Here is a 57671-nt window from a genome sequence, read left to right as displayed (position 1 = left end):
GGTTGACCGTCGCGGGTCGGACGACGTCCGACCATGAGGCGAACCGATTCGACAAATCGGTTCGCACGAAGATAGGTCCGTCGTTGCCGGCTGGTCAAGAGATGATCGGGCGTTCTGAAGGTTGCGCTGTGAAACGCCACCTTCACCGCGCCGTCACTTCATTGACATCGTTCAGTTCCTGGTCCTACGATCCCAGCGAATCGATTCGCAAGCGCAGCCCTCCGGAGAGCGTCCCCCGCGCCCCACCAAGGAGCCGCCCGTGAAAACCCCGTCCCCCGGCAGGTCAGGACGAGCGCACGCGCTCGTCGCCCGACTCGTGGTCGGCCTGCTCGCCGCCACCGCCGCCGTAACCGTCGCCGCGTCCCCGGCCCAGGCCGCCGACGAGTCGATAAGCGTCAACTTCGCCACGGACAACGGCACGCCGACCTACCGCGCGTCCGGCTGGATCTACGGCATGACCGAGAACGCCAGCGGTCCGGCCGACCACTTCTACCGAGACGTCAAGTTCCAGTCCATGCGTGCCGGTGGCGCGCAGCTGCCGGGCAGCGGCTGGGTCGGCGGCACCTACGACCGCCGGTGGAACTCCACCCTCGCCCAGGCACGTCGGACCACCGCCCTCGGCGGGAAGTTCATCATCCTGCCGCACGACCTGTGGGGTGCCGACGGCGCCGGAATCTCGCGCTTCCCCGGCGACAACGGCAACTGGACCGACTACGACAACTTCCTGACCCGGCTGATCACCGACGTCCGGGCGTCCGGGCTGAACGTGCAGTGGGACATCTGGAACGAACCCAACATCACCATCTTCTGGAACCGCCCGATCTCCCAGTACCTCGAACTGTGGCGCCGCACCTACCAGCGCCTCCGGGTGGAGTTCCCCAACCAGCTCATCGTCGGGCCGAGCTGTGCCTGCGTCCCGTCGACCAACCACGCCTTCTGGAACCAGTACCTGGACTTCGTCCGCTCGACCAACACGGTGCCGGACATCATCAGCTGGCACTCGCTGCCGGGCGACCCGGTCGCCAACGTCGCCGCCGCCAACGCCACCCTCGACCCCCGTGGCATCCCCCACCCACGGCCCTACCAGATCAACGAGTACGGCGCGCCCGACGAGCAGAACCCGGCCGACGGCGCCTGGTACATCGCGCGGCTGGAACGCGCCCGGGCCGACGGCCTGCGCGCGAACTGGGCCAGCGGAGGCAGCCTGCACAACGACCTCGGCAACCTGTTGATCCGCAACTCGGCCGGGCAGCACCAGCCCAAGGGCGAGTGGTGGAACTACCGCTACTACGCCTCGCAGACCGGACAGATCGCCGCGGTCACCCCCAGCCAGTCGTACGACGCGTTCGCCACGAAGGCGACCGGCACGGCGAAGGTCCTCATCGGCGGTGGTCGTACCACCGGGAACCTGACCGTCAACCTGCAACGCCTGGACACCACCAGCGGCATCGTGGCGAACAACCAGGTCCGGGTCCTCACCCAACGCATCCCGCACAACGGCGGCGGCGCCGTGCCGGGGCCGATCACGGTCTCGAACAGCGTGGTCAACGTGTCCAACAACAACGCCACCGTGTCCGTGCCGTACACCAACCAGACCGACACCTACACGATCACCCTGCTGCCCCCGTCGGACAATGGCTTCCAGTCGGTGGCGGTGGCCCAGCACTCCCAGCAGTGCCTCAACAACGTCGGCCTGAGCACCGCCGACGGCAACGTCCAACAGCAGAACTACTGCGACGGCGGCGACCAGCAGCTCTGGAACTTCCGTCCGGTCGCGGGCGTGGCCAACACGTACACCGTGGTCAACCAGCAGAGCGGCAAGTGCCTCGACGTCAGTGGCGTGTCCACCGCCGACGGCGCTGCCGTGCACCAGTGGACCTGCCTGAACAGCTCCAACCAGCAGTTCACTCTTCGCAAGGTGACCTACTCGGGCAACGACTCGCACGACTACCAACTCGTCGCCCGACACAGCGGCAAGTGTGTCGATGTCAGTGGCGTCTCCACGGCGGCCGGCGCACTCGTCCACCAGTGGACCTGCAAGGCGGTCAACCAGGGCGGCACCCTGAACCAGACATGGCGGATCCTGGGGCGGTAGTCGTCCCGGGGGAGGTGACGCGCTGGCTGCCCCGCCCAGCGGCCAGCGCGCCACCCGGCAACCACATTCATTGACATGAATAAAATAAAGGTCATACGATTCGCTGCGATTCGCCATGCCACCACCCGCCCGTGGCGCGTCGACGATTACCCCGCACTTCCCCGACTCCGAGGAGCCACCTCGTGCGAACCCCGTCCCGCAGCGGGCCAGACACAGCCCGCGACCTCATCCCGAGACGTCAACGCGTCCGACGTCTGACCCTCCTGGCCGGTGTCCTGGCCGGGGTGCTCGTCGTCGTGGGCATCGGCGTCGGCACCACCCCCACCGGCTCGCCCTTCGCCGCCGAGGCCGCCGTGGCGGCCACCATCCAGCCGGGGCAGAGCACCCGGATCGTCGGCACGCCGTCCGGTCGCTGCCTCGAGGTGCCCAACTCCAGCACCACCAACGGCACCCAGACGCAACTCTGGGACTGCAACGGCGCCGCCGGCCAGACCTGGACCTGGACGTCGAGCAAGCAACTCCAGGTGTACGGCAACAAGTGCCTGGACGCCTCCGGCCGGGGCACCACCAACGGGACCCAGGCGATCATCTGGGACTGCAACGGCCAGAACAACCAGCAGTGGAACGTCAACAGCAACGGCACCATCACCGGCGTGCAGTCCGGGCTCTGCCTCGACGCCAACGCCGCCGCCACCGCGAACGGCACCAAGGTCATCCTCTGGGCCTGCAACGGTGGCGCCAACCAGCAGTGGGCCTCGCCGAACACGCCGCCGACCTCGGTGCCGCCGACCTCGGCACCGCCGACCAGTCCGCCGCCGAGCGGTGCGCGCCCCTGCGACATCTACGCCTCGGGCGGCACTGCGTGCGTCGCGGCGCACAGCACGACGCGGGCGCTCTACGCGGCGTACTCCGGCAACCTCTACCAGGTCCGGCGCTCGTCGGACAACACGACCCGCAACATCGGGCTGACCGGCACGGGTGGCACCGCCAACGCGGCGACGCAGGATTCCTTCTGCACCGGCACCACCTGCGTGATCACCGTGGTATTCGACCAGTCCGGGCGCGGCAACGACCTCTGGTACCAGGGGTCGAGCGTGGTTCCGGGATCGCCGCAGAGCAGGCCGGCGATCGCGACGTCGGAGTCGCTGACCGTGGGTGGCGCCAAGGCGTACTCGCTCTACATCAACCCCGGCAACAGCTACTGGCGCGACGGGCACCTCACCGGGGTGCCGACCGGCGCCGCCCCCGAGGGCATGTACATGGTCACCAGCGGCACCCACGTCAACAACGGCTGCTGCTTCGACTACGGCAACAGCGAGACGACCCGCAAGGCCGACGCCGCCGGTGCGATGGACGCCATCAACTTCAGCAAGCAGTGCTGGTTCGGTGGCTGCTCCGGCAGCGGACCCTGGGTGCAGGCGGACCTCGAGTGGGGTCTCTTCCCCGGTGGCAGCCAGAGCTGGAACCCGAACCAGCGCGCCTTCACCAGCAAGTTCGTGACCGCGACCCTCAAGAACAACGGCACCTCCCGCTTCGCCATCAAGGGCAGCGACGCCACGTCCGGCAGCCTCTACACGCTGTACGACGGCTCGCTCCCGCCCGGCTACAGCCCGATGAAGAAGCAGGGTGCGATCATCCTGGGCAGTGGCGGTGACTGCTGCAAGCCCGACGGCGGCGCGAACCTGAGCGCCGGCACCTTCTACGAGGGGGCCATGGTCGCCGGCTACCCGTCCGACGCGACCGAGGCCGCGGTGCAGGCGAGCATCGTGAGCGCCGGCTACCGCTGACCCCGGCAGCGGCGTCTGAACGACACGTGCGCCGGTCACCACCGCGGTGGTGACCGGCGCACACCCTCGTCGACGCCCGCCGGCTCAGGCCGGCGGTCACGGCCGGCGAGGCTCCGAGGAGGTACGGGTGCGCGCCGTCCCCGGAGTGCCGTTCGGTGTCAGGCCACCGAGCAGCTCGCGCCGTCGAGCGTGAACGCGCTCGGCTTGGCGGTGTTACCGGTGTGCGTGGCCTGGAAGCCGACGGTCACCGATCCGTTGGCGGGTATGCCGGCGTTGTAGGCGACATTCCTGGCCGTCACCTGCCCCGAGTTCGGGGAGTAGGAGGCGTTCCAGCCCGAGGTGATGCTCTGCCCGCCGGGCAGGGTGAACACCAGGGACCAGCCGTTGACGGCACCGGTGCCGGTGTTGGTGACGGTGATGTTCTCGGTCAGCCCGCTGTTCCAGGCGTTGACCGTGACGGTCACCCGGCAGCCGCCGGAGTCCGGCGGCGGGGTGGTCGGGTTCGGCGGCGGGGTGGTCGGATTCGGCGGTGGCGTGGTCGGATTCGGCGGTGGGGTGGTCGGGTTGGGCGGTGGCGTCGTCGGGTTGGGCGGGCTGGTCAGGCCGAAGAACCCGATGGCGGACGCGGCCATGCCGCTGGCGGGCAGGCTGTGCCCGGCGCCCTGGATGCTGTACGCCTCGACCTGAACCGTGCCGCTGCTGTCGGCGTACCTGCGCCGGTTCCAGTTCGGCTGCGGAGTGTCGGTCGAGGTGGGTGTCTGGCTCAGCCCGAACACGTTCGTCCACTGCTCGATCGACTCCTGCAAGAGCGAGTACGGCACGAGGGTGTCGTTGGTGCCGTGCCACAACTGGATGCGCGGGCGGGGTCCGGAGTACCCGGGGTACGCCTGGCGGACCGCGTCACCCCACTGCTGCGGCGTCCGGTTCATGTTTCCGCCGGTGCACTGGCTGCTGGTGGGTGGGAAGTCGGCCGCGTTGGCGAAGCAGTTGAACGGCACCCCCATGAACGCGGCGCCGGCCTTGAACACGTCGGGATAGAGGGCCAGCATGTGGTTGGTCATCATGCCGCCGGAGGAACTGCCGGTGGCGTAGACGCGGTCCGGATCGGCGGCGTACTGCTGTTGCACGTGCCGGACCATCGAGACGATGGACACCGGGTCACTGCCGCCGCCGCGCCGCTTGGCCGCGTCCGACCAGACGTCGAAGCAGTTGCCGAATCCGGCCTGCTGGGTCGCGGACGGGTAGATCACGATAAATCCGTAGCGGTCGGCCAGGCCGGCGAACTCGCTGCCGGAGTAGAAGCCGGGGCCGGACCCACCGCAGCCGTGCATCGCCACGATGGTCGCCGGCCGGGCCGGGCGGTTGTCCGGCACGTAGACGTGCATCCGCATCCGACCCGGGTTGTCACCGAAGCTGGTCACCTCGGTCAGCGACGCCGCGTACGCGGGTTGGATCGCGGGGACCGCCAGGCCGGCCGCCAGCAGCGGCACGGCCAGGGTGAGCAGCAGTTTCCTTCTGATTCTCAACGGACGACTCCTTCGATTGCCTGTGCAGGCTGTGGATGGCCGCACGATCTGCCTCGCGGGGATGCCCGAGGCCCGCGGTGATCGCGCGATGCCCGCTACCGGTGGCTCGCCCTGCCCGACTCCGGACCACATCGCGTGGCGATTAGTGTTCTCCTCGGACCAACAAGTGTCAATCGAAGCTCTTCTATCGCCTGTCGACCGCGACGCTCGTTCGGCGGTATTCCGTCTACAGTCGTCACACCGTCCCTGAAGAGCACGGAGCGCCTGTGGCAAGCCCGTTCGACATCGACGAGATCTATCCCGACGACGGAGACCAACCGCTCCGGCTGCCCCGGCGGCAGGTCGGCAACTCGCCGCAGGGCGTGGCGGTGACCCTGCTGGCTGATTACACCCTGCGGACTCGTGCCGCGATCCCGTCCGCCGCCATCGTCGCGCTGCTCGCGGAGACCGGGGTGAGCGCGGCCGGCGCGCGTACCGCGATCAGCCGACTGGCCCGTCGCGGCGTCCTGGAGGGCAGCCGACGTGGGCGGCGCAGCTCCTACCGACTCAGCCGCGCCGCCGCTGTCAACCTCTCCGCCGGCGGCCACTGGATCCTCGCCTCGACCAGCTCGACCGTGCCCTGGGACGGGTGCTGGACGATCGTCGCGTTCTCGCTGCCGCAGGACCGGAGTGCCCAGCGCCGGGCCCTTCGTGCCCAACTGCGGTGGCTCGGATACGCGCCGTTGTACGACGGACTGTGGATCTCGCCGGACGAGCTGACCCCTGCCGCTCGTACCCAGCTCGACCAGCTCACCCTCGGTGCCGTCACGGTGTTCCGCGGACGGCAGACCGCGATCGAGTCCGCCATCCACCGCGCCCCGATCGAGGCCTGGGACATCACCGAGATCGGCCGGAGCTACCAGGCGTTCCTTGCGCACTGGACGGCGGTGTTGCCGCGGGTGGCGGCGGGGGAGATCGACGGAGCGGCCGCGGTGCGGGCCCGGACCGAGGTGATGGACACCTTCCGGCGCTTCCCCGTCCTCGATCCGCAGCTGCCCCTGGAACTCCTGCCGAAGAACTGGCTGCGGAGGCCGGCGCGGGAGTTGTTCGAGGCCGTCTACGACGGCCTGGCGGCACCTGCCGAGCGGCACGTCCGGGCTGTCGTCTCGCGGTTCACCGACCACGAGCCGCCCGGTATCGAGGCCCACACCACCGCCGACATCCTCGCCGGAGTACGCCCCGACGAGGACCCGGCGGGTCCGGCGCACGGCGCAGCCGTCTGCTGACGGTGGGTCATGCTCCGTTGTGCTGTGAGCGATAACAGTTTCACCGGGATACTCGCGTCGGCGAGGGGGTCGCGACGCGCATCAGCCCCTGGCCAGGGCTGCGCACCGGGCGGCGCTGACGAGGCAGGCATCGGCGGAGGTCAGCCCCCACGGTATCGATCCGGGCGTATGTTACGTCTTGACGAACGGCATGTTATCGCTCACCCTCGATATTGAGGACGCCAGCGATGGTTCACCGGGCGAGCCGCTGTCGCACCTCACGATCACGACGTCCCTCAGGGCATGCGGACGTCGATCAAGCGCCCTCGGCAGCGCTGTCAGCCCGCCGGACGACAGGTGTCAGTGCGCTCACCGACGCCGTCGACACCGACCGCGCCGCCGCCAACCCGCTCCGTGCGCGTCGTGATCAGGACCAGCCCTCCCGGACCGACTCTGGCAAGAAAGTGGCACGTCACCACCACCATTGCGACCACCACTGAGAAGGAACGACATGAAACCCAAGAGAACTCTGCTGGCGGCGGCGTCCCTCGCCGTCGCACTCACCGCGGGCATGACGGCGGTGCTCGCCCCCACGGCCAGCGGCGCCGGCACGACCCTGAAGGCGGCGGCGGCCGAGAAGGGCCGCTACTTCGGTGCGGCCGTCGCGGGGCAAAAGCTTTCCGACAATCAGTACGTGACGATTCTGAACCGCGAGTTCAACAGTGTCGTGGCCGAGAACGACATGAAGTGGGACGCGACCGAGCCGCAGCAGGGTCGGTTCAACTACACCGGTGGTGACCGGCTGGTCGCGCACGCGCAGGCCAACGGTCAGAGTGTGCGGGGCCATGCGCTGTTGTGGTATCAGCAGCAGCCGGGTTGGGCGCAGAACATGTCCGGCAGCGCGTTGCGCAGCGCGATGATGAACCACGTCACGCAGGTCGCGACCCACTTCAAGGGCAAGATCCATTCGTGGGACGTGGTGAACGAGGCGTTCGCTGACGGTAACAGTGGTGCGCGGCGTGACTCGAACCTGCAGCGCACGGGTAACGACTGGATCGAGGCGGCGTTTAGGGCGGCGCGGGCCGCGGATCCGGGTGCGAAGTTGTGTTACAACGACTACAACACCGACGGGATCAACGCGAAGTCGACGGGTATCTACAACATGGTGCGGGACTTCAAGTCCCGTGGTGTGCCGATCGACTGTGTGGGGTTCCAGTCGCACCTGGGCACGTCGTTGTCCAGTGACTACCAGGCCAATCTGCAGCGTTTCGCCGATCTCGGTGTGGACGTGCAGATCACCGAGCTGGACGTGATGACCGGCGGCAACCAGGCCAGCATCTACGCCGGGGTCACTCGGGCCTGCCTGGCCGTTGCGCGCTGCACGGGCATCACCACGTGGGGTGTGCGCGACAGCGACTCCTGGCGCGGCGACGACAACGCCCTGCTCTTCGACCGGTCGGGCAACAAGAAGGCGGCGTACAACTCCGTCCTGGACACCCTCAACTCCGGCTCGACCACGCCCACCACGCCCCCGCCGGGCACCGGGGTGGACACCAGCGCCTGGTACGTGTTGCTCAACCGCAACAGCGGTAAGGCGCTCGACCTGTACGCCTCGGCCACCAACGACGGTGCCCGGATCAGCCAGTGGTCACGGAACAACGGCACCAACCAGCAGTGGCAGTTCACCGACTCCGGCGGTGGCTTCTACCGGGTGAAGTCCCGGCTCTCGGGCAAGGTCCTCGACGTCAGCGGCCGCTCGACCGCCGACGGCGGTGCGATCGTGCAGTGGTCCGACAACAACGGCACCAACCAGCAGTTCCGGCTCGCCGAGTCGAGCGGCGGCTATGTGCGGCTGATCAACCGCAACAGCAACAAGGCCGTCGAGGTGCAGGGCTCGTCCACCGCCGACGGGGGCAACATCGTGCAGTACGCCGACTGGGGCGGCAACAACCAGCAGTGGCAACTCGTCCGCATCGGATGACGACAGTCATGAACTAGCGGGACACCGTAGCGGCCCGCCCCATCCATCGGGGCGGGCCGCTACGACCGTCAGCGAACCTCGTCCATCGACTGTGAGCGACAACAGGACAGGCGTCAGGTCGTCCCGGGCCGCCGAGGCTGTGGGTTTCCGCCAGCTACCCGAGCCCCTGCTGGCGGCCGTGGTGGCCGTCTCGGACAGCGGTTCCGATAGACGTCGGTCGTTTGACGTATGACGTCGTTAGCGCTAATTTTCCACCCGCGGGCGGCGCGGCGGCAAGGTCGATCGCTGGCCTGACCGGGCACCTGTTCCGGCGGCCGCATCCCGCCTGCGCACCCCCGACGTGCCGACGCCACCACCAGACGCTGGCACACCCCCAGTCCACGCGCGGGCGTTCTGCTCGTGGGTGACCCCGATCGAAGGAGTGGACCATGAAGTCCATCGGTGAGGTTCGTTCCGCCTCTCCACCGAGACGTCGTTGGCGGTCAGGGTTGGCCGCCGCGGCGGCCGCGATCATGGCGGCCGGCACACTCGTCGCGGTCAACGCGGCACCCGCGGCGGCGGCGACAGTGGACACCAACGCCTGGTACGCCCTGGTGAACCGCAACAGCGGCAAGGCGCTGGATCTGGTCTCCTCGGCCACCACCGACGGCGCCCGGATCAGCCAGTGGACGCGGAACAGCGGCGCGAACCAGCAGTGGCAGTTCGTGGACTCCGGCGGCGGCTTCTACCGGCTGAAGTCCCGGCACTCCGGCAAGGTGCTCGACGTCAGCGGCTTCTCCACCGCTGACGGCGGAGCGATCGTGCAGTGGTCCGACCTCAACGGGACGAACCAGCAGTTCCGGCTGGCCGACTCGGACGGCGGCTACGTCCGGCTGATCAACCGCAACAGCAACAAGGCCGTTGAGGTGCAGGGCGCATCCACCGCCGACGGCGCCAACATCGTGCAGTACGCCGACTGGAACGGCACCAACCAGCAGTGGCAACTCGTAAGAGTCGACGGCAGCAACCCGCCGTCGGGTGGCAGCGGGTGCGGCAAGGCACCGACGCTGGCCAGCGGCACGCACACGATCCAGAGCAATGGCAAGACCCGCACCTTCATCCTGCGGGTACCCGCCAACTACAACAACAGCAACCCCTACCGGCTGATCTTCGCGTTCCACTGGCGCGGCGGCACGATGCAGGAGATCGCCTCCGGCGGCACCAGCGGGACCCCGTGGTCCTACTACGGGCAGCAGGAGCAGTCGAACAACAGCGCGATCCTGGTCGCGCCCCAGGGGTTCGGCAACGGCTGGGGCAACGCCGGTGGTGAGGACATCGTCTTCGTCGACGACATGATCAGCCGGATCGAGAGCAGCCTCTGCGTCAACCCGAGGCAGCGGTTCGCCCTCGGCTTCAGCTGGGGTGGCGGCATGAGCTACGCCGTCGCCTGCGCGCGGGCCAACGTCTTCCGCGCCGTCGCGGTCATCTCCGGTGGGCAGATCAGCGGTTGCAGTGGCGGTACGCAGCCCATCGCCTACTTCGGGCTGCACGGCATCTCGGACAACGTCCTGGGCATCTCCGGTGGCCGGGCGTTGCGCGACACGTTCGTCCGGAACAACGGCTGCACCGCGCAGAGCCCGCGTGAGCCGGCGGCCGGCAGCCGCACGCACGTCACCACCACGTACTCGGGCTGCCGTTCCGGTTACCCGGTGCAGTGGGCCGCGTACGACAACGGTCACATGCCCGGTCCGGTCGACGGCACCTATGCCGAGAGCGGCATCACGACCTGGACCAAGGGTGAGATCTGGAGGTTCTTCGCCCAGTTCTCCTGACCCGCGTTGCCGACCTGGTCGGCCGCTGGCGGCGCCTGCCCCCGTAGCCCGGGGGTGGGCGCCGCTTCGTCGTTCGGCCGGTCAGCGTTGCAGACGAACCGGCTTGCCGGAACCGCTGCGGCGGACCAGCCAGGCCTCGGTGATGTGGGTGAACATCGCCGCGGCGGCACCCTCGGAGTCGTGCGCCGCGATGCGCTCGTAGATGCGCCGGTGGCCCCGGTTGGACGCCACGCACAGGGAGCGCTCGGTCCGGCCCATGTAACGGGCGGTGTTGATGACCTGACTCTCCAGTGCCCGCACGACGCCGCGAGCGATGCGGTTCCCGGACGTCTGCATGATCGCGTCGTGGAAGGCCCGGTCATGCTCGTGGTAGGTGACGTGGTCGTCGACGAGCTGGTCCATCCGGTCGACCATGGCGCTCAGCCGGTCGATGGTCTGCGCGTCGGCGAGCCGGGCGGCGACGTTCGCCATGTCGGATTCCAGCACGCGCCGGGTGACGACGAGATCGTCGAGGATGGCGAGGCTGTCGTCCTGGGCGATGGTGGCCCCGAGGACGAGTTCGTCGAGCATGTCCCACTGCGCCGCGGGGGTGACCATGGTGCCGGCGCCCTGACGCACCTGCACCAGCCCCTTCTCCTGCAGGATCTTGACCGCCTCCCGGACGACGGTCCGGCTCACCGAGAAGGTCTCGCAGAGGATCGGCTCGGGCGGTAGGGACGTCCCGGACGGGTGTACGCCGCGTACGATGCGCTCCACCAGTTCGGCGGTGACCGCTCGGGCCAGGTTGGTCGGTCGACGCACCCATGCCGGTGTCACCGGGCTGTTCAGGGCCGTCTCCTGCGATGGCGTCATGTCCCCTCCGAAAGGCTCGCCGTGGCACGACGTCTGGCTCAGTGTACGGCTGAGTATTGACGTCACACGTCATACGAGTTACGTTCCGGGCAACATTGGCACGGCGGCGCGTCCGCCGGCCACCCCACTTTCTGAGGTGACAACTGATGAGACAGCGCGCAATATGGTCGGCCGTCCTCGTTGTGGGCCTGGCCCTGGCCGGTTGTGGAAGTGCTAGCGATTCGAGTTCGTCAAGCGGGTCGGACAGCAAGCTCGTCGTGTGGGACTGGAAGTCCGGCGAGCCGTTCGCCAAATCCTATCTGGACAAGGCTAAGGCCGACTTCAAGAAGAAGCACGCAAAGGTCGAGGTCGAGTTCGTAGCGCAGCCCTTCGACCAGTACTACACGCTGCTCGGTGCGGCGATCCAGTCCGGCAAGGGCCCGGACGTCATGCTGTTCAACGGTGGTGGCCAGATCCGCGACCGCGTTGACGCGCTGGTGCCGATCACCGACTACGTGGCCGAGGACAAGCAGCGGTTGGCCGGTTGGGAGGCGTTCAGCAAGGACGGCAAGGTCTACGCCGCCCCGGTGACCCTCCAGGGCTACCCGATCTACTACAACAAGGAGGTCTACCGCAAGGCCGGCCTCGACCCGGCGACCCCGGCCGCCACCTGGGACAAGTTCGTCGCCGACTGCGCCGCCATCTCCAAGGCCGGCTCCAAGTGCTTCGCCCTCGGCAACAAGGAGGGCGTCGGCATCCAGTTCTGGCTCTCCAGCCTGGGCTCGACCACCCTCACCGCCGCGGAGTACGACGCCTGGATCGCCGGCAAGCGCGACTGGAACTCCCCCAACGTCAAGCGGATCTTCCAGACCTGGAAGGAGTCCGGCGACAAGAAGATGAACAGCGACGGGGCCAACTCGACCGCCATGTTCAACGACTCGTTCGCGCTCTTCCAGTCCGGTAAGGCCGCGCACGTCATGGGTCTGATGTCGGACGTGGGGCACTGGCAGGACTTCAACGAGTTCCTCACCCCGGAGAAGCTCGGCGTCATGAAGGCCCCGGTCGTCACCGCTGGCACCACCCCGAGCCTCCCGTACGACGGTGGCATCGGCTACGCGGTCGCCAAGTGGACGAAAGACCCGAAGGTGGCCGCCGACCTGGTGCGCTCCCTGAGCTCGGCCGACGCGTTGAAGGCCTTCTACGCCGACGCCGGCGCGATCGCCGCCGACACCACCATCGACGTGTCCGCGGGCGGGCCCGCGGTCTCCACGATCGTCGGCGAGCTGAAGAGTGGCAAGCCCGCGCTGCACGTCGCGCTCTCCTCGAAGACGCTCGACCTGATGGGCCGCCTCTCCCAGCAACTGCTCAGCGGTTCGATCACCGTCGACGAGGTGGTGAAGCAGTTGGCCGCTTCCGACCAGGCGGGCTGACCTCGTGTCAATTGGAAACACGCAACCGTCGGTCCGTCTGGCTCAGGCCGGACGGGCCGGCGGGGCGGGGCCCACCCCCGCCGCCCATCGGCATGGTGCGCAGTCTCGTCGCACCCGCGGCGGTCTGCGGGCCGAACGCTTCGCCCCCTACGTCCTCGTCGCTCCGGCCATCCTGATCATCGTGGTGCTGCGGCTCTATCCGCTGCTCCTCGGCGTCAACTTCTCCTTCACCGGCGACGGTGCGCAAAACGGGACGGCTGTCGGATTCGGCAACTACCGCGAGCTGTTCCACGACCCGCTGTTCCGGACCGCGCTGAGCAACGTCGGGCTGCTGGTGCTGTTGCTCCCGGTGGCGGTGGCCATCCCCGGCCTGCTCGCGACGTTCATCTACCTGCGGGTGCCCGGCCACCGCTTCTACCGCAGCGTGTACTTCTTCCCCGCGGTGCTCTCGCCGGTCATCGTCGGCGCGATCTTCAACCTGCTGCTCGCCTTCGACGGCCCTCTCAACGCCATCCTCGGGTCGTTCGGCATCACTCCGGTGGACTGGCTCGGTGACCCGGACCTGGCGATGTTCATGGTGGTGGGCGTGCACATCTGGGCCACCTTCGGGATGGCCCTGGTGGTGTTCCTCTCCGGCTTCGCCACGCTGGACCCCGCGCTGCTGGACGCCGCCCGCGTCGATGGGGCGTCGCTGCGCCAGGTGGTCTGGCACGTGATCGTTCCGGCCCTCTCGCGCACCATCCAGTTCGTCTTCGTGACCACGATGATCGGGATGCTGACCTCGATGTTCGGGCTGCTCTACATCATGACCAGCGGGGGGCCGGAGGGGTCGACGTACCTGCCGGAGTTCTACATCTGGAAGCAGCAGGGCCAGATGAACCGTCCCGCTCTCGCGTCGGCCGCGTCGACGATCCTCTTCATGATCATGCTCGTGGTGGGGCTGTTGCAGATCAAGCTGCTCGAACGATCCGGAAAGGAGGATTGATGTCTCGGGCCCGCCTGGGATGGTGGCTGATCGCCATCCCCATGTCACTGCTCGCGCTGGCGACGATCTACCCGCTGCTCTTCACCGCCAACGTCGCGATGAAGACCCGCCGTGACTACATCCTCGACCGGTTCTCCCTGACCGACGCCCTGCGCTGGGAGAACATCAGCACGGCGTGGAACAGCGTCGGCATGGGCCGCTACTTCGTCAACTCGCTGCTCGTGGTGACGGTGTCGGTGCTCCTGCTGCTGCTGCTCGGGTCGATGGCCGGCTTCGCGCTGAGCCAACTGCGGTTCCGTGGCTCGTCGGCGTTGTTCCTGGGTTGCCTCGCGGGGCTCTTCATCCCGTTCCAGGTGATCATGGTGCCGCTGTCCCGGATCATGGCCGACGCGGGGCTGATCGACACGTACCCCGGTCTGATCCTCGTCTACGTGGCCCAGTTCCTGCCCTTCACCGTGTTCCTGATGACGAGCTACTACCGGGGCATCCCACCGGAGATCGTCGACGCGGCCCGGATCGACGGCAACACCGTGTACGGCGTGTACCGCCGGATCATGTTGCCGCTGGGCAGGCCGGCACTGCTGTCGGTCGGCATCCTCAACGCCCTGTTCTGCTGGAACGACGTCCTCATGGCGCTGGTGATGATGCCCTCGGCCGATCACCGGACGCTCATGATCGGGGTGACCTCCCTGCGGGGGCAGTACTCCGACAACATTCCCACCTTCGCCTCCGGGGTGCTGATCGCCGCCATTCCCGTCCTGTTGGTTTACCTGTTCCTCCAGCGCCAAATTGCCGACGGTGTAGCCGCCGGTTCCACGAAGGGTTGACATGCGGATCACGGGATATCGGACGCTCACCACGGTCCAGGAATGGGGGCGGCCCGTCGGCGATGCCAACGGGGTGTTCCCCGACGGGGTGGTTCCGGTCTCGATCGTCATCGTCGACACCGACGAGGGCGTCTCGGGAGTCGGCCTCGGGCCCCACGTCGAGATCGAGCGGATCTTCGCAGCCATCGAGGGCGAAGACCCCCGTGCCGTGACGACCCTGTACGACCGCATGTTGCGGCACACCTTCAAGGCGGGCCACGCCGGCCCGGTGTTCGGCACCATCGGCGCACTGGACACCGCGCTCTGGGACATCAAGGCGCAGGCCGCCGGCGAGCCGCTGTGGCGGCTGCTGGGCGGACGTGACCGGCGGGTCAACGCCTACGCGTCCGGACTGGACATCGGGCTCACCGACGACGAACTCGTCGCGGAGTACGAGGTCTACGCCAGTCACGGCCTGCGTGCCGCGAAGCTCAAGGGCGGTCTCGACATCGAGCGCGACCGGCACCGCCTCACCCTGGTCAAGGAGGTCCTGACCGAGGCGGGGCACGGCCGGCGACCGGGTCTCATGCTCGACGTCAACGAGGCCTGGACGCGCAAGCAGGCCGTCCGGCACGTCTGCGAACTCGAACGCTCCCTCGACCTCATCTGGATCGAGGAGCCCGTCCGACGCTGGGACGCGGAGGGCCTCGCCGCCGTCAGCCGAGGAGTCTGCGCGTCGGTCGCCACCGGGGAGAATCTCACCGGGCTCGAACAGTACCGCCCGCTGCTCGCCGCCGGCGCGGTCGACGTCGTCCAGATGGCCGCCGTCTGGGGGGTCACCCACTTCCTGCGGGCGTCCGCCCTGGCGCACGCCTACGACCTGCCGGTCAGCCCGATCGGCAACAGCCCGATCGGTCTGCTGCACGCCGCGACCTCGGTGCCGAACCACCTGACGAGTGAGTTGCAGGACCTGCACCCGCCGGTCGGCGTCTCCGTCGACCTGCACGTCGAGGACGGCGCCTTCATTCTCGGCGACGCACCCGGGCTGGGTGTCCGCATCGACGAGGAGCGGATCCGGACGGCCAACCACCGCCCGCAGGCGCAGACGGCCGAGAGCCCCAACGTCCGGCCGGAACGGGCCGGTCGGCGGCTGTTGGGCGGAATCGACGGGGTCGTCCCCGCCCGCCAGGTGCCCGTCGTGCCGCTGAACTACCGCAACGAGGTGTCGCCCACCGGGCGGCACTGAGCTGACCGCCAGAAACAGGGAACGCGTGGGTGCACCGCCATCGCGGTGCACCCACGGCCATGTCCGGTCGGCACGAACGACGTGCCGGCCGTCGAGACGGAGGATCGATGAAGGCAGTCGTCTACCGGGGGGCGCGAGACCTCGGAATCGAGGATCGCGACCCGGTCCCGCCGGGTCCCGGCCAGGTGCGGATCGAGGTGGCGTACACCGGGATCTGCGGCACCGATCTGCACATCTACCACGGCGACATGGACGCTCGGGTCGGTGACTCCGCGATCATCGGGCACGAGATGTCCGGCCGGATCGCGGCCGTCGGGCCGGACACCACCGGCTGGAGCATCGGGCAGCCCGTCACCGTGCTGCCGACCCGGCCGTGTGGAACGTGCGCTGCCTGCCAGCGCGGGCACTCCCACGTGTGTCACGCCATGAACTTCCTCGGCATCGACTCGCCGGGTGCCATGCAGTCCTACTGGACCGTGCCGGCGGAGCTGGTCCTGCCGCTCCCGGAGGATCTGCCGCTGGACCACGCGGCGCTCGTCGAGCCGGTCGCGGTCGCCGTGCACGACGTCCGCCGGGGCAACGTGACGGCCGACGACCAGGTGGTCGTGGTCGGCGGTGGGCCGGTGGGGGCGCTCATCGCCGTCGTCGCGCAGGGTCGCGGCGCGCGGGTGCTCCTCGTCGAGCCGGACCCGTTCCGTCGCGAGGTGGCGGCCGGGATCGGAATCGAGGCCGTCGACCCGGGCGCGACAGACGTCGTGGCACTTGTCAACGAGCGCACCAACGGCGCGGGCGCCGACATCGCCTTCGAGGTGTCCGGCTCCGCCGGCGGCGTCACCACCGCGGTCGACGTCCTCACCACCCGCGGTCGGCTGGTGATGGTGGCGATCCACCCCCGGCCCCGCGAGGTCAACCTGCACCGGTTCTTCTGGCGTGAGCTGGAACTGCTCGGCGCGCGGTTGTACCAGCGCGACGACATGGTGGAGGCGATCCGGTTGGTCGCCTCGGGCGAGATCCCGGCGCGACAGCTCATCTCCCGGGTGGAACCGGTCGAGGCGGCCAGTGCCGCCTTCACGGCACTGGAGGGTGGCGGCGTGATGAAGGTGCTGCTCGATCTGCGGGAGGGAAACCAGTGACGGCCCTGTTCGACCTGTCCGGACGCGTCGCCGTGGTCACCGGCGCCCGGCGCGGCATCGGCCTCGCCATGGCCGAGGCCCTGGCGCTGGCCGGTGCCGACATCGTGGGCGTCTCGGCCCAGCTCGAATCGGATGGCAGTGAGGTCGAGCGCCGGGTGCGCGCCGCCGGCCGCCAGTTCACCGCGCTGCGTGCCGACCTCGGCGACCGGACGGCCGTACACCAGTTGGCCCGGGATCTCACCGCTCTCGGGCCGATCGACATCCTGGTGAACAACGGCGGCACGATCGCCCGCACCCCGGCCGCCGAGCACCCGGACGAGATGTGGGACCACGTCATCGAGGTGAACCTCAGCAGCCAGTTCGTCCTGAGCCGGGAGATCGGCCGGACGATGGTGGAGCGTGGCCGCGGGAAGATCATCTTCACCGCCTCGCTGTTGAGTTTCCAGGGCGGCATCACCGTCCCCGGCTACGCCGCGTCGAAGTCGGGCATCGCCGGGCTCACCAAGGCGCTGGCCAACGAGTGGGCGGCCCACGGGGTGAACGTCAACGCCATCGCCCCCGGCTACATCGCCACCGACAACACCCAGGCGCTGCGCGACGACCCCGACCGCAACCAGGCGATCCTCGCCCGGATTCCGGCGGCCCGGTGGGGTCGCGCCGACGATCTCGGCGGTGCCACGGTGTTCCTGGCGTCCTCGGCGTCGGACTACGTCAGCGGGGTCGTGCTACCCGTCGACGGCGGTTGGATGGGCCGATGACGGGCCGGCCGGTGCCCCTGGTGAGCGTCGGCGGCGAGCCCGTTCGCCGCGTACCCGGGCTGGCGGCGTCATGAGGACGCGAGCGCTGCCGCGTCGCCCGCAGGTGCGCCTCACCGAGCTGGGGTTCGGCGCGGCCCAGGGCGGCAACCTGTATCGGGCGACGACGGACGAGGAGTTCGCCGCGGCGGTCGACGCGGCGTGGGCGGCGGGCGTCCGGTACTACGACACCGCGCCGCACTACGGACTCGGGCTGTCCGAACGCCGCCTCGGCGCCGCGTTGCGTCAGCGGCCGCGCGACGAGTACGTCGTGTCGACGAAGGTCGGACGACTGCTGGTCCCGTCACCCGAGAACGCGCACCAGCGGGACTCCGAGGGGTTCGACGTTCCCGCCAGCCACCGCCGGGTGTGGGACTTCAGCCGCGACGGTGTTCTTCGCTCGATCGAGGCCAGCCTCGAGCGCAGCGGGCTGGACCGGATCGACATCGTCTACCTGCACGACCCCGACGAGCACTGGGAGCAGGCCGCGCACGAGGCCGTGCCGGCCCTGCTCGACCTGCGTGACCAGGGCGTCGTGGGTGCCATCGGCGCCGGGATGAACCAGTCGGCGATGCTGGCGCGGTTCATCCGGGAGACCGACGTCGACGTGATGATGTGCGCCGGGCGGTACACCCTGCTCGAACAGGGTGCGGCCGACGAACTGTTGCCGATCGCGGAGAACCGGGGGGTGGGCGTGGTCATCGCGGGCGTCTACAACTCGGGGTTGCTGTCGCGGGACCAGCCGCCGGCCGACGCCGTCTACAACTACCAGCAGGCCCCACCCGAGGTGATCGAGCGGGCGCGGCGGATCGCGGCGGTCTGCGAGACGTACGGGGTGACCCTGCCGCAGGCGGCACTCGCCTTCGTCCGCAGGCACCCGGCCGTGGTGTCGACGGTGGTCGGCGTCCGCACCGAGGCACAGGTGACCGAGACGGTACGACGGTCCGACGTCGCCGTACCGGAGGATCTGTGGGGCGCCCTGACGGCGGCTGGGTTGCTCGCCGTGGCGCCCGGTCCGGGCACGGCGGACCAACCGAACTGACAAAAACGTCCCGGCCGGGACCGGCTCCGATTTCCGGACACCGGTCCCGACCGGGACGTCATCTGTTACCGCGACAGGTCACACCGCGGTGAACCGCCACTGCTGGTTGGCCGCGCTGTGGCAGGTCCACTGCAACAGTCGGGCGCCGTCGGTGGTGGCCGCGCCGTTGACGTCGACGCAGAGGCCGCTCAGCACACTCTTCACCGTGTACACGCCGGAGGTGCCCGTCGCGGTGGCGGTGAACTTCTGCTGGTTGCCGTTGTTGCAGGTGGCCTGCTGGAGGAAGGCACCCGCCGCGGTCGAACTGCCGACCACCTCGACGCACTTGCCGCTGTGCACCGCCTTGAGGTAGAGCGCGCCGTTACCGGCGTCGACGGCCTGCCACCTCTGGTTGTTGGCACCGGTGTTGGCCCACTGGGTGATCTGGGCGCCGTCGGCGGTGGAGACACCGCTGACGTCCATCAGCTTGTTGCTGTGCTGCGCCGTGACCGTGTAGGTCTTGCCCGCCAGGCCACCGCCGGTGCCGGTGCCGGGTGTCCCGACGCCGTTCCCGCCGAAGGTGTGCGAGTCCAGATCGAACGAGTTGCTGCTGCCCTTGAACACCATGTAGAGCGTCTGTGTCCCGCTGGAGGCGGCGACGCTCACCGGAGTCGTGGACTGGTAGTTGTCCCAGCCGCCCGTATTGGGCACCGTGGTGGTGGCCAGCAGGGTGCCGGTCGGCGAGCCGGCGCGCAGCTCGATCGAACCGCCACCGGATGGCGACGACACCCGGTAGCTGACCGTCGAGATGCCGGACAGGTTCATCGGGCTGAACGCGATCCAGTCGTTGGTGGAGATGTCACCGATGCGCTTGGTGCTCTCCGCGGCGGCCTGGTCGATGACCCGGATGCCGGACTGGCTGCTGAAGTACTCGGACTGCTTGTGCTTCGGTTGCAGGATCGCCTGCGCGGTGCCGGTGAGCGGGGACCCGCCCCCCGAACCACCGTTGTCGGTGTACCGCGCGTTCAGCACGTAGAACAGGTTGGCGCCATCGGGATGCCCACCGAGCAGGTCGGTGGAGATGGTGCCCGAGCAGCCCGGGTATTCGGTGGTCTCGTGCGCGTGGTCGTCGTGACCCAGCGCCGGGTTGAGGATGACCTTCGAACAGTCGACGGTGCCGCCGTCCGGATCGGTCACCGTGATCTGGTACGACACCTTGTCACCGAAGGTCAGCATGCCTCCGTTGCCCGGTGTGGTGATGGTGACCACCGGGGCGCTGTTGCCGACGGTGATCGGGACGTTGGCGAAGCCGGTCTTACCGGTGCTGTCGGTGACCTTCAACTGGGCCGTGTAGTTGCCGTTGGAGGTGTACGTCTTCGACGGGTTGGCCGCCGTCGAGGTGGTGCCGTCGCCGAACGTCCACAGGTAGCTCAGCGTGTTGCCGTCCGGGTCGGACGTGCCCGCGCTGCTGAACTGGACGGTCAGCGGCGAGGAGCCGCTGGTGGGTGTGCCGGTGGCCTTGGCGATCGGTGACCGGCCGCCCTGGATGTAGTCGATCCGGTAGAGCCCGGAGTCGCTGTTGCCGCCACCGAAGTTGGTGCCCCACTCCAGCAGGTAGAGCGAGCCGTCCTTGCCGAACTCCATGTCCATCGGCTTGTTGAAGTTACCGCCGGGCAGGAACGAGTTGGTGCGGGTCACCGCCGAGGAGGAGTCGAAGTGCACCTCCTTGATGTAGTTGCGCGACCACTCGTAGAAGAAGTGCACGCCGTCGTAGTAGGACGGGAACTTCGTCTGGGACGGGTTCGACGCGTCGTAGCGGTAGACCGGGCCGCCCATCGGGGCGGAGCCGCCGGAGCCCAGCTCCGGGAAGGTCGTCGAGGCGGGGTAGCCGTACCAGATGTTCGGCATGACGACTGGCTTCAGGCTGGTCAGGCCGGTGTTGTTCGGCGAGTTGTTGACAGGTGCCGAGCAGTTGAACTTCGAGCCGACGACGCCGGTGTCCGGGTTGTACGGCGCGTAGGGCTGGTTGTTGCCGTGGCAGAACGGCCAGCCGTAGTTGCCGGGCGTCTTGATCACGTTGAGCTCGACCAGGCCCTCGGGACCACGGTTGGTGGTCGGCGGGTTGCGGTCCGGTCCGTAGTCCGCCAGGTAGACCCAGCCGTTGGCGGGGTCGATCGAGAAGCGGAACGGGTTGCGGAAGCCCATGGCGTAGATTTCCGGCTTGGTCTGCGCCGTGCCCTGGGGGTAGAGATTGCCGCTCGGGATGGTGTAGCTGCCGCTGGCTCCGGGACGGATGCGCAGCAGCTTGCCGCGCAGGTCGTTGGTGTTGCCCGCGGTCCGGGCGGCGTCCAGGTTGGACTTGCCCGAGCGCCAGTCCAGCGGGGCGTAGCCCTGCCAGTTGGGGTCGAGGTTCGGCGGCGTGTCGTCGCCGGTGCCGATGTAGAGGTTGCCGTCCGGACCGAACTCGATGTACCCGCCGGTGTGGCCGGGCTCCGGGAAGGTCCGGTCCCGGTACGCCGGGATGTCGATGATCGTCACGCCACTGGACGTGTTCAGCGTGTCACCGCTCATCGTGAAGCGGGAGACGCGGTTGATGTCGGTCGAGCTGCTCGCCGGCGAGTGGTAGAGGTACACGTACCCGTTGGTGGCGAAGTTGGGGTCCAGCGCCATGCCGGTGAGGCCGTCCTCGCCGCCGGTGTAGACGCTCAGCGTCCCGGCGGTCACCGTGCTGTTGGTGGAGGGCTTGAAGATCTTCAGCTGCCCGCCGCGCTGGGCGTAGAACACCCGCCCGTCCGGGGCCACCGCCATCGCCATCGGGTCGACGGTGTTGTCGTCCAGGGTGCGCTTCTCGAAGTTGCTCCAGACGGTGCCGCCGCAGTCGCCGGGAAGGTTGCCGGCGGCCCACTGGATTCCGCCGAGGACGTGGTTGCGGAAGTTCGTCTCGCTGTAGGAGGCGATCGCGTGGCCCATCGCGGTGGCCCACACCCGTCCGCCGCCGGTGTTGCGACACCAGGAAATCGGGTGGTCCGGGCCCATCGCCCGGGCGCCGGGGTTGTACGTGCGCTCGTCGGCGGTCACCAGCACGTGCACCTTGCCGCGCGGGTTGGAGTCGAAGTTGTACCACTCCTCGCTGCGGTTCCACCGATCCGGCAGACCGGCCGTCGACGGGTGCTGCTTGTCGGCGACGATGGCGGTGCCGGGCAGCACGCCGGGGGAGTGCTCCGGCATGTGGGCGCCGCCGTTGATGGTGTTGTCCCACCACGGGTATTCGGTGTCGATGCCCATGTCGGTGGCATTGTGGACGGCCACGATGCCCTTGCCGCTGGCGAGGTAGCCCTCCACCGCCTGGCGCTGGGCGGTCGAGGTCCAGACCATGCCGGAGGTCTGGAGCATCACGATGACGTCGAAGGTCGCCAGGTTGGCAGCGGTGAAGACGCTCGAGTCCTCGGTCGCCACCACCTCGAAGTTGTTCGCTGTGGCCTGCTGCTGGACCATAGCGATCGCGGCGGGGATCGAGTCGTGCCGGTAGCCGGTGGTCTTGCTGAACACCAGGGCGCGGAAGGCTGGGGCAGCCGACGCCGGTGGGGCGAGTCCGAGAGCCAGTAACAGGCCCGCGATCACCGAGATGATCATCGTATTGCGACGCATGGCGTCTCCTAGGTTGGACGGACAACTCCGAGTGCGTCCACGGGCTCACCCTGCGTCAGGTTGTGCCTGGTCGCATGGTGGACACGAGTGCGCTGGTCTGTCCTCGTGCCGTTCGCCGAAACGGCAGTCAGACCCGCGGGACATCACAGAGGGTGATGGCGGCTGTGGTTCGTGTCCCGTGGTCCACAAGGTCAGGATGAGCTAGAGATTAACGGCTGTCAATGAATGGGGTGACGTCCGACGTCTTGCCCTGATGACGACGGCCATGTCCGAATCACTCGCGCACGGCGTCGCTGCCGGCCGAGTGATGGCCCTGGCAATCAGCCCCGGTCGAGGATTGCGGACCTGCATCCAAACATCTATGTTCTTCATACGTGTGATGTTTCGTCGATGTCAAGAGAATGTTCGCAACATAAAAACGGAAGTCTTCGCAGCTAGCTGCGAAAGTTCCGAGTCCGGCCGCGAGCGGGTCGGACGCTGGCCTGTGCACCTTGTTGATGACTACTATCTGTGAGGGCTTTCGGGATGTCAGATCCACCGCCGTCGCCGCTGCTCACCCTGCGGGGCATCGGCAAGTCCTTCCTCGGGGTACGCGTTCTCGACGGTGTCGACCTCGATGTCACGCCCGGCGAGGTCCACGCCGTCGTCGGTGAGAACGGCGCCGGCAAGTCGACCCTCATGAAGATCGTCTCGGGCGGGTACGCCCCGGACGAGGGCACCGTCGAGTTCGCCGGTGAGTCGCGCACGTTCCGTGGCCCGCGCGACGCCCAGCGCGCCGGCGTCGGCATCATCCACCAGGAGTTCAACCTGCTGCCGGAGCGCACCGTGGCGGAGAACGTCTACCTGGGCCACGAGCCGGTCCGGCGCGGGCTGGTCGACCGTCGGGAGATGCTCGACCGCACCACGCGCCTGCTCGCCTCGATCGGGGAGACCACGTTGCCCGCCGACGCCCGGGTGGGGCAGCTCGGCGTCGCCCAGCAACAGGTCGTCGAGATCGCCAAGGCGCTCGCCCTGGACGCGCGGCTGCTCATCATGGACGAGCCGACCGCGGCGCTCGCCGACCACGAGGTCGAGCTGCTCTACGGGTTGGTGCGCCGACTCCAGGAGCGGGGCATCGGCCTGTTGTACGTCTCGCACCGGCTCGCCGAGGTCTTCGACCTGTCCAGTCGGATCACGGTCCTGAAGGACGGCCGCCGTGTGACCACCGTGGACACCGCGAGCACCACCGGCGACGAGTTGGTGCGGCACATGGTCGGCCGGGAACTGTCCAGCTACTACCCGGACCGGGCCGCACCCGAGGACCGGGGTCCGGTGCGGCTCAACCTTCGCGACGTGGGCAACCGGAAGCTGAGTGACATCAACCTCCAGTTGCGCGCCGGCGAGGTGCTCGGCATCGGCGGCCTCCAGGGCTCCGGGCGGTCCGCGCTGGCCCGTGCGATCTTCGGGGTGTCGCCGTTCACGACCGGCGACGTCACGCTCGACGACCGGCCGGTCCGACTGCGCTCACCCCGCACCGCGATGCGGGCCGGCATCGCCTACGTCACCGAGGACCGCAAGGGCGAGGGGATCGTCCCCCGACAGTCGGTGCTCGACAACGCGCTGCTCGCCAGTCGGGCCGTCTTCGCGGCCCGGTCCGGCCGTGCGGCCCGGACCGTTCGGGTGCGCGAGCTGCTCAACGCCGTGGAGGTCCGTGGTGCGGGCGACGACCAGGAGATCCGGTTCCTGTCCGGCGGCAACCAGCAGAAGGTCGTGCTGGCCCGCTGGCTCGCGCTCAACCCGCGGATCCTGCTCTTCGACGAGCCGACCCGCGGCATCGACGTGGGCGCGAAGTCGGCCATCCACGACCTCGTCCGCCGCCTCGCCCGCGACGGGGCGGCCGTGCTGATGATCTCGTCTGACCTGCCGGAGCTGCTGGGTATGAGTGACCGCATCATCGTCATGCGGGACGGCCGTGTCGCGGGCGAGTTGCCCGCCGGCGCGAGCGAGGAAGAGGTCGTCACCCTGGCGGTCGGCGCCGTCCCGGCGGCCGCCGCATGAGCGCCCTGTCGCTCCTGCCGGCCCGGCGCCCCGTACCGGGCGTCTTCGTGGCCCTGACCCTCACCCTCGCGATCGGCTGGCTTGTCGTCCTCGTCGACGGTGGCCAGCTCTTCAACCAGAGCACGACGGTGAGTCTGCTGCACGTGGCGGCCGGCCTCGGGCTCGTCGCCGTCGGCCAGACACTTGTCATCCTGGGTGGGTCGCTCGACCTGTCGGTGGCGTACGTGATCAGCCTCAGCACCCTCGTCGCCGCCGAGACGATGAACGGCAGCGACGGCGCGGTGCTGCCGGCGATCGGCCTGGTGCTCGTCGTCAGCGCCGGCATCGGGCTGTTCAACGGGCTCCTCGTCACCAAACTCCGGGTCAACGCGTTCATCGCGACCCTCGGCGTCGGGCTGCTGCTCAAGGGCTACCTCGACAACGGCTACGACGGGCCGGCCGGCACCACCGCGCCGTCGCTCGTGCAGGCGCTCGGCTACCAGCGCATCGGCCCGGTGCCGGTGTCGTTCCTGCTGCTGGTCGCGGTGACCGCGGCGGCCTGGTTCGCGCTCTCGAAGACCCGCTTCGGCCATCACCTGGTCGCCGTCGGCGGGGACCCGGAGGTGGCTCGGCTCTCCGGCGTCCGCAACGACCGGGTCCTCGTCACCGCCCACGTGCTGTGCTCGATGTGTGCCGGGCTCGCCGGTATCTACCTCGCCAGTCGGCTCGGCTCGGGCGCGCCCCGCGTCGGCACCGAAGGCCTCTACGACCTGGAGTCGATTGCCGCGGTGGTGATCGGTGGCACCGCCCTCGCCGGTGGGCGCGGTGGCGTCATCGGCACGGTCGGGGGTGTGCTGCTGCTCGCCAGCATCGACGCGATCTTCAACCAGTTGGAGGTCGACGCCTTCTTCAAGCAGGTGATCCGGGGCGCGATCATCATCGCCGCGGTGGCCGTCTACGCCCGCCGGGCCATGCGAAAGGCGGCTGTCTAGTCATGCAGACCGTTCAGCGCCGTACGCTGCCGCTGCGTCTTCCGCGGGTCCGTCCCGGTGGCATCCTGCCGATCCTCGCGATTCTCGCGGTGTTGGTGGTGCTCGTCGGCATTCGACAGCCCGACTTCCTCTCCCCTCCGTCGCTGATGTCGTTCCTCGGGCGTTCGGCGCCGATCATCCTGCTCGCCGCCGGCCAGTACTTCGTGATCGTCTCCGGCGAATTCGACCTCTCGGTCGGCTCCCTGGTCACCGCGCAGGTGGTCGTGGCCGCCCGGCTCATCGACAGCGATCCGGCGCGTACCTGGCCCGTGGTGCTGCTGCTGCTCGCCTTCGGTGCGCTCGTCGGGCTGGTCAACGGCCTGATCACGACACGGCTGCGGGTGCCGTCGTTCATCACCACCCTCGGCATGTTCCTGATCCTGGTCGGCGCGGTCTACCTCTGGTCCGACGGTGCCCCGAAGGGTGGCCTCTCCGAGGAGTTCCGGCGGTTCGGCCGGCGGGCGTTCGAGGACGTGCCGGTGCTCGGTCGCGTGCCGTTCGCGCTGCTGGTCCTGGTGGCCCTGGCGGTGGTGGCCGTGCTGCTGATGCGGTCCGACTTCGGCCGGACGCTCGTGGCCGTCGGCGACAACCCGCGCACCGCCGAGCTGAGCGGTGTACGCGTCTGGCGTACCCGCACGATCGCCTTCATCCTCAGCGGGCTCGCGGCGGCGGCCGCGGCGATCCTGCTGGGCGGCTACAGCGGCGTGTCGTTCCAGGCCGGCGCCGGCCTGGAGTTCGGTGCGATCACCGCTGTCGTCCTCGGTGGCGTCGCGCTGGGCGGGGGGCGCGGTTCGGTCGTCGGCGCGATGCTCGGTGCGCTGACCCTTGAGCTGCTGTTCGCCCTCATGAATTTCTACGGCGTCTCCGGCGCCCTCAGGTCGACCGTCCAGGGCGGGATCATCCTGCTCGCCGTGGCGGTCTCGGCAACGCGTTCTTCGTCGAGATAAAGGGGAATCCATAGTGCGACGTTCCATGGCGGCCTTGGCCGCTGTCACCCTGCTGTCCCTCACCGCCTGTGCCACCGACGAGCCCTCCGCGAGCCCCTCGGGCGGTGCCTCCACCGCCGCCGGATCGGGCACCGGGGAGCAGTCGAAGTTCTTCGTGCAGGCCGACTACGACGCCGAGCTCGCACTGCTCAGCGCGACCGCGACGGGCCCGGCCGACAAGCCGTGGGAGCAGGTGCTCAACCCGAAGCTGGTGGACACCGCCAAGTTCAAGAAGAGCGGCCCGCACAAGATCTGCTTCTCGAACGCGGCACTCAACAACCCGTGGCGGCAGGTCGGGTTCAAGACCATGCAGGCCGAGGTCGAGGCGCAGAAGAGCCGCATCAAGGAGTTCGTGCACGTCGACGCCGAAGGCAAGGACCAGAAGCAGATCGCGGACATCAACGACCTGCTCGGCAAGGGCTGTGACGCGCTGATCGTCTCGCCGAACACCACCGCCACGCTGACCCCGGCCGTCGAGGCCGCCTGCCAGGCGGGGCTGCCGGTCGTCGTCTTCGACCGTGGTGTCAACACGAAGTGCCCGGTGACGTTCATCAACCCCATCGGCGGCTACGGGTTCGGCCACGTCGGCGCCGAGTTCGTCAGTCAGAAGATGAAGCCCGGAGGTAAGGTTCTCGCTCTGCGGATCCTGCCGGGTGTGGACGTCCTGGAGACCCGCTGGTCGGCGGCGAAGGTGGCGTTCGACAAGGCGAAGGTCGACGTCGTGGGTGTCGAGTTCACCGACGGCGACCCGGCCAAGACCAAGAAGATCGTCGACGACTACATCCAGCGGTACGGCACGATCGACGGCGTCTGGATGGACGCCGGTGCCGTGGCGGTCGCGGCGGTCGAGGCGTTCCAGGACGCGGGCAAGCCCGTTCCGCCGATGAACGGTGAGGACCAGCTCGACTTCCTGAAGATCTGGAAGGACAAGCAGCTCACCGCGATCGCACCGACCTACCCGACCTACCAGTGGCGTACGCCGATCATCGCGGCGCTGCGGATCCTCGACGGCGAGCAGGTCTCCAACCCGTGGAAGCTGCCGCAGCCGACCGTCACCCAGGACAACCTGGACAAGTACCTCGACGCGAACATGCCGCCGCTGCACTACGCGATGTGCGGCTGCACCGACCTGCCCGGCTACCCGCAGCGCTGGAAGTAGGACCTGATGTACGCCATCGGCGTCAACCCCTGGGTGTGGGCCTCGCCTGTCGACGACGAGGCCCTGGCCGAGCTGATCCCACGGATCGCCTCGTTCGGCTTCGACGCGGTCGAGCTGCCGATCGAGCAGCCCGGCGACTGGGACCCGGTCCGTACCCGGGATCTGTTGGCGGCGCACGGCCTCGTCGCCGCCGGCGTCTGCGCGGCCCTCTCGCCGGGGCGGGAGCTGGTCGACGCCGCGCCAGCGGTGGTCGAGTCGACGGTGGCGTACCTCAAGGGCTGCGTGGCGAGCGCCGCGGCCGTCGGCGCTGGATGCGTCGGCGGCCCGGTGTACGCCTCGGTCGGCCGCACCTGGCGGATGTCGCCGGCGGCTCGCGCGGCCTGCTACGCGGATTTCCGGCGGGCCCTGGCGCCGGTTGCCGAGCAGGCCGGCGAGTTGGGCGTGACCATCGGTGTCGAGGCGTTGAACCGCTACGAGACGAGCGTCGTCAACACGATCGAGCAGACGGTCGAGTTGATCGACGGGCTCCCGTCGAACGTCGGCATCATGATCGATACGTATCACATGAACATCGAGGAGGCCGACCCCTACGCGGCTCTGGCGGTCGCCGGCCCGCACATCAAGCACGTGCAGGTCAGCGGCTCCAATCGGGGCGCACCCGGTGCGGACCACTTCGACTGGCCCCGCTTCTTCACCGTCCTGCGGGACACCGGTTACCAGGGTGCGATCTGCATCGAGTCGTTCACCGGTGAGAACGAGGCCATCGCGGTCGCCGCGGCGATCTGGCGTCCGTTGGCCCCCTCGCAGGACCGTCTCGCCACGGACGGCCTGCGCTATCTCCGGGAGATCCTCGGGTGACCGCCCCCACCCACCGAGGCCCCGGCCCCCGGGCTCTGCCCGCCACCCCCCTCTAGAGTCAGGAGCACCGTCCCGTGTCTGTCTCGTCCAGTCCCCCGCTGCGGCGACTGTTGGCCGGCGCCGCCGCGTCAGCGTTGACCGCGCTGGTCGCGGTGACCGCCTCGGCGTCCCCCGCGCTCGCGGCCACCACCACCCTCTACGCGTCGCCCAGCGGCTCCGGCACCAGTTGCTCGGCCAGCCAACCGTGTTCACTGTCCGCCGCGCAGACCGCCGTGCGGGCCGCCAACACCACGATGTCCGGTGACATCGTGGTCGAGCTGGCCGACGGCGCGTACCGGCTGTCGGCGCCGATGCGGCTGACCGCGGCCGACTCCGGCAACAACGGCTACCAGGTGATCTGGCGTGCCGCCGCCGGCGCCCGTCCGTCGATCACCGGTGCCCGGGCGGTGACCGGCTGGTCGCTCGTCGACGCCGGGAAGAACATCTGGCGGGCCAACGTTCCCGCCGGGCTCGACTCCCGTCAGCTCTACGTCAACGGGGCCGTCGCCACCCGGGCGCGTACCGCCGTGAACCGCGCCGACTTCACCTTCACCACGTCCGGGATGCGGTTCACCAACAGCGCGCTCAACTACCTGAACAACCTCGGCAACCAGAGCCGCGTCGAGGTGGAGAGCGTCGGGTCGTTCACCGACCGGTACTCGCCGGTGCAGAGCATCAGCGGCAACTTCCTGACGATGCAGCAGCCGGCCTGGAACAACAACACCTTCGGCTTCGACACGCTGTCCCGTCCGCACCGCGCCGGCCCGTTCTACCTGGCCAACGCGTACGAGTTCCTGGACTCGGCGGGGGAGTGGTACCTCAACCCCAGCAGCGGCCAGCTCAACTACATCCCGCTCGCCGGACAGAACATGAGCTCGGTCAGCGTGGAGCTGCCGCAGCTGCAGTCCCTGGTGAACGTCGGCGGCACCTACGACGCGCCGGCGCACCACATCTCGTTCAGCGGGATCACGTTCACCGGCACCAGCTGGCTCGGCCCGAGCAGCAACAACGGCTTCGCCGACCAGCAGACCGGTGCGCACATCGTCGGCACCTGGGCCCGTCCGTCCGACGCGCTGACCTCCTGCCAGGAGGGCTGCTCGCTGTTCGAGGCCACCCGCCCGAGCTGGGCGCAGATGCCGGCCGCGGTGCAGGTCTCCGCCGCCAACACCATCAGCTTCAGCGACTCCCAGTTCGTCAACCTGGGGCAGACGGCGATCGGTATCGGTAACGACGCCAACGCCCACGCCAGCGGTGTCGGCCTGGGCGTCAACAACATCACCGTCACCCGCTCCGAGATCGCCCGCAACTCCGCCGGCGGCGTCGTGGTCGGCGGCGTGCGGGCCGACGCCCACCACCCCAGTGACCAGCGGATGGTCAACCGCAACGTCACGATCAGCAACAACAAGGTGCACGATCTCGGCCTGGAGTACCGGGGCGTGGTCTCGATCCTGACGACCTACGTGAACACCTCGCTGGTCTCGCACAACGAGGTCTACAACATGCCGTACACCGGCATGTCGATCGGCTACGGCTGGGGCGCCAACGACGCCGGCGGCAGCCAGCACTACGCCAACCGTGGCCTGTACAACTACCAGCCGCGCTACTCCACGGCGACCACCGCGGCCAACAACCAGGTCATCGGCAACTACGTGCACGACGTCATGCAGCAGATGACCGACGGCGGGTGCATCTACTCGCTGTCGGCGAACCCGGGCGGGTTGATCGCCGAGAACTACTGCCTGCGGACCAACGGATGGTTCGGGCTCTACTTCGACGAGGGCTCGCGCTACTACACCGCCCGGAACAACGTGTTCTCCTCCACCGGCACCTGGGCAACCGCCAACTACTACTACGCCGAGAACATGGGCAACTTCACTGTCACCAACAACTGGTCGACCAGCAGCGGCACGAACGTGACGAACGGTGACCGCGGCAACGTCGTCAACAACAACGTCACGGTCAGCAACGGCAACTGGCCGTCCGGCGCGCAGACGGTGATCAACAACGCCGGCGTGCAGAGCGGCGGCAGCACCAACCCGCAGAACGTGCAGCTCGTGGGCGCTCAGTCGGGTCGTTGCGCCGAGATCGGCAACTCCAGCACGACCAACGGCACGCAGGCCCAGATCTGGGACTGCATCAGCAACGCCGCCAACCAGCGGTGGACCCACACCGCGAGCCGGCAGCTCATGATCTACGGCACCAAGTGCCTGGACGCCTCCGGCCAGGGCACCGTCAACGGCACGAAGGTGGTGATCTGGGACTGCAACGGTGGTGTCAACCAGCAGTGGAACATCAACTCCAACGGCACCATCACGGGCGTGCAGTCGGGTCTCTGCCTCGACGCGAACGGCGCCGCGACGGCGAACGGCACGAAGTTGATCCTCTGGGCCTGCAGCGGTGGCACCAACCAGCGGTGGACGGTACGCAGCTGACGTAACGTCGGATGGCACCGGATCCGGGCTGGGGCGCTCTCGCCCCAGCCCGGTTCCGCTTGCGGTGGCCCGGCGGCTCACCACCGCAACAGCCCGTCCGTCCGGTGCGCGGTGTTACGGGGATACTTCGGGCAGGTTTCATTGATGCTCTTGACAGGCATTGTTAGCGATAACACGATGGGCTTCACGCCGCTCTCGCGTCTGGAGTCCACCTTGGCCGTGTCGATCCGCCTGCGAGCTTCCAGCCTCATCCGCAGCTTGCTGCCGGTCAGCCCGAGCGCCGTGCTCGACCGCCTCGCCGACGCGTTGACCCGACCCGACTCCACAGTCCACACCCGTCCGGCCGGCCGGCTGCGCACGCTCGCATCCATCGCCGTCCTCGTCGCAGCGGGCCTGGTGGTGGTCGCACCCGCCGCCGCGCAGGCCGCCGACCCGTGGTCGCCCCGCTCGTCGTACACCTCGACCGACACCGGCGCCGGCACCTACTCGGTGCCGCTGCTCAACGCCGACGTGCCGGACATCAGCGTCGAGCGGGTGCCCGCCGCCGAGAACGACGAGGGCCGCGACCTCTACTACATGATCAGCACCACGATGCACCTGAGCCCGGGTGCGCCGATCATGAAGTCGTACGACCTGGTCAACTGGGAGATCGTCAACTACGTCTTCGACCGGGCGAGCATCGGCGACTCGTTCTCGCTGCGCAACGGCCAGAACTCGTACGGCCAGGGCCAGTGGGCGTCGTCGCTGCGCTACCGCGACGGCATGTTCTACGCCGTCTTCAACACCAACAACCTCAACGGGGCGTACCTCTACCGCACCGACGACATCGAGAACGGCGCGTGGCAGCGCACCGCCCTCGGCCGTGGTCTGCACGACCCGTCGCTCTTCTTCGACGTCGACGGCACGCCGTACATCTTCTACGGCTCCGGCGGCACCAGCGCGGTACGCCTCAACGCCGACCTGACGGCCATCGCGCAGGACTACCCGAACATCTTCACCGCGAACAACTACGCCGGGCAGCCGTTCATCGGCGGGCTGTTCGAGGGCGCGCAGGTCTACCACATCGACGGCTGGTACTACGCCGTCATCATCACCTGGCCGTCCGGGCAGGGACGCCAGGTCGTGATGTTCCGGTCGAAGGACCTGCTCGGGCGCTACACCTCGGCCGGCGGAGTCAACACCTACGAGGCGCGTGGCGTGCTCAACTCCAACGGCTTCGCACAGGGCAGCCTGGTGCCGATCAGCCGCGCCGACGGCCGGACCGACTGGCACGGCATGTTCTTCCGCGACACGTTCCCGATCGGGCGGATCCCGGCGCTCATCCCCGCCACCTGGCAGGACGGATGGCCGACCTTCGGCACCAACGGGGTCGTGCCGGTCAACGGCCTGTTCGACAAGCCGATCCGGCTCAGCCCGGCCGAGGAGGTCTTCGAGCGGCAGAAGAGCATTGTCGCCTCGGACGACTTCGCCAACGACGCGCCGCACAGGGCGTACCAGGACGAGCAGTGGACGGTCCCCGCGCCGCTCGACCCGGCGGAGATCGCCCCCAACGGCTCACGACTGGACCTGGCGTGGGAGTGGAACCACGCACCGGACAACAGGTACTGGTCGCTCACCGACCGCGACGGCTGGCTGCGGTTGACCGCCGGCAAGGTGGTCACCGGCCAGTACGTCTACACGAAGCTGTCCAACCGGGCCGAGTTGGCGTGGTTCGAGGAAGCCCGCAACACCCTCTCGCAACGTACGTTCGGGCCACGGCAGTCGGTGCAGACGCGGATGGACATCTCCGCGCTGAAGAACGGTGACGTCGCCGGCCTGGCCGCCTACAACCGCGGATTCTCGTACGTGGCGGTCAAGCGCGTCGATGGCGTGAACACCCTCGGCGTCGTCAACCGGTCCCAGCCGTTCGCTGTCGACCTGGACCAGGCGACGGTGGAGAACTTCGTGGCGGGCAGCACCGTGGCGTTGGGAGACGCGACCGAGGTGCACGTGAAGGCGGACCTCGACTTCGCCTCGCCGGTCGGCCAGTTGTGGACGACGTTCTACTACAGCCTGGACGGGTCGACGTGGACCCGGCTCGGCAACCGGGTCGGCCCGCAGACGCTGGACGGCAGCCTCGCCCACTTCATGGGTCACCGGGTCGGGCTGTTCACCTACGCGACGCAGGAGACCGGCGGGCACGTCGACTTCGACAACTACCTGCTCAGCGACACGCTGACCGCGCAGGCCCGACCGCTGGACACCGTCGCCCTCGACGCGGCGATCGCCCACGCGCACACGCTCGACGCGCGTCACTACCCGCCCGACGCCTGGGCCGCGACGCAGTCCGCACTCGCGGCGGCGACGTCGGCGCGGGCCGGACAGCTCGGCACCCAGAACCAGATCGACGCCCCGGAGCGCGCGCTCAGCTACCAACTGGCCCGGCTGGGCGTGCTCGCGGCACTGCCGGTCACGGCCAGCGCCGAGGTGCGGTGTCTGGCTGGCAGGGCGTACGTGGCGGTGCGGGCGCGCAACGACTCGGACGCACCGGTCGGGATCACCCTGGAGACCCCGTACGGGAACCGGTCGTTCGCGGCCGTGGCGCCGGGGGCCAACGTCTACCAGTCGTTCCCCACGCGCGCGGCGGCGGTGCCGGCCGGTTCGGTGACGGTCCGGGCCACCGGGGCGGTCGCGGGCCGGGACGTCACCACCGTGCACTCCGCTCAGCACCCCGCCACCGCCTGCGGCGAATAACCCCACCACGAGCCTCAGGCTCACCGACCAGCACCCACCGGCGACCGGCCGTGTGGCGCGGAACAGCGACCTGTCCCGCGCCGCCGGCCGAGGTCGAGCCGGTGGCGGCGGTCGACCCCTGATGTCCGGACCACCTACCACCACCGATCCCCCGCACACCGATGACCGCACGTCAGAGATGAAGGAGGATGTCTCGTGGAACAACGAATGCGACGCGCGACCCGAGGACGGGTCGCCGCGATCGCGACGGTCGGCCTGATGCTGGCCGCAGGGTTCGCCACCGGGGCGGCGCCGGTCCAGGCCGCCGACACGAATCTCATCGTCAACGGCGGGTTCGAGGACGGCCTGACCAACTGGTTCGTCAACAACGGAAACGCCAGCGACGGCGCGCAGTTGTCGGCCACCGCGGATGCCTACGCCGGTGCGAACGCCGCGCTCGTGACCGGCCGGGCGACGACCGGATCCGGGCCGATGCAGGACCTCAGCGGCAAGGTGCAGGCCGGCCAGGCCTACACCCTGACGGCCCGCATCAAGTACGAGAACGCGAGCGGACCGGCCACCAAGCAGTTCTTCGCCACCATGCACTACGGCGGTGGCACCTACACCAACCTCGTCAGCGTGACGGCGACGAAGGGTCAGTGGGCGCAGTTCAACGGGACGTTCACGATCCCGGCGACGCAGACCGTGTCGACGGCGCGGCTGTTCTTCGAGACCCCCTGGACGGCCACCCCGGCCACCGACCCGGACCTGCACCTCATGGACTTCACGCTCGACGACGTGTCGGTGGTCGGCGCCGCACCGCCCGCGCCGGCATCGAAGACGATCGAGGTCGTCGGGAAGCTGCCCGGGGAGCACAACCCGTTGATCGGGCACAAGTTCGGCGCCGACGGCTTCGGCCTCGTGCACGACGGCCGGGTGTACATGTACATGACGAACGACACCCAGGGCTACGCCCCGAACCCGACCACGGGCGTCTCGCCGGGGATCAACTACGGCGACATCAACCAGATCACGGTGATCTCCTCGGCGGACCTGGTGAACTGGACCGACCACGGTGAGATCCAGGTCGCCGGCCCGAACGGGGTGGCCCCGTTCACCGCCAACTCGTGGGCTCCGGGCATCACCAAGAAGGTGGTGAACGGCGTGGAGAAGTTCTTCCTCTACTACGCCAACGGCGGTGGCTCCAGCAACGTGATCACGGGTGCCTCGCCACTCGGCCCGTGGACCAGCGAGCGCACGAGCACGCTGATCGACGGTCGCACCCCCGGTGCCGAGAACGTCGCGTGGAAGTTCGACCCGGCCCCGTTCGTGGACGACGACGGCCAGCCGTACCTCTACTTCGGTGGTGGCCCCGCGTCGACGAGCATGCCGCCGGCCGAGCGCTTCAACAACCCGAAGAACATCCGGGCGATCGAACTCGACGACACGATGGTCGCGACCCAGGGAACGGCCGCCGTGGTCGACGCCCCGGTCGCGTTCGAGGCGGGTCACGTCTTCAAGCGCGACGGCAAGTACTACTTCTCGTACTCGTCGCACTTCGGCGGGAACGACTTCGGTGGTAGCCAGCAGCCGCTGCCCGGCTACCCCGGTGGCGGCCAGATCGGCTACATGATCTCCGACAACCCGATGTCGTGGCCGAAGGAGACCTACGCCGGTGTGCTCTTCCCGAACCAGTCGCAGTTCTTCGGCAGCGGCACCGGCGGCAACAACCACCAGTCGGTGTTCGAGTTCGAGGGCAAGCACTACTTCACCTACCACGCGCCGACGTTGAACAAGCGCATCAACGGCAACACGACCCAGGGGTACCGCAGCCCGCACATCCAGGAGTTGGCCTTCAACCCGGACGGCACGATCCAGCAGGTCGTCGGCACCTACGCCGGGGTGAACCAGGTCCGCGACTTCGACCCGTACCGCGTCTTCGAGGCCGAGACCTTCGGCTGGAGCAAGGGTGTCGCGACCACAAAGGTCGACGGCAGCTCCGCCCAGTTCGGCGGCGCGGCACCGAACCTGGTGGTCCGCGACATCGACAACGGCGACTGGACCGCGCTGTCGTCGGTGGACTTCGGCCACAACGGCGCGCAGAGCGTGACGGCGAAGGTGCGGGCGCTCGCCGCCGGCGGGCAGATCCAGGTCCGCCTGGACACCGCCACCGGTCCCGTTGTCGGCACGGTCGCGGTCGACACGCCGGTCGGCCAGTGGGCCGAGGTGACCGCGCAGCTTGCCGGCGTCAGCGGCGTGCACGACGTCTACTTCACCTACACCGGCCCGGCGGGCGTCGACCTCTTCGAGATCGACACCTGGGCCTTCCAGGCGGCCACGCTCGAACTGCCCGTCACGGCCACCGCGTCGGCGCGGTGCGTGGGCGGCAAGGTCCACGTGGCCGTGCAGGCCCGCAACGACCATGACGCGCCGGTGACGATCGCTCTGGAGACCCCGTACGGCGAGCGCTCGTTCGCGGCCGTCGCGCCGGGTGCGAACGCGTACCAGTCGTTCAGCACGCGTGCCGTCTCGGTGCCCGCGGGTTCGGCGACGGTCCGGGTGACCGGGGCGGTGGGTGGACAGGACGTGACGACGGTCCGCACCGTGCAACATCCCGCTGGCACCTGCGGCGGATAACCCTTGATGGCTGAGAACGGAGACCACATGAACACAGACAAACGGCGGCAGTTGCTCGCGGCCGGTGCCGTCGGCGCGGTGCTGGTCGGGGCCGCGGTGCTGCCGTCGCCCGCCCTGGCCGAGCCGGACGACGACGCCAGCGTGCGGGTCACTGTCGACATCGACGAGATCAGGGAGCCGGGTGTCCTCGCCCTGTCCGTCGCCGGTGACGCCGTCGCGCTCTCCGAGGACGGCTCGACCCTGCTGGTGCGCCAGTTCGTCGGTACGCTGCCGACGGTGACGGTCACCGACACCCGCGTCGCCGACGAGGTTCCCGACGGTGCCAGCTGGGCGGTGCTCGGCAGCGCGACCGACTTCGCGGGCAACTCCGGCCAGGCGCCGATCACCGCCGACCACCTCGGCTGGAAGCCCCGGCTGCTCGACGGCGGGGAGACCGGCCTGGTCACCGAGGGCGAGGAGGTGGTGACCGCGCTGGACGAGGCGACTCAGCCGGGCAACAACGTCGGCCTCGTCGACCAGGAACTGCTGGTCTCGGCCTTCGACTCCGAGGCCGTGGCCAACGACTCGTACTCCGTCAACGCCGACCTGTACCTGCGTACCCCGGCGGAGGTCGCCGCCGGCGCCTACAGCTCGACGCTCACGCTCTCCCTGTTCGAGTAGTGCTGTGGCGGGGGTCCGGACCGGGCCCCCGCCACACCCCCTGCCGAAGGGCTCATCGTCATGACCGTTCCCCCGCTGCGCCGGGTGCTCACCGTTCTCGCCGTCGTGACCCTCGCGGTGACGGCCGCGCCGGCCGTGGCGGTGGCGGAGCCAGACCCGAAGGCGCTGACCTGGACGGTCCAGCCGGCCACCCCGAGCGGCCCCGACCAACGCCGGTGGATCAATGCCAGCCTCGACCCGGGGCAGGTCGTGACCGAGCATCTGGCGGTCCGCAACTTCAGCAAGAACGCGGTCGCCTTCTCGCTGAAGGCCGCCGACGGCTACCTCACCGACAAGGGTCGCTTCAACATGCTCTCGTCCGACCGCCCCTCGGTCGACGGTGGCACCTGGATCGACGTGCAGGAGAAGGTCACCGTCGGCCCCGGCGAGACGAGGGTGGTGCCGTTCACGATCACGGTGCCCAAGGGTGCCGCGCCGGGGGATCACCCGGCCGGCATCGCGGCGACCGTCACCAGCACCGGTGGCACGGTCAACGTCGAGAGCCGAGTGGGTTTCCGGGTCATGGTCCGGGTCAACGGGACCGTCCAGGCGACCCTGCCCGTTCAGGGCCTCATCGCGAGGTACACGCCGTCGTGGAATCCCTTCGCCGGTGGCACGCTTCGGGTCCGCTACACCGTCGGCAACGACGGCAACGTCTGGGTCAGCGGGACGAGCCGGGTGGCGGTGTCCGATCTCTTCGGCCGGACCAGCCACGACGCCACAGGCGCGGTCGAGGAGCTGCTTCCGGGCGGCAGCCGGGAGATGGCGACCCGCGCCGACGGCGTCTGGGCGCTGGGACGTCTCCGCACGACAGTCACCACGTCACCGACCCTGCTCGGCGACGGGCAGGCCGCCGGTGCCGACCTCCGACCGGTCTCGGCCACCGTCACCACCTGGGTCGTCCCGTGGGCGCAGCTCGCGCTGTTGGGCCTCCTCGCCGCACTGCTCGTCGGTCTGCGGGCGGCGGTCCGTCACCGCCGACGTCGGCTGGCGGGGCTGCTCGCCCGCGCCCGCCAGGAGGGTCGGCAGGAGGGTCAGGAGTCGGTGCTCGTCGGAGGCGGTCCCGCCGACGGTGTGCCCGACGCGGGCGACGCCCGCCCGTAACCCGCCACCGGACCGCCCGCCCGCGAGCGCCGTCAGGCGGCCGGCGGCGTGTCCATGAGGGAGCCTGCGCCGCGTACCTCGGCGGTTGGTCAGCGCTGCTTGGTCTCCCAGAAGATTTTCGAGATCTCCTCGGTCTTCCCGAGCAGCACGCGCGGTGGCCGCCGGACCGATGCTCACCGCTGGTTTCTGATGAGAGCCAGGAGGGCACCGTGCGTCCGCTCGTCGGCGGCGACGACAAGACCGTTCCCATCCGGATGAACCGGCCTGCCGTCGATCCCGGTGACCACACAACCTGCCGCCTGACCGAGGGCGATTCCGGCCGCGAAGTGGACGCTGTCGCACAGGTGCTCGCCATCCGTCACGTAGCCGGCGCGACGACCGGCAGCCACCCAGGCAACGGCCAGCGTGGTGGAGACGACGCGGGGGCGGAACTGTTCGATGAACCCCTCGTCGCCGAGCATCCGGGCGGCGAGGAAGACGTGCCGGTTGGGAAACGGCGGGTCGAGATTGACGTCGACAAGGCGGGACTCCGCCGACGGGGTGAGTGGCTCGTCGACGCCACCGCGGCGGGTATACGCGGCGATGCCGTCGGTCCAGAACACCTCGTTGGTGAACGGGTCCGCCGAGGCGGCCACACGGACCCGTGCCCCTGCCCGCAGCGCGACGTTGACCGAGGTCAGCATGGTCCGCACGGCATAGTTCAGCGTTCCGCACAACGGGTCGACCAACCACGTGCGCCCGTTCTCGCCGGTGCCGGTGCGCCCGCTCTCCTCCGCCAGCACGCCGTCGTGCGGACGTCCGGCGCGCAGGACGTCGAGGATGGCCCTCTCGGCCTCGACGTCCGCGGTGGTGGCGAAGTCGTCCGCGGTCTTCAGGAAACGGGCCAGCGATGATCCGTACTGCGAGCGGACGACCGCGGCTCCGGCTTCCGCCGCCGCGATCGCCAGCGCGTGATCGGTGATCGACATACCCGAACCATAGGTGGGCGACGGTCAGGACACCGCCGCCCGCACCAGCTCGCCGACCCTCTTCTCCACCGCGGGGCTCCACTTCTGCAGCGCGTACGCCACCGGCCACAGGTCGCCGTCGTCGAGGTTGGCCGCGTCCTGGAACCCCAGGGTCGAGTACCGGTAGTTGAACTTGCCGGAGTCCTGGAAGAAGACGACGATCTTTCCGGCGGCGTCCGCGTACGCGGGCATCCCGTACCAGGTCTTCGGCGACAGCTCGGGCGCGGCAGCGGTCACCGCCACGTGGACGCGCTCGGCGAGCGCACGATCATCCGGCTCCATCTGCGCGATCCGGTCGAGGAGCGCCTGTAGCCCGTCGGCCTTCTTGGCGCCCTTCTTGCCCTCGGCGCGCAACTCGGCGGCGCGCTCCTGCATCGCGGCCCGCTCCTCGGCGCTGAAACCGTCGGACCTGGTCGTGGTGGTCTTCGCGGACATGCGGGGGCTCCCTCTCCTCGTTCCGGGTTCGGCGTGCTGCCGGTGACCTGGGAAAAGGCTAGACCGGGTGACACCGGCCGGGCTTCTCGATTCCTGACCGGTCAGGCCGAGGCGCGGGCAGCGGCAATGGTCCGTCCACGCTCGGACTCCGGAAAGCGGTCGAGCATGGCACGAACCTCGTCGGCGCTCACGTTGGCGCCGAACAGCTCGCTGCCTGGTTCGAGTCGTACGCCCTCGGCCAGGGCGCCGGCGACCACCGGATCGAAGCCCAGCGCGTCCACCAGGGTCGCGACCGTGGCGAGGTCCGTGGCGTCGTCGCCGGCGATCGCGATGGCCTTGCGGTCCGGCGATCCGGTCGCCCGCGCCCCGTCCTCGAGATCGTGGTAGCCCATGTGGTTGAACGCCTTCACGACCCGGGACCCGGACAGGTAGGCCTGGACGATCTCGCTCGACGAGGTACGCGCGTCGGTGAGGTCGTCCCGGATGCCGTCGATCTCCCACCAGTAGTTCATCGCGTCGACGACGAGCTTTCCGCGCAGCGCCTCGGCGGGAACACTGCGGTACTTACCCAGCGGCAGGGCCAGGATCACGATGTCGGCGGCGGCCACCGCGTCGGCCGCCGTGGTGGCCGCCGCCCCCGGAGCGAGCACCTCGACGGTGAGGGCGATCTTCGCCGGATCGCCGGAGCCGGCGACCAGCACGCGGTAGCCGGCGGCGACGGCGAGCCGGGCGAGCACCGTGCCCACCTTGCCGGCCCCGAGCACACCAAGGGTCTGGGGCCGGTCGTTGTCGAACATGTCGTCCTCTCGGTTCATGTGGTGATCAGGCCAGCAGCTCGCGGACCATGGGGATCACCCGGGAGCCGTACAGTTCCACGGCGCGCATCCGGGCGCTGACCGGTTGCGCTCCAGCGGAGTAGATGAGGTCGAACCGGCCGACTCCGAGGCTGCGGATCGCGCGCGCCATCCGACGGGCCACCGTCTCGGGTGAGCCGATGTAGAGCGAGCCGTTCTCCACCTCGGAGTCGAACTCCTGGCGGCGGATCGGTGGCCAGCCCCGCAGTTTGCCGATCCGGTCTCGCATGATCCGGTAGTGCGGCCAGTAGATTTCCTTCGCTTCCTCGTCGGTGTCGGCGATGAAGCCGGGCGAGTGCATGCCGACCGGGTGTGCGGTCGTACCGAGTTGCTCGGCCGCCCTGCGGTAGAGGTCCAGGTACGGCGCGAAACGCTCGGGGGCGCCGCCGATGATGGCGAGCATGAGTGGGAGCCCGTACTGGGCGGTGCGGACGACCGACTGCGGTGAGCCACCCACGCCGACCCAGGTGCTCAGGTGTCCCGACTCGGTCTTGGGAAAGACGTCGGCGTTCTCCAACGGGGCACGCAGGGTGCCGCTCCAGGTGACCGGCTTCTCGTCCAGCAACTTGACGAACAGCTCGATCTTTTCCTCGAACAGCGTGTCGTAGTCGCGCAGGTCGTAGCCGAACAGGGGGAACGACTCGGTGAACGAGCCGCGACCGAGGATGACCTCGGCCCGGCCGTGCGACAGCGCGTCCACCGTGGCGAACCGCTGGAACACCCGGACCGGGTCGTCCGAGCTCAGCACGGTCACCCCGGAGGCCAACCGGATCCGGGACGTACGGGTGGCGATGCCCGCCAGCACCGTCTCCGGCGTCGACACCGAGTACTCCGGCCGGTGGTGCTCGCCCAGCGCGATGACGTCGACGCCGAGCTGGTCGGCGAGCACCGCCTCGTCGACCACCTGACGGATCGCCGCGGCGTGGGAGACGAGCTTGCCGGAGTCGTCCTCCGGTACGTCGCCGAACGTGTCGAGGCCGAACAAGAGGTCAGACATGGGTGGGCTCCTTCGCCAGCAGCTCCCGGACCCGCGGCGCGACCTCACTGCCCAGCAGTTGGATGGTGCGCGCGCGTGCCTCGCGGGGCAGGTGCATGATGTCGTACTTCAGGTCGAAGCGGTTCAGTCGCAGGTCGCGGGCGACCGTGGCGATCTTCTGCGCCACCGTCTCGGGTGATCCGACGAAGAGCGCTCCGTGGTCGATTTCGGCCTCGTAGCGTGCGCGGTCCGGTTTGTAGAAGCCGCGTTCCGCGGCGAGCGCCGCCGCGACCGGCTGCCAGTATCGCCACCACGTCTCCACCGCCTCCTCGTCGGTGTCTGCGACAAGGCCGAGTGAGTGCTGCCCGATTGGCTGCGGGGTATGCCCGAACTGGTCGAGCGCTTTGGTGTAGAGGTCGACGTGGCCGGCGAACCGTTGGGGTCGTCCACCGATGATCGCCATCATGAGCGGGAGACCGTGCCGGGCGGCGCGGACCACCGAGTTCGGGCTGCCCCCGACACCGATCCACGTCGGGATCCCACCGGGCCGCATCCGTGGGTGCAGACGCTGTTCGGTCAGGGCGCTTCGCACGGTTCCGGACCAGGTGACCGTTTCGTCGCGCCGGAGCCGCAGGAAGAGGTCGAGCTTCTCCTCGAACAACCGCTCGTAGTCGGCCAGGTCGTAGCCGAACAGCGGGAACGACTCGGTCGCCGACGCGCGTCCGAGGACCAACTGGGCGCGGCCGTTGGACACGGCGTCGAGGGTGGAGAACTCGTGGTAGAGGCGGACCGGGTCGTTCGTGCTCAGCACGGTCACCGAGGTGCCGAGGCGGATCCGCTCGGTCGCCGTCGCGGCCGCGGCGAGCAGCACGGGTGTCGCCGAGTCGTTGTGGCCCTCCCGGTAGTGCTCACCGAGGCTGAACACGTCGAGTCCGACCGACTCGGCGAGTCGTGCCTCGTCCACGAGGAGTCGTACGGTCTCGGCGTCGCTCAGCACCCGGTCGCCGTCGGTGGCCACCTCCCCGAACGAGTTGAGCCCCAGTTCGAATCCGGTAGCTGTCATGGTGTCCTCCTCGGTGCTTCCGCCGGCGACCCGCGGGAGCGGACCTACCGGTTGACGTGTCAATGATGCTAACTTGGCGATTGACACGTCAATTCCCGGGAGAATGAGATGACGGAGACCACACCTGCCCGGCGGGGAGGACGCCAACTGCCGACGGCCGAGGAACTGCGGATCTGGCGGAACTTCATCGAGACGACGGCGGCGCTGAGTGCCCGGCTGGAGTCCCGTCTCCAGGGCGACTCCTCCCTCTCCACCGGGGACTACGCCGTCCTGCTCGCTCTCAGCGAGGCGCCGGACCAGGCGATGCGCTCGTCCGCGCTCGCGGCGCACATCGGCTGGGAGCGCAGCCGGCTCTCCCACCACCTGGGGCGGATGGAGCGGCGTGGCCTCATCCGCCGCCAGGAGTGCCCGACCGTCCCCCGGGGGGCGGAGGTGCTGCTCACCGCGGCCGGAGCCGAGGCGTTCGGCACCGCGACATTTCCCCACCTGCGCGCCATCCGAGAGCTCTTCGTCGACGCCCTCACGCCCGAGCAGATCGTCGCGGCGGGCGAGATCGCGGCAGCGCTGCGAGCGCGCCTCGACGAACAGCACGAGGATTGAGGGCATCGAGCACCGCGGAGAGGAGTACGCATGCTCAGGGGCCTGCTGATCAGTGAGAGCCTGCGAACCGGAGCGGAGCTGACCGTACCGTTGCGGGTGGAGAAGATCTGGCGGGTCGACACCGCCAGCGCCACCGCCGCGCAGCCCGCCACCTGGACGTTGATCGAGTTCACCGCCCCGGACGCGGAGGTGGAGCGGCTCGCCGCCGCGCTCGCCGACTGTCTGTCACCGACGGGCGGCTGGTACGCCGATTTCCGGACCGACGCGGAAAGGTTCGTCGTCTTTGCCGGCAAGGCATTCCGGTATCCGCTGGGCGATCCGGCCGGCGAGGCTCACGCCAAGGCGTACGGCAGGTCGGTCGGCGTGCCCGAGCCCCAGCTCGACTGGGGGGACTGAGCCCGGGTGCCCGCCGGTTCGGGCGATCGTCCGTAGGCCAACGGAGGGCTAGGCTTCGGCGTATGTCAGGGGCGCGATGGCGTGACCGGACGGCGAACGTCGCCCTGGTGCTCGCCGTCGGTCTGGTCGCCCTCGTCGGCCTGGTGGTGCAGTCGCGCGGCATCGACACCACCGCCGAGTGGACGGCGCTGCTGGTGGTGCTCGCCTCCTCCGCCGCGCTGTCCGTCCGCCGCCGCCATCCGGTGCCGGTGGGTGTGGTGGCGTTGGTCGCCGTCGGCGCGTACGGGGCGTTGCTGCACAAGCCCGGCCCGATCATGTTGGTCTTCGTCGTGGCGCTCTACACGGTTGTCGACGAGGGACATCTCTGGATCGCCATCGGTCTCGGTCTCGCCTCGGTGATCGCCTTCGCCGCCGCGGACAGCGACAACCGATCCCCGGACACCATGAACGGGGCAACGCTGCTGCACGCCGGTTGGCTCGTCGCGGTCATCGTCGGCGTGACCCGCAACCGCCGCGCCTACCTCGCCGAGGCGCAGGCCCACGCGATCGTCGTCGAGCAGCGGATGGAGGAGGAGGCCCGGCGGCGGGCCACCGAGGAGCGGCTGCGCATCGCCCGCGAGGTGCACGATGTCCTCGGCCACCACCTCTCGCTGATCAATGTGCAGGCCAGTGCGGCGTTGCACCGGCCGGACCCGGTCCGCTCCGAGCAGGCGCTCACCGCGATCAAACAGACGAGCAAGGAGACGTTGCGGGAGCTGCGGACGACGCTCGGCGTGCTGCGGCGCGAGGGCGAGGCGCCGACCGTGCCCAGCGCCGGCCTCGGTCGCCTCGACGATCTGGTCCGGACGGCCGGACGGCCCGAACTGACGATCAGCACCGAACTCGCCGAGACCAGGTCGTTGCCCCCGGAGGTCGACCTGGCGGTGTACCGGATCGTCCAGGAGGCACTCACCAACGTGGCCCGGCACGCGGACGCCACCGCCGCGGTGGTCCGGGTGCGGGCCGACCGCGACGACGTGCTGGTGGAGGTGGAGGACGACGGCACCACCACACCCGGCGCGCCGGGCAGCGGGATCATCGGCATGCGCGAGCGAGTGAGCGCGCTCGGCGGTTCACTGACCACGGGTACGCGCCCGGACGGTGGCTTCCGGGTCCGCGCCCGCCTGCCGCTGCGACCCGGCTCGACGACGGTGGGGGAGTCGGCGTGATCCGACTGTTGCTCGCCGACGACCAGACCCTGGTCCGCGCCGGCTTCCGCTCCATCCTGGACGGTGAGGATGGCATCGAGGTGGTCGGCGAGGCCGCCGATGGCGCCGAGGCGGTGCGCCTCACCGCGCAGCTGCGTCCGGAGGTCGTCCTCATGGACATCCGGATGCCCGTACTGGACGGCCTCGCCGCGACCCGACAGATCATCGCGACCTGCGCGGCCCGGGTGATCATCCTGACCACGTTCGACCTGGACGACTACGTCTACGGGGCGCTCCGGGCCGGCGCGAGCGGCTTCCTGGTCAAGGACACCGAGCCGGCGGAGCTGATCCACGGGGTGCGGGTGGTCGCCCGTGGCGACGCGCTGATCGCGCCGTCGATCACCCGTCGGTTGATCGCCGAGTTCAGTGCACGGGCCACGCATCCGGACCCCGGGCCGCGACTGAGTGTGCTCACCACCCGCGAGCGCGAGGTGCTCGCACTTGTCGCCGCGGGCCTGTCGAACGACGAGATCGCCGCGCGGTTGGTGCTGAGCCCGGCCACCGCCAAGACCCATGTCAGCCGGATCATGACCAAGACGCAGGTCCGGGACCGTGCCCAACTGGTGATCCTCGCCTACGAGTCCGGCCTGACCGTTCCCGGTTGGCTCACCCGCTCCTGACCGTGGTCAGGCGGCCAGCCGGGCGCTCCGGGCCAGGGCCAGTCCACCGAGGACGACGCCGACCAGTCCGATCGCCAGGGCCACGAACGCGCCGCCGCGCCCGTTACCCGTACCGATGCCGCTGTCGGAGGTGGCGACCACCACCCCGCCGAGCACCATGCCGGCCAGCCCCGAGGTCAGGGCCAGGACGGCTCCGAGTCGCGCCGAGCTGGAGCCGACGCGGCGGGCGGGGCGAGCCAGGGCCAGCCCGCCGACGACGACGCCGACCAGCCCCAGCAGGACGCCGACGCTCGCACCGGCTCGCCCGGAGCTCATGGCGAGAGCGGTGGCGGCGGCCGGCTGGGCCGAGGCGTGAACGGCCAGCTCGATCCCGGCGGGCGGGGCGGCCACGGCGGCGACGAGCAGGTGACGAACGGACATCAGGGGTTTCCCTTCGACGGTGTGACAGCTACCGGTGGCAGCGTAGGTAGCGCAGCGTGCACCAGTCGTCAGGCCGGAGTTGCCAACAGACCCACAACCCGGGGGGTACGCGTCCGCGGCGGCATACCGCCGCAGTCGTCTCCCGGGGTCTCCGACGTACCACCGCCACCACCGCTCTGTCGGCAACCGGACAGGTGCCCGATCGACGAACGGCACCCGTAACCCGCGTGCGGAGAGCGGCAAAGATGGCTCTGACCTGCGGATCTGTCGGATCCCGGCAGTGGCCTTCCGGCCCCGCGGGTGGTACGACTGGTGCGTCGTCCGGCCAGACGGTGCGGCGGCAGGAGGAGGTCTTGCCTTGCGTATCGCACCTAGCACGTCCCCGCAGCGACCCCGGTCCTTGTCACGGGCCGTGGACGGGCTCGATGCCGTGTCACCGCCGGCGATGACACCGTGGTGACGAGCCCGGAGGCCAGCGAGGAGAAGGAGGCCGCCTACAACCGCGGTGTCGACGCGGGTCGGATCGAGCAGCGTCTACAGGGGCACGACGAGCACCTGCGGCACATCAACGGCTCGATCGACTCGATGACCCGGGCGTTGCAGAGTCTCACCGAGGAGCTTCGGGCCAACGTCGCCCTGTTCAGCGCCAGCGCGATCGCGACTCACCGGGACACCAAGGAGCGGGACAGGATCGCGGAGGTCCGGGTGGAGGAGGCGGGCATCGTCGAGTCCCAGCGGACGGTCCGGTGGACGGCCTGGCAACGCGGGTTCGCCGTCATCGGCGCGATCATCCTGATGGTCAACTTCGGCCTCGGCCTGTACGTGGCCTTCAACCGCTGACGCGACCCGCCGTGGCCAGCAGGAACGCCTGATCGTCCCGCTCGGTGCCGCGAGCCCGCCGCACCAGGCGGCACTCCTCCCGCAGGCCAGCGGCCTCGATCTCGGCGGCGACCTGGTCCACCGTGTAACGGTGTCGCTCCAGACGGATCTCGTGACCGAAGCGGCGGCGGTAGGGCCCGGACAGGTCACGCGTACCTTCACCGGCCTGGAAGCCGACGAGCAGGTGACCCGAGGGTCGGAGCACCCGGGCCGCTTCCGCGAAGACGCGTGCCTGCCCGGCAGGGGGCGTGTGGATGGTGGAGTACCAGAGCAGGACACCGGCGAACCGGTCGTCCGGGTAGGGGAGAGCGGTCAACGAGGCCACGGTGACCATCAGGCCAGGGTGGTCCCGGCGTGCCCGGACGATCATGCCCGGCGACAGGTCGACCCCGTACACCAGGCACCCACGGTTGGTGAGGTACCTGCTCATTCGGCCCGGACCGCACCCGGCGTCGAGGACCCGGGTGTCACCGCCCGACGTCACCGCCGCGGCGAACGCGTCGACCATGGCGAGGTCGAGTGGGGACTCGGCGCGGGTGTCCGGCAGAAAGGTGGCGTAGTCCTCGGCGACGATGTCGTAGGCCCGTCGCACGCCGTGCAGGTCGAGCGGATCGGCGGGTGCGGAGCCCATGGTGGGGCTACCGCTGCCAGGTGTCGATGGTCCGGACAGCGTCGCGGACGACCCGGTCCAGAATGGTGGGATTGCCGCTGGAACCCTCCCACCCCTGGTCGTTGAACACCGTCACCACCGTGTCGACGCGGGCCACCGCGATCTGGCTGGTCTCGGTGCCGCCGGTGTGTTCTCCGTTGAGGCTGGTCGCGGGCCAGGTCAGGTTCAGCAGCAGCGCTTCGTCACCGACGCCGGGCAGAGCCTCACTCTTGGCGGTCGCCCGGCTCCCGTCGTGTTGGAAGGAGGGACACGCCTCCAAGGCGGTGCGCAGACGCCCCATGTAGTCCGTGGCGCCGGTGCCGTCGAACGTGAAGATGGTCTGGTGGATCATCCCCTGGGGCGTGTTGCCGGCATTGTCGTCGGCCTTCTTGTAGGTGACTGTCATCGCGGCGCTCGCCGTCACCTGCCGGCCCCCGGTGCCGAACTCGTTTCCGCAGAGCTTCGGCAGAGCCTCCTCGACGGGCACCGTCCGGCGCGGAGACTTCCGCAGCTCGGTCGGCAGCTCGACGAACGCCGACGTCGGAATGGTCGTCGGGCCGCTGGCGCTCGACGAGGGCTGGCCCGTCGGATCCACGGCCGCCGCAGCGGAGGTCGGCGCCGCACCCGACGGGGTCGAGGCGGGCGGGTCTTCGGTGGTGGTGCAGGCCGTGGCGAGTGCGATGGTGCCCAGCAGCGGGATCAGCGCAAGCACGCGTCGCGTACGGGTCGGCGGTAGCGGTGTGTGTCGGCTCATGATCACCTTTCGTCGATGTCGGGGCAGTTCCCGGTGGCGTACCGTCCCAAACGACGATTTGCCGCGCCGGACGCTCGCCCCAGCGGTGGTAATCGGGATGTCGACACATCCGCCGGCCCGCTAAGCTGCCCGCATGACCAGCGTGATCGCCAAGTGCACCGGAGCGTCGTGTGACGTCCAGGTCGGTGCTCGGCGACGCCGGCGATCCGTCGCCCGCCCGCGCTGACCTGTTTTCTGCGACCGGCGGATCGAGCCGCCGGTCGTGCGCTGGTCGTCCTCGGTCCGCCCGCATCTCCTGTCGTCTGAGGCCCGCCTGGCAGCGCGGGTCCGAGTGAGATCGGCGTACTCATGGATCTTGAAAGGTTGTTGGCCGACCGGCTGGCACCGGCGTTCGCGGCGGTGGCCGGCGGACCGGTCGACCCGCTCGTGCGGCGCTCCCCGCGAGCGGATTTCCAATCCGACGCGGCGCTGGCTTTGGGTCGGCGGCTCGGCCGTCCGCCGCGCGACATCGCGGCCGAGGTGCTGGCAGACGCGGTCCTCGACGACGTCTGCGTGTCGGCGGAGGTCTCCGGGCCGGGGTTTCTCAACCTCACCGTCGCCGACGCGGCCCTTGCCGACCTGGTCTCCGGGCTGGCCGGCGACGCCCGGCTCGGCGTGCCGGTGACGGCGGCCCCGCAGACCGTGGTGGTCGACTACTCGGCGCCGAACGTGGCGAAGGAGATGCACGTCGGGCATCTCCGCTCCACAGTCATCGGCGACGCGGCGGTACGGCTGCTGGACTGGCTGGGGCACCGGGTGGTGCGGGTCAACCACCTGGGTGACTGGGGGACACCGTTCGGCATGCTGATCGAGCACCTGGTCGACCTCGGCGAGGCCGGGGCGGCGCACGAGTTGTCGATGGGCGACCTGGACGGCTTCTATCGGGAGGCGCGGGCGAAGTTCGACTCCGACGAGACGTTCCGGGAACGCTCGCGGCTGCGGGTGGTCGCCTTGCAGGGCGGCGACGAGCAGACGCTGCGGTGGTGGCGGCTGCTGGTGGCGCAGTCCGAGCGGTACTTCCTGACCGTCTACGACCTGCTCGACGTGACGTTGTCCGAGGACGACTTTCGGGGCGAGAGCGCCTACAACGATCTGCTGGCGGGGGTCGTCGACGACCTGGACCGGTTGGGCATGCTGGTGCCCAGCGGCGGGGCCGACTGCGTCTTCCCGGCCGGCTTCAGCGGCCGGGACGGCGAGCCGACGCCGCTCATCGTGCGCAAGAGCGACGGGGGGTACGGCTATCCGGCCACCGATCTGGCCGCGCTACGGCAGCGTGTCGGCGAACTGGGCGCAACCCGCTTGCTGTACGTCGTCGGGCTGCCGCAGCGGCAGCACTTCGCGATGGTGTTCGCGGTCGCCCGGGCGGCCGGTTGGCTGTGCCCGCCGGCGCGGGCCGAGCATCTGGGCTTCGGGTCGATCCTCGGCGGCGACGGGCGGATGCTGCGCAGCCGGGCTGGTGAGTCGGTGAAGCTGGTCGGGCTGCTGGAGGAGGCGGTCACCCGGGCCACGGACCTGGCCCGGCGCAGGAACCCGGAGCTGGATGCCGAAGCCGCAGCCGAGATCGGTCGCGCGGTGGGGATCGGCGCGGTGAAGTATGCCGACCTGTCCACCGATCGGACCAAGGACTACGTCCTGGACTGGGAGCGGATGCTCGCCCTGGAGGGCAACACCGCGCCGTACCTCCAGTACGTGTACGCCCGGATCCGATCGATGTTCCGGCGCGCCGGGACGACCGCCCGGCCGGACGCGCCCCTCGTGCTCACGTCGCCGGCGGAGCGGGCGCTCGCGGTCGAGCTGCTCGGCTTCGCCGCGGTGGTCGGCGAGGTGGAACGAAGCCTCGAATTTCATCACCTCGCCGGTTACCTGCACCGGCTCGCCACCGCGTTCAACGCGTTCTACGAGCGCTGCCCGGTGCTGCGGGCCCCGGACGAGCTGCGGGAGAGCCGGCTGCTGCTGGCCGAGCTGACGGCCCGGACGCTGCGGCAGGGGCTGCACCTGCTCGGCGTCCGAACCCCGGAGCGGATGTGAGGGGTCAGCGGGTCTTCTTCGTGGCCCGCTTCCGGGGCGGCGTCAACAGGTCGGCGATCTGTGCGATCGCGGCGGGCACCAGGCGGTAGTAGGCCCACACCCCCCGCTTGTCGCGTTCGAGTAGGCCGGCCTCGGTGAGGATCCGCAGGTGATGACTCACGGTCGGCTGGGACAGGTTGAGCGCCCCGGTGAGGTCACTGACGGACGCCTCACCTTCGGGCGCGGACTGGATCAGGCTGAGCAGACGCAGTCGCGCCGGATCGGCGAAGGCCTTCAGCACCCCCGCGAGTCGTTCGGCATCGGCCCGCTTGATTGGATCGCCGGTGAGCGGCGAGATCGCAGGCATGGCAGTTTTCGCAGTTCCCACGCCCACTATGGTTACACCAACACCATCAATAAGCAGGTAGAACCGGCATCAATACTCCAATGGCGTCCGTACGGCCACTCGAGGCGGCTGAACGTGAGTCGAACGTCGACGACCGTGGTGACGTATCGGCCGTGTGGGGCTCCGCCGTGCCCCACACGGCCCTACGCCGACGGACCTGCCGTCGAGTGAGCCGCGACCCGAGGGTCAGCGGCGTGGTCGGGGTGTGCTGCGCGGCTGGACGTACGGCGGTCCCGCGAGGATCAGGTCCGACTTCAGCTCCTGGTACGCCCGCTTGGGCTGGTAGTTCTCGTCGTAGATCGTGGCCAGGCCCTCCGGCGGGTCGTCGAACCAGTCCGGCACCCAGGAGTGCCTGTCACTGAAACCCCACACCGTGTACGACAGGCAGCTCCGGACGGCGAGGCACGCCTTCATCAGCACGCTGAAGTTCGCCGCCGAGGCCTGCAACCGGGGGTTGATCTCCTCCGCGTTGCCGGCCTGGACACCCGCCGTCATCTGGCTGCGGACGTCGACCTCGGTGAACGCGGTGGCGACGCCGAGCCCACTGAACTTCTTCAGCGCGGCGGTCACCTGGAGGGTGTCGAAGTTGCCGTACTGGGTGCCGAGGTGACCCTGGGATCCGACGCCGTCGATCGGCACGCCCTGTGCGCGTAGGCCCCTGGTCATCTCGTAGACGAACTGGGTCTTGTCGTCCGCCGGGTTGCCGGAGCCGAACGCCTCGATGTTGTAGTCGTTGTAGAACAGCAGGGCCTTGGGGTCGGCCGCCCGCGCCCAGCGGAACGCGTCGGCGATGTAGCCGGGCCCGAGGTTCTCCGCCCAGAAGCCCTTGTAGTGCAGGGTCGACGGGGTGTCCCAGGGGTCGCTGACCGCCTCGTTGACCACGTCCCACTGCCAGATCTTGCCCTTGTACCGGTTGGCGACCGTGGTGATGTGCTTGCGCAGCAGCTCACGCAGCTCCTGCTTGTTGATGGAGCCGTCGGCGACACCGCTGGTCAGCCAGCCGGGCAGTTGGTTGTGCCAGACCAGCACGTGGCCGCGGACGCTCTGCCGGTTGCGCCTGGCGAAATCGATGAGCTGGTCGGCCGCGGCCCAGTCGTAGGTGCCGCGGGTGGGCTCCAGGACCTCCCACTTCATCACGTTCTCGGCGGTGACGGAGGTGAACTCCGAGGAGGCCAGCGCGCGGTACTGCGGGTCACCGGCGTCGTTGAGGGCATCCATGTTGACCGCGGTGCCGACCTGGAGGCCGTGGCGCAGGCCGAGGGCGCCGAGGCTCTGCGCCGTGGGGTCGTACGGCCGACCGGCGGTGGCGGGCACCGTGTTCAGCGCCGCAACGGTGAGGACGGCAACCACGCCGACGGTGGTCCACTGTCTCAGCTTCATGTGCCTTCCTTTCCAGACCTTGATCGACAACTGTCGATCAACAAGGTGCGGGTCCGGTGTTGGCGGATGGGAGCGGGGTTGGTGGTCGAGCGCCCTGGCTCGGGGCCGGAGGGCCGGTGGTGCCGGCCGGTGACCGGAAACCTGCTCGAAACGTTAAGGCCGTCAATGTCCGGGCGTCAACGCTGAAAACTTCCGGAAATTCGTCATATGACCTGCGGGGGCTCGCCGGAGATGCTCGCGAAACTTCCGGGGACCGGCGGCAAGTCGCGGCCACGCTGCCGAGATCGCCGACCGGGTGGCCGACGATCTCGGGCGTCGCTACGAGAGTTGACCTGGGCGGGTCAGCGCAGGCCGGCGAAGAGGTCGTCCTCGGGGATCGGCGCGTCGGTGCGGTCGCGCACCCGAACGAAGGTCTCCACCCCCATCAGCTCCGTGAACCGCTCCCGGCCCAGTTGCAGGAAGAAGATGTTCTCGGTCTGGCTGGCGTGGGTGGCCAGGGCGTCGAACTTCTGCGCCCCGAAGCTGCTCGTGTCCACCCAGGTGCTGATCTCGTCGTCGGGCAGGCCGAGCTGCGGCATCGGCTCCGCCTCCGCCTCCGGGTCCGGTGCGTCCCACTCGACGCCGAGCTCCTGCATGATCTGGCCGAACTGCTCGAACGCGGTGCGCGGCACCGTGGTCCAGTACACCTTCGCCGGGGTGTCCGTCTGCTCCACGGCGGCCATGGTGATCCGGTGCGCCTGGATGTGGTCCGGGTGGCCGTAGAAGCCGTTCTCGTCGTACGTGACGATCACGTCCGGCTGGTACTGCCGGATCAGCTCGGCGAGTCGGTCCGCCGCCTCTGCCACCGGCGTCGTCCAGAACGCGCCGGGCTGGTCGTTCGTCGGCCAGCCCATCATCCCGGAGTCGGCGTAACCGAGGGTTTCCAGGTGGCTGACCTTCAACACCGCGCAGCTGGCTTCCAACTCGGCCTGGCGCATCGCCACGACAGCGGCGGGGTCGTGCTTCGGGTCACCCGGCTTGACCCCACCCGGGCCGTCACCGCACCGCCCGTCGGTGCAGGTCACCAGGACCGTCGTGATCCCCTCCGCGGCGTAGCGGGCAAGGACGCCACCGGTGCTCGTCGCCTCGTCGTCGGGGTGGGCGTGCACCGCCATCAAGGTCAGAGGTCGCTCAGCCATGCCATCACCCTACGGTCGTGTCCCCACCCGGAGTCGCGCAGGGCGACGCTGTGTGCATCCTAGCCAGCCCGGATCGGGCCGGGGTCGATCACCGGCAAACCCTGATCGACCACCCGGCGGGTCCCTAGATTGAGGCGTGGTCAGCACGTCCGAGGGTGAGAACGCGAGGAGAGGTCCGGCATGGGGGCATCGTTCGGTGACGTGCGACAGGTCGACGCCGGGGTCCTGACCATCGGGTACGTCGACGCTGGGCCGTCCGACGGTCCGGCGGTGATCCTGCTGCACGGCTGGCCGTACGACATCCACAGCTTCGCCGACGTCGTGCCGCTGCTCACCGACGCCGGCTACCGGGTCGTCGTGCCGTACCTGCGGGGCTACGGCACGACCCGGTTCCTCTCCGACGACACCATGCGCAACGGCGAACCGGCAGCCATGGGGCTCGACCTCATCGCCCTCATGGACGCCCTGAAGATCGACAGCGCGAAGCTGGCCGGGTTCGACTGGGGTGCGCGTACGGCCGACGTCGTGGCCGCGCTGTGGCCCGAGCGCTGCCGGGGGCTGGTCTCGGTGAGCGGCTACCTGATCGACGGCCAGGCATCGGGAAAGGTGCCGCTGCCCCCGAAGGCGGAACTGGCCTGGTGGTACCAGTACTACTTCGCCACCGAACGCGGCCGGGACGGTTACGACCGGAACCGGCGCGACTTCGCCAGGCTGATCTGGCACACCGCGTCCCCGAAGTGGTCGTTCGACGACGCGACATTCGACCGCAGCGCGGCCGCGTTCGACAACCCCGACCACGTGGACATCGTGATCCACAACTACCGGTGGCGGCTGGCCCTCGCCCCCGGCGAGTCGCAGTACGACGAGGTGGAGAAGCGACTGGCCGCGAAACCGAAGATCATGGTGCCCAGCATCTCGCTGGAGGGGGATGCCAACGGCGCGCCGCACCTGGAACCCGCCGTCTACGGCAAGCAGTTCGCCGGGCAGTACGAACACCGGACCGTGGGCGGCGGCGTCGGGCACAACCTGCCCCAGGAGGCGCCCCAGGCGTTCGCCGACGCGGTCCGGGACGTCTGACCGGGCCGCTACCCTCGGCGGCCCGATCGCTGGGGCTCCGGACGTTCCACCCGCACCGGGTCGCCGCGCACCAGGGTGTCGTGCACCCGCCACCGGGCGGTGGTGACGGCACTGCGGGCCGCCTCGTCGTCCTGCTCGACGCGTTGCCGCAGCAGTCGCAGGGCGATCCGGCGGTTGAGGCTGAACTGCCGTTCCTCGTCCACCACGACGACCAGGCCCGACGGGCGGTGCGTCGCGCGGACCGCCGTGCTGGCCTTGTTGCGGTGCTGACCACCCGGACCGCCGGTACGGCAACCGACGATGTCGACGTCCGCCTCGGCGAACGGCGTCGGCGCCGCGTCGGGTGAGGGCGGCTGCGCGGTGACGTACCAGTTCTTGCGGCCCGTGCTCGCCCGGTACGGACTCGGGGCCTGCCAGCAGAGCGTCCCGGTCCACGAGGCCGCGAACGCCTCGGCGTCCGCGCCGGTGATCCGGATGAGCGCCGAGCGGTAGGTGCCGGTCCGATCGCCGGCTGTCACCTGAACCTGTTCGATCGTCAGACCTCGGCGGGTGCCAGCTCCGGTCAGCCGATGCAGGAGCTGGGCCAGCGCCCAGGCGCACTCACTCGGGCCACGGCCGGCGGACAGCAGCAGGAGCACGCTCACGACCGGCCCCGTCCGTCGCGGTGACCCCGCCGCTGAGTGCGGGAGGCGGACCCGAGATCGGGCGTCTTGTAGGTGACCAGGGGAGTCGTGCTGACCACCGGGGTGGCCAACCGGTGCTCGGCGAGATCGGCGATCACCTGCTCGATGCGCTTGTACGCCGTGGGCGCCTCCTCGAACAGCAGCTGGCGGTCGCCGCACACCACGAGCGAGCCCACGGGCGTGCGACGTAGTTCCTCGACCGTGTGCTTGGCCCGGCCCCGTCGCAGGGCGTCGGCGCGCGACATCTTGCGACCGGCGCCGTGCGCCACCGAATAGTTGGCCTCCGGCCCGGCGTGGGCGGCCACCAGGTAGGAGGCTGTACCCCGGGTGCCGGCCACGAGGACGTCGCGGCCGTCGCCCGGCGCCGCGCCCTTGCGGTGCAGGTAGACCCCGTCGGAGACCTCGACCAGGTTGTGGCACTGATCGACGATCGGCGGGGTGGGTTCGGCCCCCAACGCGTACGCGACCCGGGCCGCCAGCACCCGCCGGTTGAGCGATCCCCAGCGCACGGCGTCGTCGTGCCTCGTCAGGTAGGCGGCGGGATCGGGAGCGGCCCCGGCGCCGTGCACCTCGGTGTGCGCCCGCAGAATCCGTTCACCCAGACCACGGGAACCACTGTGCACGATCAGCACGAGATCACCGGCGTCGAGCCCGAGACGACTCGCGTGGCGCACGTCGAGGACGGTGTCGACGCGCGCCAGCTCCACGAAGTGGTTGCCACGGCCAACCGTCCCGAGACCGTCCAGGTGACCGGCCGGAACGTCACCCTGGACGACCGCCCAGGCCGGGTCGTCGGCGTCCTGATCCGGGTCCAACGCGCGGTCGAGGTCGGGGAACCGGGCGGCGAGGCGCTCCGGCACGGCACGCTTGAGCTTGATGGGGAACACGGCGATGCCGCAGCCGATGTCGGAGCCAACCAGGAACGGGTAGAGCACCCTCGACGCCATGGCCGCACCGATGGGTGCGCCCTTGCCGGGGTGCAGATCCGGCATCGCCGCGACGTGGATCATGCCGTCGAGGGCGGCAACCTGCTGGCACTGGTCGAGCGCGGCGGACTCGATCCAGCTCGCGGGCGAGGCGAACACCGTGACGGTGGCCGGGGTGGACGGGGGCAGGGACTCCCGAGGGGAGTGGTGCTGCAACAAGGAGACTCACTTCGTACGCAGACGCGGGAACGGACGACAGCACGGCCCTCCGGGAGGTGTCACCGGGGGCGAATGCGCGGGGTGGTTCCGTCAGTACGTCATGGACGTCACTCTCGGGCAGCCCGTCCCGTACGGCAAACGATTTTCGGTCGCGGCGTACGCTGCCGCGATGACCGCACCGCGTCGCATCCTGGTCTACGGGGTGCACGGCTCGGGCAAGTCCACTCTCGCCGAGCGCCTGGCCGAGCGCCTCGGGTTGCCGTGGTATCCGGTGGACGACCTGTTGTGGCTGCCGGGGTGGGTCGAGGTGCCGGTCGCGCAGCAGCGCGGGCGCATCGAGGAGATCTGCCGTCGGGACACCTGGATCCTCGACGGCGCGTACCACGGATGGCGGGACGTGCCGCTGGCCCGTGCCGACCTGGTGGTGGCCCTGGACTACCCGTGGTGGCGCTCGTTCTGGTGGTTGCTGCGTCGCACCCTGCGTCGCCTGGGCACGGGCGAGGTGATCTGCAACGGAAACCGGGAATCGCTGGGCAGTGTGTTGTCCCCGGACTCGATCCTGGTCTGGCACGCCTCCGCGTTCGGCCGGGAACGGCGGCGAATGCGGGCCTGGCAGGCCGACCCGGCCGGGCCGCCGGTGGTGCTGTTCACGAGTCCGGCGGGCCTGGATGACTGGTTGGCGGGCCTACCGAACCGGTGACGCCGGTCAGGATTCAGAGCCACGCCGCCGCGCCGAACACCGCCTGGCATACCCGCGAGTTACGCCCCGACCTACATCGAGGGTGACCCGAGTGCGGCGACCGCCATCACCAACGACGCCGCGTACCGGGCCGCCCTCGACGAGCGGCACACCGCGATGACCGAGCAGTTCGGTCTCCGCAGCGCACAGGTGACCGTCCCCGCGGAGCCCGGCCCCGATGACCGGCACACCAACCGGCGGCTCACTCCCCGCTGGGGAGTGGGCCGCCGGTGTCGCGCATGGTCAGTTCCGAGGATGCCCGGCCGGCAGGTCACCGGCCGGGCCCTCGATCAGGACTCCCGGGTACGACGTCGGGCGAGGAAGAACGCGAACGCGCCCAGCACGACAAGCGCACTTCCGATGCCCGTCATGGCCGGGACCGCGCCACTGCCGGTCACCGGCAGGATGGGTCTCCTGCCGTCCCCGGGGCTGCCGGGTGCTCCGGGACTGCCGGGTGCCCCAGGGCTACCGGGTGCGCCTGGGCTACCGGGTGCGCCTGGGCTACCGGGTGCTCCGGGACTACCGGGTGCTCCGGGTGCTCCGGGTGCGCCGGGGCTACCGGGCGCCCCAGGGCTGCCAGGTGCGCCGGGTGCGCCGGGTTCTCCGCGTGCGCCGGGGCTGCCGGGTGCGCCAGGGCTGCCGGGTGCGCCGGGGCTGCCGGGTGCGCCGGGGCTGCCGGGTGCGCCTGGGCTGCCGGGTGCGCCGGGGCTACCGGGCGCGCCTGGGCTGCCGGGTGCGCCTGGGCTGCCGGGTGCCCCAGGGCTTCCCGGTGCTCCGGGGCTGCCAGGTGCCCCAGGGCTGCCAGGTGCACCTGGGCTACCGGGCGCGCCTGGGCTGCCGGGTGCTCCGGGGCTGCCGGGTGCGCCGGGGCTGCCGGGCGGGCCGGACGGGCCGGGAGGACCGGTGGGCCCGGGTGGACCTGTCGGTCCGGGTGGGCCGGTGGGGCCGGCGCACAGCGGCGCGGTGATGTCGTTGTCGTCGAGAGTCACGGCGGCGGTTCGCGCCAGCGCGCGGCCCTGCAGGGTCGCCTCCGTGGCCATCGTGACCGAGGCGAGCGCCATGACGTTGCCGACCATTGTGGTTCCCGTGCCGATCGTCGCCGAGCT

Annotated in this window: 48 protein-coding genes and 1 pseudogene (1 of these 49 only partly in view); 31 read left to right on the top strand and 18 right to left on the bottom strand. The window is 69.6% G+C overall.

Going from position 1 to position 57671, the window contains the following annotated elements:
• Positions 1 to 259: 259 nt before the first annotated feature.
• Positions 260 to 2095 carry an RICIN domain-containing protein gene (locus AB0O48_RS12395; protein ID WP_357254377.1) on the top strand — a complete coding sequence of 612 codons (1836 nt, stop codon included), beginning with the start codon at positions 260 to 262 and terminating at the stop codon, positions 2093 to 2095.
• 182 nt (positions 2096 to 2277) lie between these two features.
• A complete protein-coding gene (locus tag AB0O48_RS12390; RefSeq protein ID WP_365065109.1) occupies positions 2278 to 3882 on the top strand; it encodes an arabinofuranosidase catalytic domain-containing protein in 1605 nt (534 codons plus the stop codon).
• 158 nt (positions 3883 to 4040) lie between these two features.
• Here the strand turns inward: AB0O48_RS12390 and AB0O48_RS12385 are convergent, their stop codons facing one another.
• The gene (locus AB0O48_RS12385; RefSeq protein ID WP_365065106.1) at positions 4041 to 5408 is read right to left on the bottom strand and encodes a PHB depolymerase family esterase; all 1368 of its coding nucleotides are present in this window, start codon (positions 5406 to 5408) and stop codon (positions 4041 to 4043) included.
• A gap of 266 nt (positions 5409 to 5674) precedes the next feature.
• On the opposite strand from AB0O48_RS12385, the gene AB0O48_RS12380 reads away from it, so the two are divergent.
• The 3 genes from AB0O48_RS12380 to AB0O48_RS12370 all read left to right on the top strand — a co-directional run bounded on the left by AB0O48_RS12380 (position 5675) and on the right by AB0O48_RS12370 (position 10444).
• Positions 5675 to 6673, top strand: a complete 999-nt coding sequence (locus tag AB0O48_RS12380) for a PaaX family transcriptional regulator C-terminal domain-containing protein (protein WP_357254371.1) — start codon at positions 5675 to 5677, stop codon at positions 6671 to 6673.
• 490 nt (positions 6674 to 7163) lie between these two features.
• Positions 7164 to 8633, top strand: a complete 1470-nt coding sequence (locus AB0O48_RS12375) for an endo-1,4-beta-xylanase (protein ID WP_357254369.1) — start codon at positions 7164 to 7166, stop codon at positions 8631 to 8633.
• A gap of 428 nt (positions 8634 to 9061) precedes the next feature.
• Positions 9062 to 10444: an RICIN domain-containing protein gene (locus tag AB0O48_RS12370; RefSeq protein WP_357254367.1), complete on the top strand. Its 1383-nt coding sequence runs from the start codon at positions 9062 to 9064 to the stop codon at positions 10442 to 10444.
• 81 nt (positions 10445 to 10525) lie between these two features.
• Here AB0O48_RS12370 and AB0O48_RS12365 read toward each other — a convergent pair whose 3' ends face one another.
• A complete protein-coding gene (locus AB0O48_RS12365) occupies positions 10526 to 11296 on the bottom strand; it encodes a FadR/GntR family transcriptional regulator (RefSeq protein ID WP_357254365.1) in 771 nt (256 codons plus the stop codon).
• A gap of 257 nt (positions 11297 to 11553) precedes the next feature.
• On the opposite strand from AB0O48_RS12365, the gene AB0O48_RS12360 reads away from it, so the two are divergent.
• The 7 genes from AB0O48_RS12360 (at position 11554) to AB0O48_RS12330 (ending at position 18711) form a co-directional block, all read left to right on the top strand.
• Positions 11554 to 12705 (top strand): extracellular solute-binding protein, encoded by a 1152-nt coding sequence (locus AB0O48_RS12360; protein WP_357254363.1) that lies wholly within the window; start codon positions 11554 to 11556, stop codon positions 12703 to 12705.
• A 4-nt stretch (positions 12706 to 12709) separates the two neighbouring features.
• Positions 12710 to 13690, top strand: coding sequence for a sugar ABC transporter permease (locus tag AB0O48_RS12355; protein ID WP_357254361.1), 981 nt, complete (start codon positions 12710 to 12712; stop codon positions 13688 to 13690).
• Positions 13690 to 14517, top strand: a complete 828-nt coding sequence (locus AB0O48_RS12350; RefSeq protein ID WP_357254359.1) for a carbohydrate ABC transporter permease — start codon at positions 13690 to 13692, stop codon at positions 14515 to 14517. The genes AB0O48_RS12355 and AB0O48_RS12350 overlap by 1 nt, the downstream gene beginning before the upstream one ends.
• A gap of 1 nt (position 14518) precedes the next feature.
• Positions 14519 to 15742, top strand: coding sequence for a mandelate racemase/muconate lactonizing enzyme family protein (locus AB0O48_RS12345; protein WP_357254358.1), 1224 nt, complete (start codon positions 14519 to 14521; stop codon positions 15740 to 15742).
• A 107-nt stretch (positions 15743 to 15849) separates the two neighbouring features.
• On the top strand, positions 15850 to 16875 hold the full coding sequence (locus AB0O48_RS12340) for an alcohol dehydrogenase catalytic domain-containing protein (protein WP_357254356.1): 1026 nt from the start codon (positions 15850 to 15852) through the stop codon (positions 16873 to 16875).
• Positions 16872 to 17633: an SDR family NAD(P)-dependent oxidoreductase gene (locus tag AB0O48_RS12335; protein WP_365065096.1), complete on the top strand. Its 762-nt coding sequence runs from the start codon at positions 16872 to 16874 to the stop codon at positions 17631 to 17633. The genes AB0O48_RS12340 and AB0O48_RS12335 overlap by 4 nt, the downstream gene beginning before the upstream one ends.
• A gap of 70 nt (positions 17634 to 17703) precedes the next feature.
• Positions 17704 to 18711, top strand: a complete 1008-nt coding sequence (locus tag AB0O48_RS12330; RefSeq protein ID WP_357570041.1) for an aldo/keto reductase — start codon at positions 17704 to 17706, stop codon at positions 18709 to 18711.
• Positions 18712 to 18789: 78 nt separating this feature from the next.
• On the opposite strand, the gene AB0O48_RS12325 is transcribed toward AB0O48_RS12330, so the two are convergent.
• Positions 18790 to 22338, bottom strand: coding sequence for a ThuA domain-containing protein (locus AB0O48_RS12325; RefSeq protein ID WP_357570040.1), 3549 nt, complete (start codon positions 22336 to 22338; stop codon positions 18790 to 18792).
• Positions 22339 to 22863: 525 nt separating this feature from the next.
• On the opposite strand from AB0O48_RS12325, the gene AB0O48_RS12320 reads away from it, so the two are divergent.
• The 10 genes from AB0O48_RS12320 (at position 22864) to AB0O48_RS12275 (ending at position 38011) form a co-directional block, all read left to right on the top strand.
• On the top strand, positions 22864 to 24375 hold the full coding sequence (locus AB0O48_RS12320; protein WP_357254349.1) for a sugar ABC transporter ATP-binding protein: 1512 nt from the start codon (positions 22864 to 22866) through the stop codon (positions 24373 to 24375).
• Positions 24372 to 25346 (top strand): ABC transporter permease, encoded by a 975-nt coding sequence (locus AB0O48_RS12315; RefSeq protein ID WP_357254347.1) that lies wholly within the window; start codon positions 24372 to 24374, stop codon positions 25344 to 25346. Before AB0O48_RS12320 ends, AB0O48_RS12315 begins: the two co-directional genes overlap by 4 nt.
• A 2-nt stretch (positions 25347 to 25348) precedes the next feature.
• Positions 25349 to 26332, top strand: a complete 984-nt coding sequence (locus tag AB0O48_RS12310) for an ABC transporter permease (RefSeq protein WP_357254345.1) — start codon at positions 25349 to 25351, stop codon at positions 26330 to 26332.
• A gap of 25 nt (positions 26333 to 26357) precedes the next feature.
• On the top strand, positions 26358 to 27530 hold the full coding sequence (locus AB0O48_RS12305; RefSeq protein ID WP_365065161.1) for a substrate-binding domain-containing protein: 1173 nt from the start codon (positions 26358 to 26360) through the stop codon (positions 27528 to 27530).
• Positions 27531 to 27536: 6 nt separating this feature from the next.
• The gene (locus AB0O48_RS12300) at positions 27537 to 28388 is read left to right on the top strand and encodes a sugar phosphate isomerase/epimerase family protein (protein ID WP_357254342.1); all 852 of its coding nucleotides are present in this window, start codon (positions 27537 to 27539) and stop codon (positions 28386 to 28388) included.
• A gap of 74 nt (positions 28389 to 28462) precedes the next feature.
• Positions 28463 to 30859, top strand: coding sequence for an RICIN domain-containing protein (locus AB0O48_RS12295; RefSeq protein ID WP_357254340.1), 2397 nt, complete (start codon positions 28463 to 28465; stop codon positions 30857 to 30859).
• A gap of 177 nt (positions 30860 to 31036) precedes the next feature.
• Positions 31037 to 33592, top strand: a complete 2556-nt coding sequence (locus tag AB0O48_RS12290; RefSeq protein ID WP_365065087.1) for a family 43 glycosylhydrolase — start codon at positions 31037 to 31039, stop codon at positions 33590 to 33592.
• Between the two features lie 195 nt (positions 33593 to 33787).
• Positions 33788 to 36208 carry a family 43 glycosylhydrolase gene (locus tag AB0O48_RS12285; protein ID WP_365065084.1) on the top strand — a complete coding sequence of 807 codons (2421 nt, stop codon included), beginning with the start codon at positions 33788 to 33790 and terminating at the stop codon, positions 36206 to 36208.
• A gap of 27 nt (positions 36209 to 36235) precedes the next feature.
• Positions 36236 to 36868, top strand: coding sequence for a hypothetical protein (locus AB0O48_RS12280; protein ID WP_357570037.1), 633 nt, complete (start codon positions 36236 to 36238; stop codon positions 36866 to 36868).
• A gap of 60 nt (positions 36869 to 36928) precedes the next feature.
• Positions 36929 to 38011, top strand: a complete 1083-nt coding sequence (locus tag AB0O48_RS12275) for a hypothetical protein (protein WP_365065080.1) — start codon at positions 36929 to 36931, stop codon at positions 38009 to 38011.
• 173 nt (positions 38012 to 38184) lie between these two features.
• On the opposite strand, the gene AB0O48_RS12270 is transcribed toward AB0O48_RS12275, so the two are convergent.
• The 5 genes from AB0O48_RS12270 to AB0O48_RS12250 all read right to left on the bottom strand — a co-directional run bounded on the left by AB0O48_RS12270 (position 38185) and on the right by AB0O48_RS12250 (position 42346).
• Complete coding sequence (locus AB0O48_RS12270) at positions 38185 to 38979, bottom strand: inositol monophosphatase family protein (RefSeq protein ID WP_365065077.1); 795 nt, start codon at positions 38977 to 38979, stop codon at positions 38185 to 38187.
• Positions 38980 to 39003: 24 nt separating this feature from the next.
• Positions 39004 to 39453, bottom strand: coding sequence for a hypothetical protein (locus AB0O48_RS12265; RefSeq protein WP_357570034.1), 450 nt, complete (start codon positions 39451 to 39453; stop codon positions 39004 to 39006).
• Positions 39454 to 39554: 101 nt separating this feature from the next.
• Positions 39555 to 40268 carry an NAD(P)-binding domain-containing protein gene (locus tag AB0O48_RS12260; RefSeq protein ID WP_365065074.1) on the bottom strand — a complete coding sequence of 238 codons (714 nt, stop codon included), beginning with the start codon at positions 40266 to 40268 and terminating at the stop codon, positions 39555 to 39557.
• A gap of 7 nt (positions 40269 to 40275) precedes the next feature.
• On the bottom strand, positions 40276 to 41304 hold the full coding sequence (locus tag AB0O48_RS12255; RefSeq protein ID WP_357254324.1) for an LLM class flavin-dependent oxidoreductase: 1029 nt from the start codon (positions 41302 to 41304) through the stop codon (positions 40276 to 40278).
• Positions 41297 to 42346: an LLM class flavin-dependent oxidoreductase gene (locus AB0O48_RS12250; protein ID WP_365065070.1), complete on the bottom strand. Its 1050-nt coding sequence runs from the start codon at positions 42344 to 42346 to the stop codon at positions 41297 to 41299. Before AB0O48_RS12250 ends, AB0O48_RS12255 begins: the two co-directional genes overlap by 8 nt.
• 108 nt (positions 42347 to 42454) lie before the next feature.
• Here AB0O48_RS12250 and AB0O48_RS12245 point away from each other — a divergent pair, with 108 nt between their 5' ends.
• The 4 genes from AB0O48_RS12245 (at position 42455) to AB0O48_RS12230 (ending at position 45209) form a co-directional block, all read left to right on the top strand.
• The gene (locus AB0O48_RS12245; protein WP_365065067.1) at positions 42455 to 42946 is read left to right on the top strand and encodes a MarR family winged helix-turn-helix transcriptional regulator; all 492 of its coding nucleotides are present in this window, start codon (positions 42455 to 42457) and stop codon (positions 42944 to 42946) included.
• 30 nt (positions 42947 to 42976) lie between these two features.
• Positions 42977 to 43342: a hypothetical protein gene (locus AB0O48_RS12240; RefSeq protein ID WP_357254318.1), complete on the top strand. Its 366-nt coding sequence runs from the start codon at positions 42977 to 42979 to the stop codon at positions 43340 to 43342.
• A 62-nt stretch (positions 43343 to 43404) separates the two neighbouring features.
• The gene (locus AB0O48_RS12235) at positions 43405 to 44550 is read left to right on the top strand and encodes a sensor histidine kinase (protein ID WP_357254316.1); all 1146 of its coding nucleotides are present in this window, start codon (positions 43405 to 43407) and stop codon (positions 44548 to 44550) included.
• On the top strand, positions 44547 to 45209 hold the full coding sequence (locus tag AB0O48_RS12230) for a response regulator transcription factor (protein WP_365065062.1): 663 nt from the start codon (positions 44547 to 44549) through the stop codon (positions 45207 to 45209). The genes AB0O48_RS12235 and AB0O48_RS12230 overlap by 4 nt, the downstream gene beginning before the upstream one ends.
• A gap of 6 nt (positions 45210 to 45215) precedes the next feature.
• On the opposite strand, the gene AB0O48_RS12225 is transcribed toward AB0O48_RS12230, so the two are convergent.
• Positions 45216 to 45629, bottom strand: coding sequence for a DUF6223 family protein (locus AB0O48_RS12225; RefSeq protein ID WP_365065059.1), 414 nt, complete (start codon positions 45627 to 45629; stop codon positions 45216 to 45218).
• A 456-nt stretch (positions 45630 to 46085) separates the two neighbouring features.
• Here AB0O48_RS12225 and AB0O48_RS12220 point away from each other — a divergent pair, with 456 nt between their 5' ends.
• Positions 46086 to 46469, top strand: coding sequence for a hypothetical protein (locus AB0O48_RS12220; protein ID WP_365065056.1), 384 nt, complete (start codon positions 46086 to 46088; stop codon positions 46467 to 46469).
• Here the strand turns inward: AB0O48_RS12220 and AB0O48_RS12215 are convergent.
• Positions 46459 to 47139 (bottom strand): class I SAM-dependent methyltransferase, encoded by a 681-nt coding sequence (locus AB0O48_RS12215; RefSeq protein WP_365065052.1) that lies wholly within the window; start codon positions 47137 to 47139, stop codon positions 46459 to 46461. The two genes, AB0O48_RS12220 and AB0O48_RS12215, sit on opposite strands and share 11 nt — an antisense overlap.
• 7 nt (positions 47140 to 47146) lie before the next feature.
• Complete coding sequence (locus tag AB0O48_RS12210; protein ID WP_365065049.1) at positions 47147 to 47911, bottom strand: hypothetical protein; 765 nt, start codon at positions 47909 to 47911, stop codon at positions 47147 to 47149.
• Positions 47912 to 48259: 348 nt separating this feature from the next.
• Here AB0O48_RS12210 and argS point away from each other — a divergent pair, with 348 nt between their 5' ends.
• Positions 48260 to 49978, top strand: coding sequence for an arginine--tRNA ligase (gene argS / locus AB0O48_RS12205; protein WP_365065047.1), 1719 nt, complete (start codon positions 48260 to 48262; stop codon positions 49976 to 49978).
• A gap of 4 nt (positions 49979 to 49982) precedes the next feature.
• On the opposite strand, the gene AB0O48_RS12200 is transcribed toward argS, so the two are convergent.
• The 3 genes from AB0O48_RS12200 to AB0O48_RS12190 form a co-directional block, all read right to left on the bottom strand.
• Positions 49983 to 50324: a metalloregulator ArsR/SmtB family transcription factor gene (locus tag AB0O48_RS12200; RefSeq protein WP_208641223.1), complete on the bottom strand. Its 342-nt coding sequence runs from the start codon at positions 50322 to 50324 to the stop codon at positions 49983 to 49985.
• 225 nt (positions 50325 to 50549) lie between these two features.
• Positions 50550 to 51743, bottom strand: a complete 1194-nt coding sequence (locus AB0O48_RS12195; RefSeq protein ID WP_365065042.1) for an endo-1,4-beta-xylanase — start codon at positions 51741 to 51743, stop codon at positions 50550 to 50552.
• 341 nt (positions 51744 to 52084) lie between these two features.
• Complete coding sequence (locus AB0O48_RS12190; RefSeq protein WP_357254301.1) at positions 52085 to 52921, bottom strand: PIG-L family deacetylase; 837 nt, start codon at positions 52919 to 52921, stop codon at positions 52085 to 52087.
• Between the two features lie 180 nt (positions 52922 to 53101).
• Here AB0O48_RS12190 and AB0O48_RS12185 point away from each other — a divergent pair, with 180 nt between their 5' ends.
• Complete coding sequence (locus AB0O48_RS12185; protein ID WP_357254299.1) at positions 53102 to 53998, top strand: alpha/beta hydrolase; 897 nt, start codon at positions 53102 to 53104, stop codon at positions 53996 to 53998.
• Positions 53999 to 54006: 8 nt separating this feature from the next.
• Here AB0O48_RS12185 and prfH read toward each other — a convergent pair whose 3' ends face one another.
• Together prfH and AB0O48_RS12175 are read right to left on the bottom strand one after the other, a co-directional pair.
• Positions 54007 to 54642 (bottom strand): peptide chain release factor H, encoded by a 636-nt coding sequence (gene prfH, locus AB0O48_RS12180; protein ID WP_357254297.1) that lies wholly within the window; start codon positions 54640 to 54642, stop codon positions 54007 to 54009.
• Positions 54639 to 55826, bottom strand: coding sequence for an RNA ligase RtcB family protein (locus AB0O48_RS12175; protein WP_365065038.1), 1188 nt, complete (start codon positions 55824 to 55826; stop codon positions 54639 to 54641). Before AB0O48_RS12175 ends, prfH begins: the two co-directional genes overlap by 4 nt.
• 169 nt (positions 55827 to 55995) lie before the next feature.
• On the opposite strand from AB0O48_RS12175, the gene AB0O48_RS12170 reads away from it, so the two are divergent.
• A complete protein-coding gene (locus tag AB0O48_RS12170) occupies positions 55996 to 56526 on the top strand; it encodes an AAA family ATPase (protein WP_365065035.1) in 531 nt (176 codons plus the stop codon).
• Positions 56527 to 56855: 329 nt separating this feature from the next.
• Here AB0O48_RS12170 and AB0O48_RS12165 read toward each other — a convergent pair whose 3' ends face one another.
• Positions 56856 to 56963 (bottom strand): LPXTG cell wall anchor domain-containing protein, encoded by a 108-nt coding sequence (locus tag AB0O48_RS12165; RefSeq protein ID WP_357254538.1) that lies wholly within the window; start codon positions 56961 to 56963, stop codon positions 56856 to 56858.
• A gap of 56 nt (positions 56964 to 57019) precedes the next feature.
• Between AB0O48_RS12165 and AB0O48_RS12160 the strand changes: the two genes are divergently transcribed.
• Positions 57020 to 57532, top strand: coding sequence for a hypothetical protein (locus AB0O48_RS12160; RefSeq protein WP_365065163.1), 513 nt, complete (start codon positions 57020 to 57022; stop codon positions 57530 to 57532).
• Positions 57533 to 57587: 55 nt separating this feature from the next.
• Here the strand turns inward: AB0O48_RS12160 and AB0O48_RS12155 are convergent.
• A pseudogene (locus AB0O48_RS12155) lies at positions 57588 to 57671 on the bottom strand (ice-binding family protein) (its annotated part continues 438 nt past the right edge of the window); the annotation flags it as partial.

The organism is Micromonospora sp. NPDC085948 (assembly GCF_040686315.1).
GTDB lineage: Bacteria > Actinomycetota > Actinomycetes > Mycobacteriales > Micromonosporaceae > Micromonospora.
This window is presented reverse-complemented; position numbering and strand designations above follow the sequence as displayed.

Bases quoted from the DNA above. Each gene is read 5' to 3' on its own strand.
- AB0O48_RS12340 (WP_357254356.1), top strand. From the start codon at position 15,850: ATGAAGGCAGTCGTCTACCGGGGGGCGCGAGACCTCGGAATCGAGGAT.
- AB0O48_RS12375 (WP_357254369.1), top strand. From the start codon at position 7,164: ATGAAACCCAAGAGAACTCTGCTGGCGGCGGCGTCCCTCGCCGTCGCA.
- AB0O48_RS12290 (WP_365065087.1), top strand. From the start codon at position 31,037: ATGGGCTTCACGCCGCTCTCGCGTCTGGAGTCCACCTTGGCCGTGTCG.
- AB0O48_RS12320 (WP_357254349.1), top strand. From the start codon at position 22,864: ATGTCAGATCCACCGCCGTCGCCGCTGCTCACCCTGCGGGGCATCGGC.
- AB0O48_RS12350 (WP_357254359.1), top strand. From the start codon at position 13,690: ATGTCTCGGGCCCGCCTGGGATGGTGGCTGATCGCCATCCCCATGTCA.
- AB0O48_RS12310 (WP_357254345.1), top strand. From the start codon at position 25,349: ATGCAGACCGTTCAGCGCCGTACGCTGCCGCTGCGTCTTCCGCGGGTC.
- AB0O48_RS12195 (WP_365065042.1), bottom strand. From the start codon at position 51,743: ATGAAGCTGAGACAGTGGACCACCGTCGGCGTGGTTGCCGTCCTCACC.
- AB0O48_RS12235 (WP_357254316.1), top strand. From the start codon at position 43,405: ATGTCAGGGGCGCGATGGCGTGACCGGACGGCGAACGTCGCCCTGGTG.
- AB0O48_RS12260 (WP_365065074.1), bottom strand. From the start codon at position 40,268: ATGAACCGAGAGGACGACATGTTCGACAACGACCGGCCCCAGACCCTT.
- AB0O48_RS12275 (WP_365065080.1), top strand. From the start codon at position 36,929: ATGACCGTTCCCCCGCTGCGCCGGGTGCTCACCGTTCTCGCCGTCGTG.
- AB0O48_RS12270 (WP_365065077.1), bottom strand. From the start codon at position 38,979: ATGTCGATCACCGATCACGCGCTGGCGATCGCGGCGGCGGAAGCCGGA.
- AB0O48_RS12190 (WP_357254301.1), bottom strand. From the start codon at position 52,921: ATGGCTGAGCGACCTCTGACCTTGATGGCGGTGCACGCCCACCCCGAC.
- AB0O48_RS12265 (WP_357570034.1), bottom strand. From the start codon at position 39,453: ATGTCCGCGAAGACCACCACGACCAGGTCCGACGGTTTCAGCGCCGAG.
- AB0O48_RS12200 (WP_208641223.1), bottom strand. From the start codon at position 50,324: ATGCCTGCGATCTCGCCGCTCACCGGCGATCCAATCAAGCGGGCCGAT.
- AB0O48_RS12305 (WP_365065161.1), top strand. From the start codon at position 26,358: ATGGCGGCCTTGGCCGCTGTCACCCTGCTGTCCCTCACCGCCTGTGCC.
- AB0O48_RS12225 (WP_365065059.1), bottom strand. From the start codon at position 45,629: ATGTCCGTTCGTCACCTGCTCGTCGCCGCCGTGGCCGCCCCGCCCGCC.
- AB0O48_RS12330 (WP_357570041.1), top strand. From the start codon at position 17,704: ATGAGGACGCGAGCGCTGCCGCGTCGCCCGCAGGTGCGCCTCACCGAG.
- AB0O48_RS12170 (WP_365065035.1), top strand. From the start codon at position 55,996: ATGACCGCACCGCGTCGCATCCTGGTCTACGGGGTGCACGGCTCGGGC.
- AB0O48_RS12370 (WP_357254367.1), top strand. From the start codon at position 9,062: ATGAAGTCCATCGGTGAGGTTCGTTCCGCCTCTCCACCGAGACGTCGT.
- AB0O48_RS12300 (WP_357254342.1), top strand. From the start codon at position 27,537: ATGTACGCCATCGGCGTCAACCCCTGGGTGTGGGCCTCGCCTGTCGAC.
- AB0O48_RS12325 (WP_357570040.1), bottom strand. From the start codon at position 22,338: ATGCGTCGCAATACGATGATCATCTCGGTGATCGCGGGCCTGTTACTG.
- AB0O48_RS12365 (WP_357254365.1), bottom strand. From the start codon at position 11,296: ATGACGCCATCGCAGGAGACGGCCCTGAACAGCCCGGTGACACCGGCA.
- AB0O48_RS12185 (WP_357254299.1), top strand. From the start codon at position 53,102: ATGGGGGCATCGTTCGGTGACGTGCGACAGGTCGACGCCGGGGTCCTG.
- AB0O48_RS12250 (WP_365065070.1), bottom strand. From the start codon at position 42,346: ATGACAGCTACCGGATTCGAACTGGGGCTCAACTCGTTCGGGGAGGTG.
- AB0O48_RS12240 (WP_357254318.1), top strand. From the start codon at position 42,977: ATGCTCAGGGGCCTGCTGATCAGTGAGAGCCTGCGAACCGGAGCGGAG.
- argS (WP_365065047.1), top strand. From the start codon at position 48,260: ATGGATCTTGAAAGGTTGTTGGCCGACCGGCTGGCACCGGCGTTCGCG.
- AB0O48_RS12345 (WP_357254358.1), top strand. From the start codon at position 14,519: ATGCGGATCACGGGATATCGGACGCTCACCACGGTCCAGGAATGGGGG.
- AB0O48_RS12315 (WP_357254347.1), top strand. From the start codon at position 24,372: ATGAGCGCCCTGTCGCTCCTGCCGGCCCGGCGCCCCGTACCGGGCGTC.
- AB0O48_RS12215 (WP_365065052.1), bottom strand. From the start codon at position 47,139: ATGGGCTCCGCACCCGCCGATCCGCTCGACCTGCACGGCGTGCGACGG.
- AB0O48_RS12245 (WP_365065067.1), top strand. From the start codon at position 42,455: ATGACGGAGACCACACCTGCCCGGCGGGGAGGACGCCAACTGCCGACG.
- AB0O48_RS12280 (WP_357570037.1), top strand. From the start codon at position 36,236: ATGAACACAGACAAACGGCGGCAGTTGCTCGCGGCCGGTGCCGTCGGC.
- AB0O48_RS12210 (WP_365065049.1), bottom strand. From the start codon at position 47,911: ATGAGCCGACACACACCGCTACCGCCGACCCGTACGCGACGCGTGCTT.
- AB0O48_RS12255 (WP_357254324.1), bottom strand. From the start codon at position 41,304: ATGTCTGACCTCTTGTTCGGCCTCGACACGTTCGGCGACGTACCGGAG.